Annotated in this window: 48 protein-coding genes and 1 pseudogene (1 of these 49 running past the window's edge); 24 read left to right on the top strand and 25 right to left on the bottom strand. The window is 57.0% G+C overall.

From position 1 onward, the window contains the following. The 11 genes from ftsW to AB6729_RS00195 all read right to left on the bottom strand — a co-directional run. Positions 1-819: the 5' portion of a putative lipid II flippase FtsW gene (ftsW, locus tag AB6729_RS00245; protein ID WP_371079554.1), read on the bottom strand. 273 nt of this gene lie to the left of the window's left edge; 819 of the gene's 1092 nt are visible here — the first part of the coding sequence; its start codon is at positions 817-819; its stop codon lies off the left edge, out of view. Positions 820-1040: 221 nt separating this feature from the next. Beyond that, positions 1041-2399 (bottom strand): UDP-N-acetylmuramoyl-L-alanine--D-glutamate ligase, encoded by a 1359-nt coding sequence (gene murD, locus AB6729_RS00240; protein ID WP_371079553.1) that lies wholly within the window; start codon positions 2397-2399, stop codon positions 1041-1043. Between the two features lie 11 nt (positions 2400-2410). Next, positions 2411-3520, bottom strand: a complete 1110-nt coding sequence (gene mraY, locus AB6729_RS00235) for a phospho-N-acetylmuramoyl-pentapeptide-transferase (protein ID WP_371081165.1) — start codon at positions 3518-3520, stop codon at positions 2411-2413. A 121-nt stretch (positions 3521-3641) separates the two neighbouring features. After that, positions 3642-5030: a UDP-N-acetylmuramoyl-tripeptide--D-alanyl-D-alanine ligase gene (gene murF, locus AB6729_RS00230; RefSeq protein WP_371079552.1), complete on the bottom strand. Its 1389-nt coding sequence runs from the start codon at positions 5028-5030 to the stop codon at positions 3642-3644. Next, positions 5027-6523, bottom strand: coding sequence for a UDP-N-acetylmuramoyl-L-alanyl-D-glutamate--2,6-diaminopimelate ligase (locus tag AB6729_RS00225; RefSeq protein WP_371079551.1), 1497 nt, complete (start codon positions 6521-6523; stop codon positions 5027-5029). Before AB6729_RS00225 ends, murF begins: the two co-directional genes overlap by 4 nt. A gap of 12 nt (positions 6524-6535) precedes the next feature. Next, entirely contained in the window at positions 6536-6901 is a 366-nt protein-coding gene (locus AB6729_RS00220) for a TSUP family transporter (RefSeq protein ID WP_371079550.1), read from the bottom strand. Further along, positions 6898-9219 carry a penicillin-binding transpeptidase domain-containing protein gene (locus AB6729_RS00215; RefSeq protein ID WP_371079549.1) on the bottom strand — a complete coding sequence of 774 codons (2322 nt, stop codon included), beginning with the start codon at positions 9217-9219 and terminating at the stop codon, positions 6898-6900. Before AB6729_RS00215 ends, AB6729_RS00220 begins: the two co-directional genes overlap by 4 nt. A 98-nt stretch (positions 9220-9317) precedes the next feature. Continuing rightward, positions 9318-9833 (bottom strand): septum formation initiator family protein, encoded by a 516-nt coding sequence (locus AB6729_RS00210; protein WP_371079548.1) that lies wholly within the window; start codon positions 9831-9833, stop codon positions 9318-9320. Between the two features lie 298 nt (positions 9834-10131). Next, complete coding sequence (gene rsmH, locus AB6729_RS00205; RefSeq protein ID WP_371079547.1) at positions 10132-11100, bottom strand: 16S rRNA (cytosine(1402)-N(4))-methyltransferase RsmH; 969 nt, start codon at positions 11098-11100, stop codon at positions 10132-10134. Between the two features lie 39 nt (positions 11101-11139). Further along, positions 11140-11580: a division/cell wall cluster transcriptional repressor MraZ gene (locus AB6729_RS00200; protein ID WP_371079546.1), complete on the bottom strand. Its 441-nt coding sequence runs from the start codon at positions 11578-11580 to the stop codon at positions 11140-11142. Between the two features lie 469 nt (positions 11581-12049). Further along, the gene (locus AB6729_RS00195; RefSeq protein WP_371079545.1) at positions 12050-12580 is read right to left on the bottom strand and encodes a DUF2127 domain-containing protein; all 531 of its coding nucleotides are present in this window, start codon (positions 12578-12580) and stop codon (positions 12050-12052) included. Positions 12581-12888: 308 nt separating this feature from the next. On the opposite strand from AB6729_RS00195, the pseudogene AB6729_RS00190 reads away from it, so the two are divergent. Further along, positions 12889-13284 (top strand): annotated as a pseudogene (locus AB6729_RS00190) (fasciclin domain-containing protein); the annotation flags it as partial. Positions 13285-13623: 339 nt separating this feature from the next. On the opposite strand, the gene AB6729_RS00185 reads toward AB6729_RS00190, so the two are convergent. The 3 genes from AB6729_RS00185 to AB6729_RS00175 are packed head-to-tail and all read right to left on the bottom strand — an operon-like array spanning position 13624 to position 17721. Continuing rightward, positions 13624-14337 carry a Fe2+-dependent dioxygenase gene (locus AB6729_RS00185; RefSeq protein ID WP_371079544.1) on the bottom strand — a complete coding sequence of 238 codons (714 nt, stop codon included), beginning with the start codon at positions 14335-14337 and terminating at the stop codon, positions 13624-13626. Positions 14338-14343: 6 nt separating this feature from the next. Then, positions 14344-15033 (bottom strand): tetratricopeptide repeat protein, encoded by a 690-nt coding sequence (locus tag AB6729_RS00180; RefSeq protein ID WP_371079543.1) that lies wholly within the window; start codon positions 15031-15033, stop codon positions 14344-14346. A 3-nt stretch (positions 15034-15036) separates the two neighbouring features. After that, positions 15037-17721, bottom strand: a complete 2685-nt coding sequence (locus AB6729_RS00175; RefSeq protein ID WP_371079542.1) for a TonB-dependent receptor — start codon at positions 17719-17721, stop codon at positions 15037-15039. A gap of 304 nt (positions 17722-18025) precedes the next feature. On the opposite strand from AB6729_RS00175, the gene AB6729_RS00170 reads away from it, so the two are divergent. After that, on the top strand, positions 18026-18565 hold the full coding sequence (locus AB6729_RS00170) for a cyclase (RefSeq protein WP_371079541.1): 540 nt from the start codon (positions 18026-18028) through the stop codon (positions 18563-18565). Here the strand turns inward: AB6729_RS00170 and AB6729_RS00165 are convergent. The 3 genes from AB6729_RS00165 to AB6729_RS00155 form a co-directional block, all read right to left on the bottom strand. Beyond that, entirely contained in the window at positions 18562-20010 is a 1449-nt protein-coding gene (locus tag AB6729_RS00165; RefSeq protein ID WP_371079540.1) for a diguanylate cyclase, read from the bottom strand. The genes AB6729_RS00170 and AB6729_RS00165 overlap by 4 nt on opposite strands. A 114-nt stretch (positions 20011-20124) precedes the next feature. Further along, positions 20125-22014 (bottom strand): 1-deoxy-D-xylulose-5-phosphate synthase, encoded by a 1890-nt coding sequence (gene dxs, locus AB6729_RS00160; protein WP_371079539.1) that lies wholly within the window; start codon positions 22012-22014, stop codon positions 20125-20127. A gap of 81 nt (positions 22015-22095) precedes the next feature. Beyond that, positions 22096-23514: a dicarboxylate/amino acid:cation symporter gene (locus tag AB6729_RS00155; protein ID WP_371079538.1), complete on the bottom strand. Its 1419-nt coding sequence runs from the start codon at positions 23512-23514 to the stop codon at positions 22096-22098. Positions 23515-23572: 58 nt separating this feature from the next. On the opposite strand from AB6729_RS00155, the gene AB6729_RS00150 reads away from it, so the two are divergent. Together AB6729_RS00150 and AB6729_RS00145 are read left to right on the top strand one after the other, a co-directional pair. Then, entirely contained in the window at positions 23573-24106 is a 534-nt protein-coding gene (locus AB6729_RS00150) for a DUF4440 domain-containing protein (RefSeq protein ID WP_371079537.1), read from the top strand. A gap of 9 nt (positions 24107-24115) precedes the next feature. Continuing rightward, the gene (locus AB6729_RS00145; RefSeq protein WP_371079536.1) at positions 24116-26533 is read left to right on the top strand and encodes a PAS domain S-box protein; all 2418 of its coding nucleotides are present in this window, start codon (positions 24116-24118) and stop codon (positions 26531-26533) included. Between the two features lie 233 nt (positions 26534-26766). On the opposite strand, the gene acs is transcribed toward AB6729_RS00145, so the two are convergent. Continuing rightward, positions 26767-28737 carry an acetate--CoA ligase gene (acs, locus tag AB6729_RS00140; RefSeq protein WP_371079535.1) on the bottom strand — a complete coding sequence of 657 codons (1971 nt, stop codon included), beginning with the start codon at positions 28735-28737 and terminating at the stop codon, positions 26767-26769. Positions 28738-28824: 87 nt separating this feature from the next. Here acs and AB6729_RS00135 point away from each other — a divergent pair, with 87 nt between their 5' ends. Next, positions 28825-29022 carry a hypothetical protein gene (locus AB6729_RS00135; protein ID WP_371079534.1) on the top strand — a complete coding sequence of 66 codons (198 nt, stop codon included), beginning with the start codon at positions 28825-28827 and terminating at the stop codon, positions 29020-29022. Here the strand turns inward: AB6729_RS00135 and AB6729_RS00130 are convergent, their stop codons facing one another. Both AB6729_RS00130 and galE read right to left on the bottom strand, forming a co-directional pair. Continuing rightward, on the bottom strand, positions 29023-29571 hold the full coding sequence (locus AB6729_RS00130; protein WP_371079533.1) for a DUF421 domain-containing protein: 549 nt from the start codon (positions 29569-29571) through the stop codon (positions 29023-29025). Between the two features lie 41 nt (positions 29572-29612). After that, positions 29613-30584 (bottom strand): UDP-glucose 4-epimerase GalE, encoded by a 972-nt coding sequence (galE, locus tag AB6729_RS00125; RefSeq protein ID WP_371079532.1) that lies wholly within the window; start codon positions 30582-30584, stop codon positions 29613-29615. A 382-nt stretch (positions 30585-30966) separates the two neighbouring features. On the opposite strand from galE, the gene AB6729_RS00120 reads away from it, so the two are divergent. The 3 genes from AB6729_RS00120 to AB6729_RS00110 all read left to right on the top strand — a co-directional run bounded on the left by AB6729_RS00120 (position 30967) and on the right by AB6729_RS00110 (position 34911). After that, positions 30967-32097 carry an energy transducer TonB gene (locus AB6729_RS00120; RefSeq protein ID WP_371079531.1) on the top strand — a complete coding sequence of 377 codons (1131 nt, stop codon included), beginning with the start codon at positions 30967-30969 and terminating at the stop codon, positions 32095-32097. Between the two features lie 109 nt (positions 32098-32206). Then, positions 32207-34150 (top strand): hypothetical protein, encoded by a 1944-nt coding sequence (locus AB6729_RS00115; RefSeq protein ID WP_371079530.1) that lies wholly within the window; start codon positions 32207-32209, stop codon positions 34148-34150. Positions 34151-34350: 200 nt separating this feature from the next. Further along, positions 34351-34911, top strand: a complete 561-nt coding sequence (locus AB6729_RS00110; RefSeq protein ID WP_371079529.1) for an outer membrane beta-barrel protein — start codon at positions 34351-34353, stop codon at positions 34909-34911. 77 nt (positions 34912-34988) lie between these two features. On the opposite strand, the gene AB6729_RS00105 is transcribed toward AB6729_RS00110, so the two are convergent. Then, positions 34989-35591, bottom strand: coding sequence for an outer membrane protein (locus AB6729_RS00105; RefSeq protein WP_371079528.1), 603 nt, complete (start codon positions 35589-35591; stop codon positions 34989-34991). Between the two features lie 153 nt (positions 35592-35744). Continuing rightward, positions 35745-36668 carry a LysR family transcriptional regulator gene (locus AB6729_RS00100; RefSeq protein WP_371079527.1) on the bottom strand — a complete coding sequence of 308 codons (924 nt, stop codon included), beginning with the start codon at positions 36666-36668 and terminating at the stop codon, positions 35745-35747. Between the two features lie 121 nt (positions 36669-36789). Here AB6729_RS00100 and AB6729_RS00095 point away from each other — a divergent pair, with 121 nt between their 5' ends. The 6 genes from AB6729_RS00095 (at position 36790) to ilvB (ending at position 45135) form a co-directional block, all read left to right on the top strand. Then, positions 36790-37956: a 2-isopropylmalate synthase gene (locus AB6729_RS00095; RefSeq protein WP_371079526.1), complete on the top strand. Its 1167-nt coding sequence runs from the start codon at positions 36790-36792 to the stop codon at positions 37954-37956. A gap of 85 nt (positions 37957-38041) precedes the next feature. Continuing rightward, a complete protein-coding gene (gene leuB / locus AB6729_RS00090; protein ID WP_371079525.1) occupies positions 38042-39142 on the top strand; it encodes a 3-isopropylmalate dehydrogenase in 1101 nt (366 codons plus the stop codon). A 48-nt stretch (positions 39143-39190) separates the two neighbouring features. Further along, positions 39191-40615 carry a 3-isopropylmalate dehydratase large subunit gene (gene leuC, locus AB6729_RS00085; RefSeq protein ID WP_371079524.1) on the top strand — a complete coding sequence of 475 codons (1425 nt, stop codon included), beginning with the start codon at positions 39191-39193 and terminating at the stop codon, positions 40613-40615. Continuing rightward, the gene (gene leuD / locus AB6729_RS00080; RefSeq protein WP_371079523.1) at positions 40615-41250 is read left to right on the top strand and encodes a 3-isopropylmalate dehydratase small subunit; all 636 of its coding nucleotides are present in this window, start codon (positions 40615-40617) and stop codon (positions 41248-41250) included. Before leuC ends, leuD begins: the two co-directional genes overlap by 1 nt. A gap of 322 nt (positions 41251-41572) precedes the next feature. Then, a complete protein-coding gene (ilvD, locus tag AB6729_RS00075) occupies positions 41573-43273 on the top strand; it encodes a dihydroxy-acid dehydratase (protein ID WP_371079522.1) in 1701 nt (566 codons plus the stop codon). 83 nt (positions 43274-43356) lie between these two features. Then, a complete protein-coding gene (ilvB, locus tag AB6729_RS00070) occupies positions 43357-45135 on the top strand; it encodes a biosynthetic-type acetolactate synthase large subunit (protein WP_371079521.1) in 1779 nt (592 codons plus the stop codon). A gap of 10 nt (positions 45136-45145) precedes the next feature. Here the strand turns inward: ilvB and AB6729_RS00065 are convergent, their stop codons facing one another. Next, positions 45146-45598, bottom strand: coding sequence for a transposase (locus AB6729_RS00065; protein WP_371079520.1), 453 nt, complete (start codon positions 45596-45598; stop codon positions 45146-45148). Positions 45599-45659: 61 nt separating this feature from the next. On the opposite strand from AB6729_RS00065, the gene ilvN reads away from it, so the two are divergent. From ilvN to AB6729_RS00045, 4 genes are all read left to right on the top strand, one after another. Beyond that, positions 45660-46283, top strand: coding sequence for an acetolactate synthase small subunit (ilvN, locus tag AB6729_RS00060; RefSeq protein ID WP_371079519.1), 624 nt, complete (start codon positions 45660-45662; stop codon positions 46281-46283). A gap of 3 nt (positions 46284-46286) precedes the next feature. Beyond that, complete coding sequence (ilvC, locus tag AB6729_RS00055) at positions 46287-47396, top strand: ketol-acid reductoisomerase (RefSeq protein ID WP_371081164.1); 1110 nt, start codon at positions 46287-46289, stop codon at positions 47394-47396. A gap of 152 nt (positions 47397-47548) precedes the next feature. Continuing rightward, positions 47549-48187: an NAD(P)-dependent oxidoreductase gene (locus AB6729_RS00050; RefSeq protein ID WP_371079518.1), complete on the top strand. Its 639-nt coding sequence runs from the start codon at positions 47549-47551 to the stop codon at positions 48185-48187. A gap of 78 nt (positions 48188-48265) precedes the next feature. Next, positions 48266-49285, top strand: coding sequence for an NAD(P)-dependent alcohol dehydrogenase (locus AB6729_RS00045; RefSeq protein ID WP_371079517.1), 1020 nt, complete (start codon positions 48266-48268; stop codon positions 49283-49285). On the opposite strand, the gene AB6729_RS00040 is transcribed toward AB6729_RS00045, so the two are convergent. After that, on the bottom strand, positions 49286-50905 hold the full coding sequence (locus tag AB6729_RS00040; RefSeq protein WP_371079516.1) for a DHA2 family efflux MFS transporter permease subunit: 1620 nt from the start codon (positions 50903-50905) through the stop codon (positions 49286-49288). A 102-nt stretch (positions 50906-51007) separates the two neighbouring features. Here AB6729_RS00040 and AB6729_RS00035 point away from each other — a divergent pair, with 102 nt between their 5' ends. The 6 genes from AB6729_RS00035 to AB6729_RS00010 all read left to right on the top strand — a co-directional run bounded on the left by AB6729_RS00035 (position 51008) and on the right by AB6729_RS00010 (position 57081). Next, complete coding sequence (locus AB6729_RS00035) at positions 51008-51592, top strand: TetR/AcrR family transcriptional regulator (protein WP_371079515.1); 585 nt, start codon at positions 51008-51010, stop codon at positions 51590-51592. 142 nt (positions 51593-51734) lie between these two features. Then, complete coding sequence (locus tag AB6729_RS00030) at positions 51735-53246, top strand: sensor histidine kinase (protein ID WP_371079514.1); 1512 nt, start codon at positions 51735-51737, stop codon at positions 53244-53246. Positions 53247-53343: 97 nt separating this feature from the next. Further along, positions 53344-54258 (top strand): alpha/beta hydrolase, encoded by a 915-nt coding sequence (locus AB6729_RS00025; RefSeq protein ID WP_371079513.1) that lies wholly within the window; start codon positions 53344-53346, stop codon positions 54256-54258. A gap of 62 nt (positions 54259-54320) precedes the next feature. Further along, the gene (locus AB6729_RS00020; protein WP_371079512.1) at positions 54321-54713 is read left to right on the top strand and encodes a GntR family transcriptional regulator; all 393 of its coding nucleotides are present in this window, start codon (positions 54321-54323) and stop codon (positions 54711-54713) included. Further along, the gene (locus tag AB6729_RS00015; RefSeq protein WP_371079511.1) at positions 54710-55621 is read left to right on the top strand and encodes an ABC transporter ATP-binding protein; all 912 of its coding nucleotides are present in this window, start codon (positions 54710-54712) and stop codon (positions 55619-55621) included. The genes AB6729_RS00020 and AB6729_RS00015 overlap by 4 nt, the downstream gene beginning before the upstream one ends. Then, entirely contained in the window at positions 55618-57081 is a 1464-nt protein-coding gene (locus AB6729_RS00010; RefSeq protein ID WP_371079510.1) for a hypothetical protein, read from the top strand. Before AB6729_RS00015 ends, AB6729_RS00010 begins: the two co-directional genes overlap by 4 nt. Positions 57082-57149: 68 nt before the next feature. Here AB6729_RS00010 and AB6729_RS00005 read toward each other — a convergent pair whose 3' ends face one another. Further along, positions 57150-57434, bottom strand: coding sequence for a DUF427 domain-containing protein (locus AB6729_RS00005; protein WP_371079509.1), 285 nt, complete (start codon positions 57432-57434; stop codon positions 57150-57152). Positions 57435-57671 lie beyond the last annotated feature (237 nt).

Raw genomic sequence — 57671 nt, 5'->3', positions numbered from 1 at the left:
GAGGCCAAGTTCTTCACACACTGTGGCATAGATGAAGTCCGTCTGCGGCTCGGGGAGATAGAACAGCTTCTGCATGCCTTCCGTAAGGCCTTTGCCGAAGAAGCCGCCGGAACCCACCGCGATAAGCGACTGCAGGATGTGGAAACCGGCGCCGCGGGGATCTGCCTCAGGATTCATGAAGGCGAGCATACGGGCACGGCGGAAGGCCACGTGAAAGAGCATGTAGTAGAGAACTGGAGCGGCAGCCGCGGCGGCAATGCCTATCCAGCGAAGGCGGATGCCTGCAAGTGCGAGCATCAGTCCTGTGACGCCTGCGCAGACGAGGGCAGTGCCAAGGTCCGGCTCTTTAACGATGAGCAGGATGAAGAGCAGCGGCACGGCGGCAGCGCGGATGAGCGTACCCTTGATGTCGTCCATCTGGTGGATGCGGCTTTGCAGGAAATACGCGAGGAAGAGGACGATGAGCGGCTTGGCTAATTCCGACGGCTGCAGCGTGAGTCCGCCGACGCGAATCCAGCGATGTGCGCCATTCATGCCTCCCATGAAGAAGACCCCGAGCAACAATAACGCCGTAATAGCAATGGCCGGGAAGACAACCTTGGGGTTGTTGTATTTGCGGTAGTCCACCCGCTGGAGAATGAAGAGCGCGATGATGCCCAGGACAGCAAAGATTAACTGGCTGATGACAAAGTGATATGGCGAGCCGAACTGGGCTTTGGCCAGGATAGCCGAGGTGGAAAAGATCATCACGAGGCCGAAGAACACCAGTGCCAGCACTGTGCCAAACAACCACTTATCCACGCCGACACGCTTCGCCATAAGGGAAGATTAGTTTCTTTGCGAGGGGATTTGTGCTGCGCAGATGGGGCAGAGTATCTAAGTTGGTTCGGCGGTTGTTGATAGTAACGAACACAGAGTTCGCTACATTTTCGCAAAGTTCACAAAACTTGCATTCGTGCCTGAAAAATTTCAGACGTGTCGGTACGCAAAGATGGGTGGGGATTCTTCGCTTCGCTCAGAATGACGGACCTACAGAGGGTTTACTCCGGCAGGGTTTTGACTAACTCGACAAAGACACGGCCGCGGTGTTCATAACTGGTGAACTGGTCGAAGCTGGCACACGCCGGAGCGAGGAGTACGGTTTCTCCCGGTTGAGCGGATTCTGACGCAAGGCGGACGGCCTCTGCCAGGGTGCCTGCGGGTGTGAGCTTTACCTGATCGCCAATCTGTTTTGCGATGATGTCTGCTGCCGCGCCGATGGTGTACACGGCGACGGTGCGCTCCTTTAGTAGCGGGAGCAGTTGCGTGTAATCGGATGCCTTGTCTTTGCCGCCGAGGATGAGGCGGATGCCGGAGGGGAACGACTCAAGCGCCTTGATGGTGGCGTCAACGTTGGTGGCCTTCGAGTCGTTGTAATACTCCACGCCGCGCTTCTTTGCGACGAATTGCAGGCGATGGTCGACGGCGGTGAAAGACGCGACGGCTTCGCGAATTTCGTCGGTGGAGATGCCTGCGAGTTTGGCCATGACGATGGCGGCGAGAACATTCTCCACGTTGTGCGCGCCACGCAATGGAATCTCAGCAAGCGGCATGATGGGCTCAGGTGTGCCGCCCTCTTTCGCGATGAAATAGATGCCGTCGTTGTGTGCGAATGCGCCCTGTTTTACTCGGCGAACGCCGCTGAACCAGAAAATCTGCGCCTTTGTTTTTGCGGCCACCATCTGCGTGGGTTTGTCTTCCGCGTTGAGAACGAGGAAGTCATCCGGCGTTTGATTTTCTGTAATGCGCGCCTTGGCTGCTGCGTAATTCTCAAACGATCCATGACGATCGAGATGGTCCGGTGTGATGTTCAACACGGCAGCAATGTGCGGGCGGAAAGTCTCAATGGTTTCAAGCTGGAAGCTGGAGACTTCGAGAACGCTCCATGTCTTTTCGGTAGAGCCTTCGACCATCTCCACGACAGGCAAGCCGATGTTGCCACCGATCCTGGTTTCGTAATCGGCATGCAGCAGAATGTGGCCAACGAGCGAGGTCGTGGTGGTCTTGCCGTTGGAGCCGGTGATGGCGATGATCCTGCCTTGAAGGGCGAGGGATGCGAGTTCGACTTCGCCGATGATGGGCACGCCGAAGCGCTGGGACTGCTGCACTTCCGGAGTAGAAAGAGGCACGCCAGGCGAGAGGACGATGAGGTCCTGACGGCGAAAAGTGAGCACGCCGTGCCCACCGCTCTCCACCATTACGCCGGCATCCAGAAGAGCAGGGATTTCCTTGGCGAGTGCTTCGCTGGGTCGGCTGTCGCTGACCGTAACGCGTGCGCCAAGTTTACGCAGATACAGCGCGGCGGAGACTCCGCTTTTGCCGAGACCGACGACGAGGACGCGTTTGCCTTTGAACTCCATGGATTGTTAGCTTACCGCAGCTTCAGTGTTGTAAGTGCGAAGAGGGCGAAGACGAGCGCCATGATCCAAAAGCGGGTGATGACTTTGCTTTCGCTCCATCCGCTTAACTCGAAGTGATGGTGGAGAGGTGCCATTTTGAAGATGCGTTTGCCGCCGCGCAGTTTGTAACTGCCCACCTGCAGCATGACGCTGACCGCTTCCAGAATGAAGACGCCGCCGATGAAGGGCAGGAGCAGTTCCTGCTTGATGAGTACGGCAACGGTAGAGATGGCGCCGCCGAGTGCGAGCGAACCGACGTCGCCCATGAAGACTTCCGCCGGATGCGCGTTGTACCAGAGGAAGCCGATGGAAGCGCCGACCATGGCGCCGCAGAAGATTGTGAGTTCACCTGCGAGCGGCATACGCTGGAGTTCGAGGTAGTCGCTGAAGACCATGTGGCCGCTGACGTAAGTCAATACGGTGAGCGCAGCGGCGGCGATGATGGTGCAGCCGATGGCGAGTCCATCCAGACCGTCGGTGAGATTTACCGCGTTGGAACTGAAGCTGATGACCAACATCACAAACACAACGAACGGCAGAAAGCTGAGCCAGTAGAGGCCGTGAATGTGCTGGAAGGTGCCGATGATCAGGTCAGGCCGAAACTGTTTGATGAACGGCACGACAAGCCGCGTGGAATACATGCCGCGCGATTCCAGGAAGACAAGCGATGCCGCAACGCCGAAGCTGGCGATGAATTGCAGCAACAACTTCTGGAGGCTGGTGAGTCCGAGGTTCCGCTTGTGAACGACCTTAATGTAATCGTCGGCAAAGCCAATGGCGCCGAAGGCTGTGGTGGAAAGAATCGTTATCCACACTAACGGGTTGGAGAGGTCGCTCCAGAGAAGCGTTGGCACAAGGATGGAGATGCAGATGAGCACGCCGCCCATGGTGGGTGTGCCGGTCTTTTTCTTATGACTCTCCGGGCCTTCGTCGCGGATGTACTGGCCGATCTGAAATTCGCGCAGACGCCGGATGACAAATGGGCCGATGAGCATGCCGATGGCAAGCGCCGTGAGGCTGGCAAAGACACAGCGGAAGGTGAGATAGCGGAAGATGCGAAAGACCCGGAAAATCGGGTACATCTTCTGATAGAGCAGCCAGTAGAGCAACGTTCCCCTCCGATGGGTGTGAGCGAAAAGTACGCCTTCAGCTTACGCGTGGATGGCCTGCGGAAGCACGACGAGTTCGGCAGCCGATACGAAATTAATGTCCGGCGGCCTGGATACCGAGCGCCGTAAGTGCGCGTTCGAGTTGAACGCCACGGGATGCCTTGAGCAAAACCGCATCGCCTTCGCGAAGATTTTCAAGCATCCATGTGCCTGCTTCTTCCGGTGTGTCGACAAAGAGGGCGGTATCGCCTGCACCACGAACAAGTTCCGCGGCGTGGCCACGGACGCCGATGACCGCATTGACACCGCGTGTCTTCATGTATTCACCGCATTGGGCGTGCAGGGTTGCAGCTTCCGGGCCTAGCTCCAGCATTTCTCCGGCGATGACGATATGGCGCGTGGCATCGACGGCCATCAACGCATCGACCATGGCATTCAGAGCACGTGGATTGCTGTTGTAAGAGTCGTTGATGATGCGCGCGCCTCGGAACAGTATCTGTTCGCCGCGCTTGTCCGCCGGGTGCAGTTGCTGCAAAGCGGCGATGCATTCGTTGAGCTGCATACCGCTTTCCAGGCCAACCGATATGCCTGCGAGTGCGTTGTAGACGTTGTGTTCGCCAAGCAATGCAATGTGTGCAGGCAGCGATTCCCTGGCTGTCTGCACGGTGAAACTCATGCCGTCGGCACCTTCACTATGCACGTTGCCGGCACGTATGTTTGCGGATGCGGCCTGCAATCCGAAGTAACGTGTGTGGTCTTCGCGGTCGCGACCGAAGGTGGAAACGTATGGATCGTCTGCGTTTAGAAACGCTATGCCATTTTCCGGAAGAGCCTGCACCAGTTCGTGCTTTGCATTCGCAATGCCCTTGATGCCGTCTGCAAAATGTTCCAGATGCACTGGCGCAACATTGCTGACAACAGCCCAGTCCGGTTCTGCGATCCTGGCCAGAGCAGCGATTTCACCCGCGTGGTTCATGCCCATTTCAATCACAGCCACTTCATGTTCCGGCTCAAGTTTCAGCAGTTGCAGAGGTACGCCGAAACCGTTATTCAGATTGCCTGCGGATTTGAGCACGCGAAACTTGGCAGAGAGCACGGCGGCTACGCATTCCTTTGTGGTGGTCTTGCCTGCCGATCCGGTAATGCCGATGACACGTTTTCCCCAGTGGCGCCGCACTGCGCGCGCGAGTCCCTGCAGCGCTTTCAAAACGCAGTCTTCACTCTCGGGGACACGCAACAGTTTTGTGCTGTCGACTTCGGATGGAACGACCCAATGGGTGCTGACTACAGCAGCCGTGGCACCGTTCTTCAATGCGGAGGCGACAAAATCATGCCCATCGAAACGTTCGCCCTGCACGGCGAAGAAGAGTTCGCCTGCGCCGACGGTGCGCGAGTCGATGGAGTATCCGTAGACCTGCGTTTGCAGGTCGAAATCGCCTTCGGCGTGAATCCAGTCAGCCACCTGGCCCAGTGTCAGTGTCATGCTTGTGCTTCCCTTTTGCGCAGTGCGGACGCGGCCACGGCAACATCATCAAAGGGCAGAGAGACTCCCTTTGCCGTCTGTGTTTTTTCATGGCCTTTGCCTGCGATCAGTACGATGTCTCCCGGCTTCGCTTCGTTGATTGCGAGTGTGATCGCCTCTGCGCGATCAAGCATGATGCGGACGTTCTTATTGCCACTGGCTTCCACTCCAACCAGTGCTTCTTCTGCGATGATGGCGGGGTCTTCGCTGCGCGGATTGTCGCTGGTGATGAGGACGATATCACTTCCCTCGCCTGCAGCGCAGCCCATCTTTGGGCGCTTTGTTTTGTCGCGATCGCCGCCGCAACCGAAGAGCGTGACCACGCGCGCGTTGCCTGCAAGTTCACGTGCGAGTGTGATGAGATTGCGCAATGCATCATCAGTGTGTGCGTAATCGACGACAACACTAAAACCGAGCGTGTTGGCCACCGTTTCGAAGCGGCCTGGAACAGGTTTCAATGTGGCAGCGAATGCAATTGCATCTTCTAATGCGATGCCGCGCCCCACTGCGGCTGCTATGGCGGCGAGGAGGTTATATACGTTGACGCGGCCGGTGAGTTGCGAAACGACTTCTGCATTGCCGAAGGGCGTGGATAACGCGAAGCTGGTTTCTCCTGCGCGAAGGACAACGCCAGCAGCCTGAAAATCCGCAGCGGCGTCGATGCCGTACGTCCACACGGTTTCGCAGTGTGACGCGGCTTGTTGCATCATTGCGGCCTGGGGATCGTCCGCGTTAATCACTGCGATGCGTGGTGGCGGTGCACCGACTCCTTGAAAGAGTCGCGCCTTTGCCTGAGCATATGCGTCCATGGTGCCGTGGAAGTCGAGGTGGTCCTGCGTTAGATTTGTGAAGATCGCCACATCGACCGGGATGGCATAGACACGTTCCTGCGCGAGTGCGTGCGAACTCATCTCCATGACCACTTCTGTTGCGCCTGCTGCGACGGCATCCGCAAAGATGGCGAGGACATCGCGACTCTCCGGCGTGGTGTGTGGGCTGGGACGCACTTCATCCACAATGTGCGTTTCAATCGTGCCGATCAACGCAGACTTTCTGCCAGCACTGCGCAGCAGGCCTTCTACAAGAAATGCCGTAGTGGTCTTGCCGTTGGTGCCGGTGATACCGGTGAGTTTCAAAGCGCGTTCTGGGTGCTGATAGAAGTTGGCGGTGACAATAGCAAGTGCCTGGCGACCATGTTCGATGAGTGCTGCAGGGACTTGGCGTGCGTCGGCGAAGGCAAAGCTTTCGCGTGAATCTGTGACGATGGCGGATGCACCTGCATCCAGCGCGGCACGCACGTAGCGATTACCATCTGTGGTTTCACCGCGCATGGCCACAAAGAGAGTGCCGGGACGAACTTCGCGCGAGTCATACGTGACGCAGCTGACCTCAACATGATGCGTGTCGCCCAGCGCCAATGTTGGCAGTCCGTGAATGACTTCAGACCATTGCATACTGGGCCGATTCTACCGCTGAAAGAACATGCGGATGGCGACCGCGGCCAGTGCAACCGCAAAGCAACGGCGCAGTGCGAAGGTGGGCATGGTTTGCGCGATCTGACCACCAAAGTATCCGCCGATACCGATGCCAGCAGCGATGAGCAACCCGAAGCGCCAATCAACATTCCCCGCGCGGGCATAGGGCAGCAGCGGTGCAATCCAGATGGGCAACGCTGCAATGAATAGTGACGTTCCCTGCGCGCGCACCTGGGTAAGTCCAAAAAGATAAACGAGCACCGGAATGGTGATGGCTCCACTGGTGCCGAGCATGCCAACGAGAATACCCATGCCTGCTCCGCCGAGAAGGATGAGCGACCAGTGCGCTGTACTCATCGGGTGAACCGCACCACAACTTCTGTGCCAATGGGCACCATGGTGCCTGCAGCCGGAACCTGCTCACGCGCGAGCCCACTGCCCACGGGCTGCACCCGCAAACCTGCTGCAGATGCTTTCTGAATCACAGAGCGCAGGCCTCCATCCAACACGGGGACCGCAACCTTTGCGCTGGCATCTACAACAACGGCTCCATCCCGGCGCGTCGTACTTTGCGGTTGCGGAGCGGCCTTTGGAAGAGGCTTGCTTTCTGCCTCGTCCGTCATGAGAGAAGAGCCGCCATGTTCACGGAAAGCCTTCATGATCTTGTCAGGAAGTGCAGCGAAGACGCCCTTCTTCTCCGGCGCGGAAGTTTGCACGGGTGCTGCTTTCGCCGTTGCCATCGCAACTGCTGCATCATTCTTCTGCTTCAGAGGATCATCCGCCGGCAACGCATTCAACTCTTCATACAGCGCATTCAGATCGCCTGGATCTTCGTTCGGCGTTTCTGTGGAGGCCAGTTCCATTTTCGGTGCAACAGCGGCATCTTTCTTCGCAGGTTTTAGTGGCTGATCGTGCGGAACACCGAGATATTCCAGCACCTGCTGTGCAACTTCTGCAAACACGGGCGCGCTGGTGGTGCCACCGTAACGAGAGCCTACCTGCGGATCATCAATGACCACTGCCACTGAGATGGCGGGATTGTTCACCGGTGCAAAACCTGCAAAGCTGGCAACGGTTCTGGAATGCGAATAGGTGTGTGTAACGGGATCAATTTTCTGCGCCGTGCCCGTCTTGCCACCGGCACTGTACCCGTTCAGAGCAGCCTCTGAACCTGTGCCTTCCGTGATGGTGCCGTGCATCATCATCCGCATCTTTGCTGCGGTGAGTTCTGTAATGACACGGTGCGCGCCATCGGGAAGCTTCTCCGGAACCTGGGTGGAAGGATGATAGGCCGCTGGTTGAAGCTGGCCATCGCCTTTGGAGTGTTCCGTTTCATTCAGCAGGATGTGTGGCGGCAGGTAGGTTCCACCATTGGCGATGGAAGAGACCATCGTCACAAGCTGAATGGGTGTCACTGCGACTTCATGGCCGATGGCAATGGAGAGGATGCTGGTAGCTTCCCATTTGCGCGGCGCGCGCAACAGTCCGCGTGTTTCGCTGGGCAACTCTACGCCACTACGATCGCCAAAACCGAAACCGCGAATGTAGTCGTAGAACTTTTGATTGCCCAGCTTCAATGCCATCTTCGCCGCGCCGACGTCGCTGGAATGCTCCAAAGCAAACTGGACCGTGACACGGCCGAAGTGATCCGACTTATCGTCGTGCAGTGTGCGACCGAACATGGTCATGGCCCCACCCTGGCAATCGACAATGTCCGTTGGCTGTACGCCTGCACCATCCAGCGCGGCAGCATAGGTTACGAGCTTGAAGGTAGAACCCGGTTCATAGACATCGCTGACGGCGAGGTTCTTCAGGATCGCGGGATCCTGATGCTTCAGGTCGTTGGGGTTGTAACGCGGCGAGATGGCAAGAGCCAGAATGTGGCCGGTGTGCGGGTCCTGGACCACGACCGTGCCGTGTGCGGCCTTCATCTTCTCCATCTGCGCATCCAGAGCGCGTTCGGCAATGTATTGAATGTTGGTGTCGATGGAGAGAACAAGGTTCTGGCCCGGCAGCGGTTCACGCTCATCGCTGGTCAATGCATGACGCTTCGCATCGACCGCAGTCAGTACATGGCCGGGTGTTCCGTGCAGATCATCTTCAAATTCGCGTTCCATGCCGCCGAGACCGATATCGTCGATGCCAACATAGCCGAGGGTTTGTGCAGCGAGATCGGTGTTGGGATAGAAGCGTTTGAATTCTTTCTGAAAGTAGACGCCCTTCAGGTTCAACTCGCGGATGCGCTGCACCTGTTCCGGTGTGAGCTTGCGTGCGATCCAGGCAAAGTTACGCGAAGCATTGAGGCGCGCAAGGATGGCTCCATGCGACGTAAAGGTATCTGTCGGATCCACGTGAACGATGCCGGAAACAAGCTCCGCAACGTTGGCGCGGTTGTCGCCTAATTCACTCGGAACTGCGTATACCGATTCGGCAAGAACAGTTACTGCAAGTTCGCGGAGGTTGCGATCGTAAAGAACGCCACGGCGCGGTGCGACTTCAAAGGTGCGCTGCTGCTGCTTCGCCGCGCGCTCTGTCCAGTCGTGATGGCGGATGACCTGCAACCACACCAGACGCAACCCGATCACGCCTGTCCACGCCATGAAAAAAATCGCCATCCAGACGAACCGGATGCGACGGATGGGAGCGGTCAGTGGCTGGCGTGAGGAGGAATTCATCGTTGCTTCCGGCCTTGGTGGTTCAGGGGAGTAAGTTGCAATAACTTCTCCCCTCAACTATGTCAGCGAAAGCCACGGATACGTGAGGCTTTCTTCACTTACTGGAGAATCGCGGGAGATACCTGCGCTTCCGCAAGGACTGGCGCGGAGCTAGAGAACGAACCATCCGGGCGAACGACCTGACCGGGCTGCGGTGTATCCAGGCCAAGTTGACGCGCGATGCGGTCAATGCGATCCGGATCGGAAAGTTGCGCTTCCGTCAGATGAAGCTGGCGATTCTCTTCGTGAAGCTTTTCCACCTGCAGCTTCTTCGCTTCGATGTTGTAACCCACTTCAATGGACGAGAAGTGCTGCCACACATAGGTCATGACCAGAAGAAACAGAACGCTCATGGCGACCGTGAAAGAACGCATTTCACGGCGGCGTTCAGGATCATCCGCCTTCACGATGCGGCTGTTATCCAGATGCTTGGTGAAGAAGATTTCAGGCGTGGGACCGCGGCGCGCACGGCGCTGCTGGTCGAAGACCGTGCGATTGTGATCTCGAAACGACTCGGCGCGTTCGCGCTGTGCGCGGCCCGCAACCATTCCCGGTATTGTCATCGTTGCTTCCATCGCTGCCCTCTCCATCTCTGGATCCCTTACATCAGGGTAGAAATCCAGCTTGATTCGCACTTACTTATCTCTGGACGAAGACAGCTTCCTTCCGCTATGGAAGGCGTCTTATCACCAGAGCCGATTCGATAACTTGCACTTACCGAATCGGAGTTGCACCGCACTCTTTTGTTCTTTGTCCCCTGAGCGAAATCTGCTCTAACGACCGGGGCTGAAGAGTGTTATTTACTTCCTAAGTGGATTTCCTGCGGAGTTATTCACATTGTCCACAGGTTTATCCACAATTTCCTCAACCGACTTATCTTCCAGGACGATATCCGCGACTGCTTCCACCTTGCGGAGGTATCTTCCTTGTAACTTCTGAACGTTCCGGTTTGATACGTTCAGCAACTCGTAACTTAGCGCTGCGCGACCTTGGATTGCGTCGCTCTTCTTCTTCTGTCGCAATCACCGGCTTACGAGTGATTACGTTCCAAATACCGTGCTGCGCGCCTTCACGCAGCGCATCTTTTGCAATGCGATCTTCCAGCGAATGAAAGCTGATGACCGCAAGTCTTCCACCGAACTTAAGAAGAGATGGCGCGCTTTCGAGCAGCGACCGGATCTCTCCGAGTTCGTCATTCACGCGAATCCGGATAGCTTGAAAGGTTCTTGTCGCAGGATGAATCTTGTCCGATTTCATTGCTGGGGCAGCGGCAGATATTACTTTGGCTAATTCCGCCGTGGTAAGTATCGGCCGTGCCCTCACAATGGCTCTGGCGATTCTCCGCGACCTCCTTTCCTCTCCGAATTCGTAAATCAGATTGGCGAGTTCTTCTTCGTCCGCCTGATTTACCACTTGCCCGGCAGTTTCACCGCTGCGCGTATCCATGCGCATATCCAGCGGTGCGTCCTGCCGAAAACTGAATCCTCTGTGCGCCTGATCGAGCTGGAGGCTGCTGACGCCGAAATCTGCGAGCAAGCCATCGAGCGATGCACGCTCGATCTGTTCCGCTGCCGATGAGAATGCCCGCGGGATCAACCGCAGTTGCGGCATCTCCGGCCCAAGCTCCTCACGCAACGCTTCGAGATTGGCCTTTGCAATCTCCATCGCCTGCGGGTCGCGATCGAATGCGATCAGCGTTCCCTGCGGCCCCAGCCTGCGCGCAATCGCGCTGGAATGGCCCGCCAGGCCCAGCGTGGCATCCGCGTACGTTCCTCCGCGGCGCACTTTGAGAAGGTCTAAAACCTCTTCGAAAAGAACCGGCACATGTTGCGGATCGCTCATTTCTCCGCCTCCATGCGTGCCCACTCAGGGCGAAACTTCCTACAACCCCAGATCCGCCAGGGTTGTCATATCTGCCTCGCTCAGTGGCTCGGCGTCCAGCTTGGCCTTGAAGTCGTCATGGTTGACCACTTCCAGGTATGTCTGCGCTCCGAGAACCACCACTTCGGCGGTCACCTTTGCGCTTTCACGCAAAATCTGCGGCAGGAGAAGTCGCCCTGCGGCGTCCAGCTCTGCCATCTGGCCGTAATAGTTCGTCACGTCCAGAAACTTCTTTCGGGCGGGGTTCAGGCTGGGAATCTGCTCCAGCTTTGCCTCGACCTTTTCCCACTCGCGGATGGGGTAAATCTCCGCGCGCTTGCCATCTTTGCTGGTGATGTAGAACTGCGGTCCGTAGGCCTCATCCACACGACGCTTGAACTCAGCGGGCAGCTTGAGCCGCCCCTTTTCGTCCACGCGTGCTGTGTGATTTCCCCGGAACATCGGTTCGTTTCACCCTTCTGTCGTACCGCCTGTGGTTCCAAAGGCTGTCTTTCGGTCCACAGGAAGCCTAGAATCGTTTCAGGCGAGGAAAGATTGGACACTTTCATCCACTTTTTCCCACCACAGCCCACATCGTCTCTCTTAGCGCGGCGAAACACAAGAGAGAAATTCGAAGATTTTTCCTCTTCGCTGGCGTCTTTGTGGAAAATCAAACCTGTAGACGGGTTTTCATAACCACCACAACCTGTAGTAGTAATTTTGGTGGTTCTGAACGCCGGAAGCTACTTGTGGAGAACCCCACAGGCATGTAACGACGGTTTTCCTGAGGTTTGTCAGCGGCAGATCTGGGGATTTAAGGCGATTTCAGGAAGGTTCGGGTCGTTTTCTGTTGGGGAAACGGCGAAATTGCCTGTCAGTGGGAGGTTGTGGGAGTCTGCACCTGCAGTACCCAGCCCCGGAGGAACGAGGTTCAGACGGTTTCCTTACGGCGCTTCTTGCGCTGCAGCATCCAGACCAGGTACGCGACGACGGCCAGGTTCACCAGCAGGATGGAGATGTGCCAGAGACTTGGGGCGCGATAGATCTCGAAGCTCTCCCAGGGAAGGAATGAGACCGACAGCCAGAGCGTGACGAATTCTGCCCAGACGCGACGACGCAGCAGGCCGTAGGCTTCTGTGCAGCACAGCATGGCGTACAGGACGCTGCCCAGGCTGATGAGGCGCAGTTTGCGATGCGTGACGAGCGCTACCTTGTCCGTGATGAAATCGACGACGCGGCTTTCAGGATCGAAGTGCAATTCGCGGAAGATCCGGTCAACGGCATTGGCCAGGTCGTGGTGGATGAAGTGCAACGCACCGAGGCTGACGCCGAGAAAGAAAATCGCCTTCGCCAGCTTGAACAGGCCAATGAGATACAGTCCAGAGTCGCGCGCCTCCAGATGATGTGAGGGATGCGGTGCTTTGTGGGTATCCTGTTGCACCGTCGTCCGCTGTAAATTCACGTCCACTCCTATAGTTGAAAGTTCGCGTCGGGTGTTGTCAATGTCCCGAAAGAGAATGCATTCGCATGGGTATACGCATTGAAACGAAGTTTCGCGTTAAAAACAGATGACAGGAAGATTGTGAAAGACATCTGAAGAAGCGGGAGATGAGGATGAAGACATTCGCAGGAACGGCCGTGGCACTGGTCTGCATGAGCTGCAGCGTGTATGCAGCCACGCAGAAGGGTACGGATGTGGGCGGCGTTCAGATGTTGTCGAAGAAATCGATTGCGGAAAACACGGCCACATCACCTGTGCTGACAGCATTTGCAGCGGACGTGAAACGCGCCGGGCTGGAAGACAAGTTGAATGACAAAGGTCCTTACACCGTATTTGCGCCGACGAACGATGCGTTTCAGAAATTACCCGCCGGCACTGCAGCCGGTCTGAGCAAGCCGGAGAACAGAGCTGACCTGACAAGGGTGCTGACCTACCTGGTGGTGCCGGGGAAGATCACTTCCGCAAAGCTGAAGAAGATGGTGCACAAGGGACACGGCACCGCAACACTGACCAGCATGGAAGGCGAAGCCATCACGGTGAAAGCTGCCGGTGACGTGATTACGCTGACAGATGAGAAGGGAAACTCAGCCGTGATTCTGACTGCGGATGTGCCGCAGAAGAATGGCCTGATTCATATTGTGGATGCGGTATTGCTACCGAACTGACGGCTTCGGATTGCCTTGTGGCGTTGTAGTGGGCAGTGAAGAAAACAGGTCCTTCGACTTCACTTCGTTTCGCTCAGGATGACGCACTTTTGTACTTCGTTTCATTCAGGGCACTTTTGTGCGTACGAGCCTTCGCTCTGCGAAGCTGGCCTGCCATCTTGCCAAAATCCTTTCGCAGCGTCGCCAGGAAACATCCGCGGGATTCTTCGCTTCGCTCAGAATGACACTCATATTCCTACCTGGATGAAACAGCGAGGAGCCGGTGCCGTGAGGGCGGCATTCCGGCTCCTCGCTCTTTGTTCACGCTGAGGTGTATCAGCGCGAACAAACACGATGCGTCTACAGCTCAACCCACTGTCGCAGCAGGTTGTGATACACACCTGTCAGTTCCACCACAGACTCCTGATTGGGTACATCGCGGTTGAGCTTTTGAATGGCGACATCGAGGCTGAGCAGAAGTGAACGCTGATCGTCACCGCGCACCATGCTCTGCATCCAGAAGAACGAACACACGCGAGCGCCACGCGTGACAGGGCGTACATGATGCAGGCTGGTGGAGGGATAGAGGATCGCGTCGCCTGCAGGAAGCTTGATGCTTTTGCTGCCGTATGTGTCTTCAATGACGAGTTCGCCGCCGTCGTATTCCTCGGGCTCACTGAGGAAGAGCGTCATGGAAAGATCGGTGCGAACATATTCGCCAGTGCTATGGATGCGGCGCACGGAGTTGTCCACGTGATTCCCGAATGACTGGCCACCTGTATAGCGATTGAAGAGTGGCGGAAAGATTTTCTTCGGCAGTGCTGCAGAGACGAATACTGGATTCCGATTGAGTTCCGTCAGAATCTCCTTGCCGATCTCAATGGCAACGGGATTCGTCTCGGACAACTGCATGTTGTCCTTCACTTGCGCGGATTGATGACCGGCGGTGACTTTGCCATCGACCCAATCGGTGGCGTCGAGCATGGCGCGAAAACGTTTGACCTGTTCGGTGGTGAGAACTTCAGGGACCTGTATCAGCACAGCTTGAACCTCAATGTCAGCGGAGTAGAACACGCACACTTATGCGTTCTGCGGCTCCGAGAGTGTATTGGCGAATGCATGCAGTGCAGGCACAGGCCATTGCAAAAGAAAGTGCTTCATCTTTGCGATGAAGGCGGGTGTCGCGGTTTCAGGAACTTTGCGCAACCACTGAATGGCACCGGCAATGTCGCCATCCGTGATGAGCATGCGCGCGTGGTTAAACTGGCCGCGGAAATCGCCACCTTCGGCAGCGCGCAGATAGTGCTCGCGGGCAATGGCAATGTCTTTCTGGACCACCCAGCCATCTTCATAAAAGCCGCCGAGGATGTTGATGGATTTCACATGATGCAACGCAGCGGCTTTGCGAAACCAGTGGAGTGCTTCGACCTTGTCTTCCGGCACACCGCTTCCCTGCGTGAGCAGCGTAGCCAGGTTGTACATGCCCCAGTCGAGGCCCTTATCTGCTGCCTTGCGAAACCACGGAGCAGCAAGCGCAGCGCTGGGTGCAACACCCCATCCCTGATCAAGGCAACGGCCCACCATGTTCATGGCCATCACGTCGCCACCCTTGGCAGCGCGTTCAAACCAATGCAGTGCCGCTGTGGCATTCTGCGGGACAAGCTTGCCGTCCAGCAGTATTTGTCCATACATGACCTGGGCCTGGGGCACGCCGCGTTGAGCTGCGGCGTACACCAGTTCCAGATCGGCTTGTGTTGGCTGTTGTTGCATTCATTACCAGCGGACGTTCAAGGTAAGGCGACCCTGACGGGCAGGAGCCAGCGCTGCGTAATGCGTGGTGTATGCCTGCAGGAAGTACGTCTTGTTGTTCAGGTTCTGAATGTTGCCCTGCAATTCGATGTGCGGATTGAAGCGATACGAACCGTAGATGTCCACGCGAGCGTAGCCGGGAACCCACTTGGTGGAGTAGATGGTCGTGGGATTATCCGCACCGTACACCTTGCCCGAGCCGTAGATGCCTCCGCCAAGGTTCAGCTTGTGCGTTACCTGGTAATAGCTGGTAACGCTGAAGCTGTGCTCCGGCGTGTTGGGAAAGCGACGGCCATCCTGCAGACCGGCTGCCGTACCCGCACCACCTGCGTTGGTCAGGATAGCTTTCATGAAGGTGTAGCCACCAAATATCTGCCACTTGGCGCTGGTGTAGCCCGTCATGCTGATGTCGATACCGCGATTACGGCGCGTACCCGCAGCGGCAATCGAACTGTCTGCCAGCGTAATGCGCACGTTCTCCGTGTTCGATTGGAAGAAGGCAACGGTAGCAAGTGCCTTGGTACTGAACACTTCCCACTTCGCTCCAGCTTCTACCGAGCGTGTCTTCTCCGGTGGCAACGCCTGATTGATGATGCTGGTGATCGCCGATCCATCCTGTCCCTGCGACAACGCGTTACCCGGAGGCGTGGACGAGTTGCTGACCGAACCATAGATCGTGCCCGACTTCACCGGCTTGTACGTCACGCCCGCCTGATAGTTCACCAGGTCTGCTGTCGTTGCAAAGGTACACGGCACAGTAGCTGTGGGCACGCACGTCAACACATTGCGATAGTTCGAATCGTAATGGTCATAACGGATGCCGACCGTTGCCTGCAACTGCTCAAGGAAGCGGACCGTGTCAAAGCCATACACGGACTTCGATGTGCTGATCTGCCGCGTCGGCGTGTTGTTCTTCACAATTGCGTTGGTATAGTTCGTGTTCGTAAAGGCGGTCGTCGTTCCCACCTGGGTCGGAATTACCGTCCGCACACCCACGAATGGATCATCCACCGTCGGGTTCAGAAAATCTTCGCAGTAGTAACCGCTGGCAGCACCCGCACCCACCGGGCAACGGCTGGCGCTGTATGCCAAACGCGCGTTCGTGTTCGGATTCACAAGGTAATAACTGGGGATGGCAGGCGTGATGGATGACCCACTCAAGCTGCCCACCGTGTATGACGTGTTCCAGCTACGCTCACGCGAAAACTCGCCGCCTACGGCATACGTGTGCTGAATCGATCCGGTTTTCACGCGGCCTGACAGATCGGTTTGGTCGATTGCCGTGTCCACTTTGGTCACGCGATTCAACGCGCGACGGTACAGCAAGCCATAGTAGATGTTGCCCTGGCTGTCATCCGCCTGCGAGCTGACATAATCCTGACCCGACTTACCCCAGCGATAGCTGTTGCGCAGAACGGTGTTCTCCGACAGGTTGTACTCCGCACGACCGAACACGGTCTTCACCTTCTCATTGCGGAAGTCACGGCCGCGGAAGCCATAGAAGTTTTTGCGGTTCACCACCAGGGGCTGACCATCACCCACCTGGAACACGCGCGCACGACCATCGGGACGACCAATGTTGGTGGTCGTGTTGTAGTAATCCGTCGGGTTGTTGTACGGGATACCGGGATCAGGAATGTCGTGCGAATCCAGCTCGTAGTAGTTCAGGAAGACGCGACCGTTCTTCGTAATGTTGAACAGCAGCGACGGGGCAAATCCATAGCGATGGTTGTTCACGATGTCGCGACCGGCAACATCAGAGTTCTGCCACATGCCGTTCAAGCGACCGGAGGCCCAACGCGTGAGCTTCGTGCTGGCGTCAAATGCGCCGCGGAAAAAGTTTGCCGAACCCGGGCTGTAATAGCCATTCAGGAAGGTTTCACGACGAGCCATCTTGCTGTTCAGGTTGATACTGCCGCCCGAAGCCGCGCGGCCTGCATAGCCGCCGCTGGGTCCCTTGGCAACTTCAATCGACTCCAGGTCAAACACCTCGCGCGACTGCGCGCCGATGTCGCGCATGCCGTCCACAAAGGTGCTGCTCTGCGAATCGACACCGCGAATGAACGGACGGTCGCCCGTCGGGTTACCACCCTCGCCCGCGCCGAAAGCAATACCAGGCACGGTGCGGAGCGCTTCCACCAGGCTGGTGGAAGCCGTGTTCTCAATAACGTTTTCCGGGATGACCGTGATGGTCTGCGGCAGATCGCGTAAAGGCGCCGTGTACTTCAGCGATGGCATCTCAGACGTGGCGGTGACTGTAACATCCTGGCCGGCTGCATGGAGGCCCAACTGAACGTGATCCGTCGAGATAAAGTCGGCGGAAATATTGGTTCCCTTCAGAACGACGGTGAGCGCTTCTTCCGTTGTGCGCACGCCCTGCACACCCGGCGAGGGAAGCGAGGCATATTTCTGCGGCACCGCAATGCTGAGACCAGTGGCCTTCTCCATGGCAGCCACGACCTCCGACAGGGTTCCTGCAGGGATATCGAACTTATGGACTTCCTGGCTGGCGCGTGCCCGCTGCTCACTGTCCTTTGCCGCGTCGCCGTTCACCGGCTCCTTTGGCTTGGCTTCATCCTTCTCCGTGGAAACAGAACCCTCTGCATGCAGGGTTCCCATGGCAAACATCGCAAGGGTGCCGGTCAGCATCAGCTTTCCGCGCAGACGACTAGAATCTTCGTTCTTTTTCATTTCTTGATTACGCTCCGGGGCTCGGGCGGCCTGAGACGCCCTGATCAAATCGTGCGAAGTCCCTCAACTACGCGCTACGGAAAGCAACGGAACAGACGAAAACCATCCCAATTACTTGGGTTTCCATCTAAGACCGTACAAGTCCGATATGAAAAAGATTACATGAAATAGGACTATCTGAGTCCATTATTTTTCGGACTTAATCAGTCCTCTATCCGATTACCGGAATCCGGGCCTTCGTTTTGAGGGAAACTGGGAGTTCATGCGTCACATTTACGAAAGCAGCCAGTGGCTTCCCTTCCCCGTTCCCATGGTGTTTGCCTTCCTGGCAAATCCGCAGAATCTGCCTCCGCTGATGCCTGCGTGGCAACAGGCGCGGATTGAGGAGTTGCGGTTGATTGCGCCACCCGCGCCCCCTGCTGGTTCACCGGGGCGGCTGGGGCCGGGCGTGGGCACCACTATGATCCTCAGCTTTCGGGTGCTGCCGCGCCTTCCTTTTCGGCTGAACTGGCATGCGGTGATCACAGAATTTGAATGGAACAGCCACTTCTACGATCGGCAGACCGCCGGACCGTTTGTGTTCTGGCGGCACTGTCACAGCGTGAAGGAAGAGACGCGAGATGGTGTGGCAGGCACGCAGGTGAAGGATCGTGTGGAATACGGACTGCCGCTGGGCGATTTGCTTCATGCTGTGGCCGTCAAGGCGCAGATGCGGCGGACGTTTGCCTATCGGCAACGGCGGATGGCGGAGCTGATGCCGCAGTTTGTGGAGACTCTGGCAAAGCGCCGAGGGAACGCTTAAGCCTGCAACCAGCTTCCGGAGGCTTTCTCTGCGGCCACCAGGACGGTTGCCGTATGAGCGATTTCCACGCGGTTACGCCCCTTCTGCTTTGCCAGGTACAGGGCTTGATCCACGCGCTGCAACAGCAACTCATAATCCAGATCGTCAGAGAACGGTGCGACGCCTAGGCTTGCGGTGACCTGGATCTGGTCGCCGGTGGGAAGGGGGATGACCATTTCCTGAACTCGCTGCCGGATGCGCTGCGCCACTTCTTCCGCATGCGCAGCGGTGCAGTCCACAAGGACGAGGACGAACTCTTCGCCACCATAACGGAAGGCAAAATCCGATGGCCTGGCAGTGCTGACGATGACCTCTGCAGCGTGACGCAGAACCGTGTCACCACACTGATGGCCGTGCTGATCGTTGACGTTTTTGAAGTGATCCAGGTCCAGCATGACAATGCAGAACCCGCGGTCCGATCTGCGTTTCTGCAAGGCAATCTCCCGTGCGAGAAGCGACGGAAGGAAGCGACGATTAAGAAGCTGGGTGAGCGGATCGCGACCGTTTTCCGCCTCAAGCCGCGCGTCAAACATGGCGCTGAGAGAGAACTTGATGCAGGATATCTCTTCCTGAATGCGACGCATCCACTCGCTGATGACAGCACGTTCCGCTTCTGCGGACAGCGCCAGCCCGGGGATCAGATCAGAGTCCACGCGATTGATGGCTGCGACGATCTGCTCCATCTCCGAAGCACCCTCAAAGAGAAGGTCAGCCTTGTGGTTTACCCACAGACCAAAGTCAGATTTCCAGAGTCGCGGGAGACGTCCTGTCGTATCGCCCTGATGGAAGGCGGTGAATACGTTGTGGCCCCATTCCATCAGTAAGGCGCGCTGGCGTTCACGTTCGGTGGCCAGATTTTGCCCAAGCGCCTGAAGGCGGTAGGCCTCATCCATGCGGGCGTGCGTGGCGACGCTGGTCTGGTAGCTGACCTCGCGAATTTCCACGGAATAGTCCACCAGGTTGATGATGGCGCGCATGCAGTCCGCGAAGAGTTGTGTGGGCAGAGGCTGGAGCGAGAGGTAATGCACGAACCAGAGCTTGAGTTTGCGCATGGCGCGGGACAGTGCGTAGGCAGGCAGACCGACGCGCTCCATCATGGCACCTACCTCGAACTGACGTTCACAGTAGGCCTCGGTCGAGATATTCTCCAGGGCCAGCAGCTCTCCAACCCAATGCATGAAGATATCTGTGAATCCGCTCCGCGCCTCGTCCGTGTTGACGATAGCCGCAATACCCTGGTCGTTGGTGATATAGGTCTGGTAGCGCTTGCGGAGATCGTCTTGATGTTCATTGAGGACCTGTTGCAGCAGCGGGCGCACTTCCGAAGGCATTTCCGCCATGTGACGCGCCCAATCGCCCGCAATTTGTTTCGCTATCTGAATATCATGCTGCTGCAGTTCCATCATCGTGCAGTTATCCCGCCGTAGTGAATGTCATAAAAAACAACAGATGCCGAGCCATAACACGTTGTGGCGAAAGAAGTCGCAATACGACATCACACTGATTTTACGAGATACAAATTAACGGGCTGCGAGACGACCCTGCAGAAGGGCCTGAACATACGGTTCCGCCTGCTCCATGGCGGCTTTGACACTGATACCGTATTTCTCGCGCAGTGCATCCACCTTGCCGTGTTCGATGAACTGATCGGGCCAGCCGATGCGGACGACGGGTGTGTTGATCTCGGCGGTATTGAGCGCTTCCAGCACTGCGGAACCGTAGCCACCGGAAAGCACGTGATCCTCAAACGTGACGAGCAGACCACAGGAGCGGCCGTAGCGCTCGACGCATTCGCGATCGATGGGCTTCACAAAACGTGGATTGATGACGGCGACGCTAAGACCGTAGCGGCGTAGTTGTGCAGCCATCTCCTTTGCCATAGGCAGCAGCGCGCCCAAGCCGAAGATGGCAACATCTGAACCTTCTTCAATGACTTCCGCCTTACCGATTTCGAGTGCGGTGGGCTGCGCCTTCACAGCAGTTCCCGGGCCGTTGCCGCGTGGATAACGGATAGCGGATGGGCCGCTGTGCAGCAATGCTGTCTGCATCATGTCGGCGAGTTCGTCCTCGTCCTTTGGCACCATGTGCACGAGGTTGGGGATGCAGCGCAGATAGCTGATGTCGAAGAGGCCGTGGTGCGTTGGGCCGTCGTCGCCGCTGAGGCCGCCACGATCCATGCAGAACACTACGGGGAGTTCCTGCAAAGCCACATCATGAACGATGGGATCGAAGGCACGCTGCAGGAAGGTGGAGTAAATGGCGCAGAAGGGCTTGTATCCCTTGGTGGCCATGCCTGCGGCGAAGATCACCGCGTGCTCCTCTGCAATGCCCACATCGAAGTAGCGACCGGGATGATACGGACGGAAAAGATCGAGCGCGGTGCCGTTGGGCATGGCTGCGGTAATGGCAACGACCTTGGGATCGTTGTTGGCGAGTTTGACCAGTGTTTCCGCGAAGATTTCAGAGTAGGTCTTCTGCCCGGTGGCGCTGGTTTCGCCGGTTTCGGGATCGTAGGGGCCAAGGCCGTGGAACTTCTTCTGCTTGTCCATGGCCGGCTGGAAGCCGCGGCCCTTTTGCGTGAGGGCATGCAGCACCACGGGCTTGTTCTGCGCCTTGAGGAACTGGAAGGTGGCGACGAGCAGCGGAAGATCGTGTCCATCAATGGGGCCGTAGTAATCAAGGCCAAACTCTTCAAAAAGCATGGACGGGCCGAGCAGGCCTTTGACGCTTTCCTCTGCCTTGCGCTGAAGATGCTTCGCGGTCTTGCCGCCGAAGCGTTCAATCAATTCCGATGCGCGGTCGTGCAGGTAGGTGAAGCGCGGGTGCGTAACGATTTTGTGGAAGTAGCCTGCGATGGCGCCGACATTCTTGTCGATGGACCACTCGTTGTCGTTCAGCACGATGATGAGGCGCTTGGTCTGCGCGGCCACGTTGTTCAGGGCTTCATAGCTGATGCCGCAGGTGAAGGCCGCGTCGCCTGCGAGCGCCACGATATGTTCGCTGCCGCCGTTGAGATCGCGCGCGACGGCCATGCCGAGGGCGGCGCTGAGTGCAGTCCCCGCGTGGCCTGCACCAAAGCTGTCGTGTTCGCTCTCAGTACGGAGCATGAAGCCGTTCAAACCGCCGGGCTGGCGGATGGTATCGAAACGATCTTCACGGCCAGTCAGCAATTTATGCACATAGGCCTGATGGCTGACGTCGAAGACGAACGAATCCTTTGGCGTATCGAAGACGTAGTGCATGGCGATGGTGAGTTCCACCACGCCGAGGTTGGGGCCGATGTGGCCACCGGTACGCGCTACGCTTTGGATGAGACGGTCACGAATCTCCTGCGCCAGCTCCGTCAGTTGCGGAATGGTCAGTTTTTTTACGTCAGCCGGAGATTTGATCGTCGAGAGGTGGTTGCTCATGTTTCCTTGCGGATGGGGTGCTGTCGCGCAAGACAGGTGTCCGCCGCAGACAGCGGATATTTCCGCCTCCACTGATTGTAATTACTCCTGCATCGCAGCGATAACGGCGGGTGCCGGGTTTTCCTCAAAGAGGGCTCCCTCCCACCGGGCAACCACAGCGGAGGCGAGGCAGTTGCCCACCACGTTGATGGCGGTACGACCCATGTCCATGAGGGCGTCGATGCCCAGCAGGACGAGGATTGGCTCGCTGGGGAGGCGCAGGGTGCCTGCCGTGGCCAGCAGCACCACCAACACCGCACGGGGTACACCGGCCACGCCTTTGGATGCGAGCATGAGCGTGCCCATCATGAAAATCTGCGTGCCAAAGCTGAGCGGAACGTTTGCCACCTGGGCGACAAACACCATCGCCATAGCAAGGTACAGCGTGGAGCCGTCGAGGTTGAACGAGTATCCCGCGGGAATGACGAAGGAAAGAATGCGGCGCGGGACGCCGAATGCCTCCATCTCCTCCATGGCACGTGGGAGTGCGGCTTCACTGGTGGCGGTGGCAAACGCAATGGCCGCCGGTCCTGAGAGATGTCGTAGAAGGCGTCTCAACGGCAGTTTCGCCAGCAGGGCTACCGGCAACAGGACGCAGAATATGAAAACCAGCAGGGCGGCGTAAAAGACGAGCAGCAGTTTGCCAAGGTGAACCAGGACGCCGGGGCCCATCTTCGCAATGGTGTATGCCATGGCCGACATGACACCCAGTGGCGCGGTGTACATGACGATGTTGGTGAAACGAAACATCGTTTCGCTTAACCCCTCGGTCAATCGGAGTACAGGCTCGGCCTTATCACGCGGTGTCATGGCCAGCGCCATGCCGAAGATGGCCGCGAAGACCGCCACCTGTAACACCTGCCCCTCTGCGATGGATTTTGCGAGATTCTCCGGGAAAACGTGTTCCAGAAACTCCTGCCAGTGCAGGGGCGCGGCGGAAGACACCGACCCGGCAAGTTCCGCAGGCAATGCGAGGCCCACACCGGCCTTCGAAATGTTCGCCGCAGCCAGTCCCACCACCAGCGCGATGGTGGTGAGCACTTCAAAGTACAGCAGGCTCTTCCAGCCCATGCGGCCAACGCTTTTCAGGTCGCCGTGGCCTGCGATGCCGCTGATGAGTGTGGCAAGAATCAGCGGCGCGACGATGGTCTTCACCAGTCGGAGAAAGATGTTGGAGAGGAAGTGCGAGCCGATGGCGATGGAGGGTGCGTCGAGCCCCAGTTCCACACCGGCGACCATGCCCACAACGATCCAGGGGGTGAGTCGCGGACGTATAAAAGCAGCCCAGCAGGCCAGCAGCAGAACACCGCCGACACGCAATACCAGACCGACGGTATGTGCCGTACCGCTTGCAGATACAAGCGCAAATCCCACCGTGAGGGCCAGTGCGGCAAGCACCCATAATGCGATTTCTCTGCGGATGGAACGCATGGAGGTATTCAGGCTGGTATCGGAGGGCATCCACCACACTCTACCTGTTTCCTGCGGCTGCGGGTAAAGTGAAACCTTGAGGATTTCCATGCTGAAGACGATTTCTGCATTCGCACTGCTTCTTCTACTGCCGATAACGGCAGCGGCACAGCTTGATCCTCTGTCGAAGAAGGCGCCGACGAACAATCCTGTGACGCAACCGACGCTGTCGCCCGGCACCATTGAATTGCTGGTGCTGGATTCGAAGTTCAGCGATGAAACCGTGAAGGGCGGCGGCAAGGTGTTCTCAAGCTGGTTTGCGGATGATGCCCTGACGCTGAATAACGGCAAGCAACCGACGTATGGCAAGGCGAACATTGCCGCAGCAGCCAACTGGAATCCCAGCGAATACGAATTGAAGTGGCAACCCCTGGGCGCACAGATGGGGCCGAGCGGGGATATGGGATTTACATGGGGCCACTATGATGGTCGCGGTAAGGATAAGAACGGCGCGGAGGTTGTACTCTCCGGTCGCTACATCACTGTCTGGAAGAAGATCAACGGCCAATGGAAAGTGGCGCTGGATGCCAGCGCGAACGAACCCGCCGATGCGGGAGAATGCTGCAGACTGCCCAAGCCGTAAGACCTGCTGATGACGACACCCGGACTTCAACGCGACGCTGTCTCCCGCCCCACGGTGCTGCCGGAGGAACGGCGGCTGCAATCACTGGAGCGGCTGGAGATCAACAGCCTGCCCGAACCTGCGCTGGACGAGATAACACAACTCGTGGCGCAAATATGCGATACGAGCGCTGCCGCTATTTCGTTCGTGGAACGCGATCGAGTGTGGTTCAAGTCGCGTGTGGGTCTGCCTTCGCGCACCATGCCTCGACCGGAGGCACCGTGCGATGAAACAGTGCTGGGCGACGACATCTTTCAGATTCCCGATGCCGCGAACGACGGGCACTATCCCAATGGCTACATCCCAGTAGGCGATAAGGCGTATCGCTTCTATGCAGGCGCGCCGCTGCGCACAGCGGATGGGCAGGCGGTGGGAACGCTCTGCGTGTTTGATGAAGAACCGCGCCGGTTGAACGAGATGGAAGCCGCCACGCTGCGCTTGATGGCTCGGCAGGTGATGACACGGCTGGAGTTGAACCTGACGACACGCATGGCCGATCGCGATGCACGTTCGCGCCAGCGTGTGGAGTCGGCGTTGACGGTGGAACGCAACTTCGTCTCTGCGGTGCTGGATACGGTAGGCGCGCTGGTTGTGGTGCTGGATACCGCCGGACGCATTGTGCGTTTCAATCGCATCTGCGAAACGATCTCCGGCCTTTCGTTAAGCGACGTTGTTGGACGTGCGGAGTGGGACACGCTGGTGCCACCGGAAGATCGCGAAGCCAACATTGCCACCTATCAGCAGATGCGCGATGGACACTTCCCTTTTGCGTATGAGAATCGCTGGCTGACGCGTGACGAATCCATTCGCCGTATTCAATGGACAGCAACTGCGCTGCCCGATGCACAAGGTGAAGTGGCCTTTCTGATTGCGACAGGCATCGACGTTACGCTGCAGCGCGAAGCAGAACTGACCCTGCGCGAGAGCGAAGCGCGTTACCGCACGCTGATTGAAGGCTCGCTGGGCGCGGTCTTCACGCATGCGCTGGACGGTACGCTGATCTCCATCAACACCTATGGAGCGGAAAACGTGGGATACGCGATGGAGGAGATGATTGACCGTCCTCTGACCGATTTCATGCCCAACGATCAACGACGGGCATTTGAAGAGTATCTGCATGTGCTGGCGGAAACAGGTGAGGCACAGGGGACCTTCGAATTCAGCCATCGTGATGGTGAGGTGCGTGTGCTGGCCTATCGTAACCGCCTGATTGAAGCTACGACTCGCGAACACTACGCGCTGTGCTTCGCCGTGGACATTACGGAAAAAGTGCATGCCGAAGAACGGCTTTCCGCGTTGACGCGGCAATCCAATTCGATCCTGGATTCCGTGGGTGATGGCATCTTCGGTACGGATCTGAACGGCATTGCGACGGTGTGCAATCCCGCTGCAGCGCAGATGCTGGGATATCGCACCGATGAGATTGAAAGTGTGATCCTGGGGCAGAACCTTCATGCACTCACGCATCACACACAGGCGGATGGATCGCCGTATGCGGAGAGCGATTGCCCCATCATCAACTCCGTGCACGATTCAAAGACGGTGCGCGTGAGCACCGATGTGTTCTGGCGCAAGGATGGCACCAGCTTTCCGGTAGAGTATGTGGCCTGTCCGATGGTCAACAACGGCAGCGCGGCTGGCATTGTGGTGGCGTTTACGGACACGACAGAGCGGCGCGCGCTGGATCGCATGAAGGATGAGTTCGTCTCCACCGTGTCGCATGAACTACGCACACCGCTGACGAGTATGCGTGCGTCGCTTGGCCTGATCGCTTCCGGCGCGTTGAAGTCGCGGCCGGAAAAAACCGAACAGATGCTGGGTATTGCGATTGGGAACACTGATCGGTTAGTTAACCTGGTGAACGATATTCTGGAACTGGAACGGATTGGTTCCGGCAAAGCACAACTGCACTCCAGCGATGTCGACATGGATGCGTTGATGCATCGCGCCACCGATCTGTTGAGCGGCACCGCAGCGAAGAACAATATCCACTTCACCTACGGCAAGCCGGGCGTGCATGTGTGGGTGGACAGCGATCGCATTCTGCAGATGTTGACGAATCTCATCTCAAATGCCATCAAGTTTTCGCCCGACGGCGGCGAGATTCACATGGAAGCGCACTACAGTGCTCCGGGCGAAGCCACGATTGAAGTGCGCGACCACGGCCGCGGCGTTCCCAGCGACAAACTGGAACTGATCTTCGGACGTTTTCAGCAGGTGGACGCTTCCGATGCGCGTGTGATGGGCGGCACCGGGTTGGGACTGGCCATCTGCCGCAGCATCGTTTCGCAACACGGTGGACGCATCTGGGCTGAGAGCGAACTGGGCAGCGGCGCCCGGTTCCTGTTCACACTACCGACGGAACCGAGCAGCCACCTGCACAAGTAAGCAGGCCCTTATTTGTTATAGAAACCAGCAGCATTCCTACACGCGCGAGGCGCGTCATCCTGAGCGAAACAAAGTGAAGCCGAAGGACCTGCTTTCCTCTGTGCCCTCTGGAATGCTGCCTGGAATCCCTATTCCCGCAGCATCGTAGTCAGGGAAAAGAAAGCAGGTCCTCCGACTCCGCACTTCGTGCTCCGCTCAGGATGACGAAATTCGTTAGATAAAGAAACGAACGACTACTCCTCGTCCTTCTCCTTAAGCTTTGCCACCACGCTGAAGTCTTCCAGCGTAGTCGTGTCGCCCTTCACATCGCCCGTAGCAGCCAGTTCACGCAGCAGGCGGCGCATGATCTTGCCCGAACGTGTCTTCGGCAGCGCCTGTGTGAAGCGGATTTCATCAGGACGCGCAAGCGCACCGATCTCCTTTGCGACGAACTTCTTCAGGTCGTCTTCAAGTGCCTTGTCGACATGGATGCCATCTTCCACAGAAACAAACGCGACGATGCCTTCGCCCTTCAGATCATCCGGACGTCCGACAACCGCAGCTTCGGTCACCTTGGTATGCGCAACGAGAGCGGATTCGATTTCCATGGTGCCCAGGCGGTGGCCGCTGACGTTTAACACGTCATCCACGCGGCCCATTAGCCAGAAGTAGCCATTTTCATCGCGACGTGCGCCGTCTCCCGTGAAGTAGCTGCCAGGAATCTCATTCCAGTAAGCAGCCTGATAACGCTCCGGATTGCCATAGATGGTGCGAGCCATGGCCGGCCACGGCTTGCGGATGACCAGCAGGCCACCGTCTCCCGGCGGAACGGGCTCGCCTTCCTTCGTGACAATCTCCGGCAGCACACCGAAGAATGGCAACGTTGCAGAACCCGGTTTCGTGGCGACTGCGCCGGGGATGGGCGCGATCATGATGGAGCCTGTTTCAGTCTGCCACCACGTATCCACAATGGGGCAGCGCTCGTGGCCGATTTCGCGGTGATACCACATCCACGCTTCCGGATTGATGGGCTCACCCACCGTGCCCAGAAGACGCAGTGACGCCAGTGAGTGCTTGCGCACATGCTCTGTGCCCCACTTCATGAAGGCGCGGATGGCCGTGGGTGCAGTGTAGAAAACGGAAACCTTGTGGCGATCGACGATATCCCAGAAGCGATCGACTTCCGGCCAGTTCGGTGCGCCCTCGTAAAGAAGCGCGGTTGCGCCGTTCAAGAGCGGGCCATAGACGACATAACTGTGACCTGTGATCCAGCCCACGTCCGCAGTGCACCAGTACACGTCCTGCTCCTGCAGGTCGAAGATGTACTTGGAGGTGAGCATGGTTCCCAGACCGTAACCAGCAGTGGTGTGGACCAGCCCCTTGGGCTTGCCCGTGGTGCCGCTGGTATAGAGGATGAAGAGCGGATCTTCGGAATCCATGGGTTCCGCGGTGCATTCGCTACTGACCTTTGCGAGTTCTTCGTGCAGCCAGTGATCACGGCCTTCCTTCATGGGAACATCGCGACCGCTGCGACGATAGACCAGCACATGCTCCACGCCGGGTGTGCGTGCGACAGCTTCATCGGCGATGGACTTCAGCGGTACTTCCTGTCCGCGACGGAAGCTGGCATCCTGCGTGATGAGCACGCGGCATTCCGAGTCGGCCATGCGGTCCGCGAGCGCCTGGGCGGCGAATCCGCCAAAGACAACGTTGTGCACTGCGCCGAGCCGCGCACAGGCTAGCACGGCCAGAACAATCTCCGGCGAGACGCCCATGTAAATGGCGACGCGGTCGCCCTTCTTCACGCCGAGATTCTTCAACACATTGGCAAAGCGCTGCACCTCAATGTGCAGTTCTTTATAGGTGAGCGAACGGACTTCACCCGGCTCGCCTTCCCAGATCAACGCGGTTTTCGAGGCACGTGCCCCCTGCGCATGACGATCCACTGCGTTGTAGCAAAGATTCAGCGTTCCACCGGTGAACCACTTTGCATGGGGTACGTTCCACTCCAGCACGGTGTGGAAGGGCTGGAACCAGTCGAGGAGTTGTGCCTGCTCCGCCCAGAAGCCATCACTGTCTTCAATGGAGCGACGATACAGTGCATCGTATTGCTCACGGGAACGAATGCTGGCCTGTGCGGCGAACTCGGCCGGTGGCGGAAATATGCGGTCTTCGCGAAGGGACGACGTGAAGGAAGAGGAAGCGACGGTTGCGTCTACAGCCATGCGCGACATTTTACGTTGTAGACAACACGACTGGCCATGCCGATACCCCAATCACCGCAAGTGTGCCGCACTTGATAGGCTTTTGGCATGTACGGATTTGCCATTTCCACGCTGATCGGTGTCGCTCTCGGCTTTATGTTCGGCGTGGGATGTGCGCTGGCGGTGATGTATTCCATCTACATGGGCGGCTACCGCGAGGCGCTGCACGACATGGATTTGGCTACCAAACCCAAACGCTGGTACGAAGAACTGGCCAAAGTGAAGAAGATGGAAGCGAAGAAATAATCATGCCTGCTGCAGCGCCTTCACCTCCTGCATAAGAGCGTCGAGCTTTTTCAGGATTTCCTGGTGGCGCACGCTGGGGAAACTTTCTTCACGCGTTTCCACGTAGAACGTGCCGCCGGGCTCCAGCGTGCATTCCTTCACATCGGATAGGCCGCGGATACTCTGCTTGTGCAGTACCTCGATGAGTTCTTCATGGCTGAGGATTTCCTTGCGCATGGCATCTTCATCTACCTTGCCGTTGCGCACCAGAACTGTTCTGCTGCCCTGCAACGCGCTGTTGAGCTTTGGCATCGCAAACAGAATGCGGTTCAGTGTCCAGTTGGCGGCCAGAAGCGCCACCGCACCGATCAGACCGCCAAGCAATGAATTGTCTTCGCCGATGATGGCGTTCTGCACCGTGTTCGACAACGACAGCAGAACTACCAGATCAAACGGATTCAATTGTGCCAGTTCACGTTTGCCAAAAACGCGCAGCAGGATCACCAGCGTGAGGTACACGATGATGGGGCGGAGAATCTTTTCCAGGATGGGCAGGGGCACGTGCAACATGTCATGCAACATGCCGCCAGCCTACATCCTTGCTACTGCTTCTAAACAGCGCGGAGTTTCTGGTGCCACTCCCATGCCGTGGCAAGAATTGCATCGAGCTGCTCGAACTTCGGCGCCCATCCCAGTTCGCGCTGAATCTTTGCGGAACTGGCGACCAGCACCGCAGGATCGCCCGGACGGCGTGCTTCCGCGATGACGGGAATCTCACGCCCTGTAACGCGGCGTGCACTCTCAATCACCTCGCGCACGGTGAATCCCTGACCGTTGCCGATGTTGTAGATGGCGCGCTGCTGCGTTGCGAGCGAATCCATTGCCAGCAGATGTGCTTCTGCAAGATCCGCTACGTGGACATAGTCGCGGACGCAGGTACCGTCCTTTGTGGGATAGTCCTCGCCATAGATACGGATGTTGTCTCGCAGGCCGAGTGCGGTATCAAGAATCAGCGGGATCAGGTGGCTCTCCGGCTCGTGCGCCTCGCCGTAACCTGGGATGGCTCCTGCCACGTTGAAATAGCGAAGCGCAGCGTAACGAAGGCCCATGCGCTCAGAAAACCAACGCATCATGTATTCGCTGAGGAGTTTGCTTTCTCCATAGGCGTTCGTCGGCTTCAGCTCATCCGTCTCTTCAATGGGAGCACGCTTCGGTTCCCCATAGCAAGCTGCGGTGGAAGAGAACACGAGGCGCTGGGTGCCGGTCTGCTGCATGCATTCCAGCAGCGTGAGCGTGCCTGCTGTGTTGTTGCGAAAGTAGACGTCCGGACGCTTCATGCTTTCGCCAGCTTCGATGAGAGCGGCAAAATGCAGTACGCCATCAAACTGACCTTCGCGGAGGGTTTGGCTCAGAAGATTTGCGTCGGCAATGTCTCCCTCCACAAAAGTTGCAGATGGAGGGAGCGCTTCCTTCTTGCTGTGGCAAAGATTGTCGTAAACCGTCACGCGATGACCGCGTTCTAACAGTAGGCGGCTGACAGTGCCACCGATATAGCCGGCACCGCCGGTAACCAGATAATTCATGGGTTTATCATCACACGCCGATTGGGGATACAGCGTAGCCTACGATTCTTGCATAAGCACGTGTACGTTTTTCATATTTCGGACGTCTCATCCCCTATTGGAGTAATGAAGGGAGTCCTGAACGTAGATTTTGCATGAAAAGAGAGACGGATTTCGATTGCATTCGTATCCGTGTCGCTTATGATGCTGGTAAGTTCTTGCGCTGTCCTGCCTTACACTCAATGCATCCTCCCGGATGCTTCGCGTGGAAGCGCTATTCCAAAAGAACGAACGCGACCGTAAAAACGGCGTGTAAAGCAAGCCTGCTCCAAGCGGGTATAGGGCGGACCAAGGACTCCGGTCATCGCCTGTTTGATACTGAATTTTGAGGATTGCACGACGTATGGCAAACGAAATGCCTGATCACGAGCGAAACCGTGTGCCCGGAGGCCAGACTGCGTCTCCGGCAACACCGTTCCTTTCGCAACGGGATTTAGCCTTTAAGACTTTTGGTGTGATGGAAGATTCAGAGAAGCGCAAGAATCGCTTCTTTGCCGCGTTTTTCATCAATACCTCGCTGGCAGCGCTCCTCATCTGGATCAGCGTCCTGACGGCGAGACATGTCGTTCAACAGCAGGCACAGAAGACCATCACATTTAACAATGTGAAGCCGCCGGAACCGCCGAAACCTGTGCCGCCGCCGAAGCTCCCGAAGCCGCCGGTGGTGAAGGTGGAGCCGCCGAAAATTCAGCCAAACGTTCCGAAGATTGAGGTTCCGGAACCGCCGAAGGTCCAACCGCAGCCCGTTCTGAAGGCCCAGCCCATCATTACGCCGGCGCCGCCGAAGGCCGTAACGCCTCCGCCCGCACCGAAACCGGTAGCGGTCAACATTGCGCAGGCCGCGTCGGTACCGAACCATGACGCTCATCCGTCTGCAGTTCGTCTGGGCAACCTGACCAATCCGATTAACAACACCAGCGGTCCGGCCGTATCGCCGGTCAACCTGGGCCATAGCGGCGCGCCGGGCATGCCAGCGGGCAATACCGGATTTGGGCCGCCGTCGAAGATTGCAATTGCTGGTTCCGGCTCTCCGAACGGCCAGATGGGCGGCCGTGACAATGCCCCACAGCCGATTAAAGGCATCAGCACAGGCGTTCCCGGTGGTACTGGCCCGCTGACGGCCAAGCCCGTGGGCGCCATTGCGATTGCCAAAGGTCCCACCCCTCCGTCCATTCCGCAGGCCCAGGTCAATGCCGGTCCGGCCAAGAGTGCGCCGAAGGTGCTCTATAAACCGAAGCCGCAATATACAGAAGAAGCGCGAAGTCTACGCCTGGAAGGCACCGTTTACGTCAAAATTCACGTCACAGCGTCTGGAGCTGTTTCCGTGGTTGGCGTTCAGAGCGGTCTTGGCCATGGTCTGGATCAAGCAGCGGTGCGAGCCGTACAGGGTATGCGTTTCCAGCCCGCGATGTCCAACGGTCAACCGACCGATTGGGATGGCGTGGTCAACATTAACTTCCAGCTCGCCGGCTAAAACGGCAGGGTCTCCTACTTTGGTAAGAGACTCTGGCTTAATTCCGGTCAGATTTTGTGTACGCTGAAACCTGTTCCCTACCCGGAACTTCATAGGAGCCGTTCAAACCATGAGGAACCTTCGCAGGTCTTGCATCGTGGGTGTTGCCGCCACGCTTCTCACCGCTTCGGCGATGCCGGCGCTGGCTGCATTTCCAATCCTGAGCAAGAAGAAAAAGGATGATCTACCCGCACGCAAGTTAACCCCGGCCCAGTCCGCGCTGTTGGATAAAGCCATCGCGCGTGAGCAGGAAGTCATTAAAGTTATTCAGGAACGTGCGCCACTCGTTGAGACCTACATCCAGAATATGAAGCCCGATCCGGCGCTTCTGCAGGTCCCGGTTTCTGACCAGCACTTTCTGGGCCGAGTGGACTTCAAGAAGGTTCTCAATGGAGAAAGCTACGAGACCGCGGACCACAAGTCCAAGGGATTCTTCAAGAGTTCCATGTCGTACATTACCGGCATCAACAAGCAGTTCCACCTTCAATTCAATGAAGTGGGATTTGTCCAGATGATCCTGGTGGATGCCCACGGTTTCGACAAGACGAACTACAACTTTGGCTTTGTCCGCAATGACTTTCTCGGCTCCGTGCCCACGATGGTCTTCGACGTGGAACCCGCCAAAGGCGGCTCCCGCGGTCGCTTCTTTGGCCGCATCTGGGTGGAGCGCCGCAACGGAAATATCGTTCGTTTTAATGGCTCGTTTGCCGGCAGCGAAAAAGACTTCCGCGAGTTCTACCACTTCGATTCCTGGCGCACCAACGCGCAGGAGAACCTGTGGCTGCCGACGTCGTTCTACGTAGAAGAGAGCGATCCGAAGAGCACGGAAAACACCGTGAAGTTCAAGGCAGTGAACCACGTCTGGGGATACGCGCTGAAGGTTCCCACAAGCGATGCCGAGAATGTGGATGTGGAGGTTCAGGGCGCAACGGACGTCTCGAACGACGCTCAGGATGTCTCTCCGCTTGGCGCACAGCGTGCATGGGTGCAGCAGGCAGAAGATAATGTCGTGAACCGGCTTTTCCAGGCTGGCCTGCTGGATTCTCCTTCAGACTTCGACAAGATTCTGGAGCAGATTGCCGGCAATATTCTGGCTTATAACAACATTCAGGTGGCACGCCCCATCCGCGTGCGTACCCTGCTGACGGAACCGCTGGAGTCGTTGTCGATTGGCAATACCATCGTTCTGTCCAAGGGCCTGATTGACACCACTGCTGTTCCGGGCAATAACAACGAACAGGTGAACAACCTGTACGCGGTCATCGCCTTCCAGGTTGCGCACATCCTCCAGGGACATCGCCTGGACACGAAGTACGCGTTCAATGATCGTCTCCTCTTCCCTGATACTTCGGCGTTCCAGAAGATCCCGATGCATCACACGGATAAGGACAACGAAGAGGCAGCAAAGAAGACCCTGGAACTGCTGCAGCCCAAGGAACTGAACGAGGCAGCAAGCCAGTTTGGTCTTTACCTGGCACAGCTTCAGGATCGCGCAAAGGCACTCACCGCGCTGAACGATCCGATGGTTGGTGATTCGCTGATCAAGGATGTAAAGACGAACACCTTCTGGCTCCAGCCATTAGTCGGTAAAGGTCCGAAGCTGGATCAGAACGACCTGAAGCAGAACGCGGCCATGCCACTGTCGTCCTTCCTGCGCTTTGATCCCTGGACGGATCAGGTGGTGCAGATGCACGCATCGTACGAACCACTGCTTTCCTCGCGCGACAAGATGCCGTTTGAAGTTACTCCGGTCTACCTGAAGCTGAGCTACTACAAGCCTCCAGTTGATGGTGCGGGAGCAGGCGCAGCGGCGGCAGCAGCGGCAGGTGCCGCTGCAACCACCGACGCAAACGGCAATGCCATCGGCGCTCCGGCTGCAGGTACCGGAACGCAAGCAGCTCCCGCACAAGCTCAACCGTCCGCCGGTGCACCTCCTGCGGATACAACCGCGACGCCCGCCCCTGCGGCTGGCACAACCGGAACGGCAAATCCGCCCGCCCCGCCGCAACAGTGATGGGTCAGGCCGGACGAGGGAACGATAGACTCGTCCGGCTTAGACAAGTCCCCCAACTATCCATCGTCTAAGCCCAGGGCCTTCATAAACGTTAAAAGAGCAGAAGAGACCTGTTTGCCGCCTCATAGTTCCCAAGGTATGTGCAAGGGCTAAGGGTTAAAAGCCCGGACAAAATTGAGCTACAGCACAAAGGAGTCCTCTTGCCGCTACGAAGACAGAAATCCAAGCTTGCTGCGGTGCTTGCCACCGTATTCCTTTGCTCGCACTTTCCGGCACACGCGAATGGCCAGGCAGGTACTGCCACAGCCTATCGCAAAGCCGATCTACAGGCGGGTGGGTATTTCACCATCGTGTCGTCAGACTATGGGCCGCATTATCGTGGCTGGGGTGCATATGCCGCATACGATTTCAAACCTCACTGGGGTGTGGAATTTAATTTCCGCCAGGCAAACACCCCGAACAATGACAAACTCTACGAACGTACCTACGAACTCGGCGGTCGATACGTTATCCTCCGCAAGAATCGGTTTAATCCCTATGCACGCGTTTCGTATGGCCGTGGTGTATTCAACTTTCCGTATGATCGCGCCAACCTCGCCTACAACTTGATGGCTTTTGGGGGTGGCCTGGATTACAACCTCACCCGTTCCATCAATCTCCGGGGCGATTACGACTACCAGCACTGGTTTAGTTTTCCATCCAGCGGCAGTTCTCTTGCCCCTCAGGCATTCAGCGTAGGCGTGGCGTATCACTTCCACTAGTCGCTGCTGCAGGATTTCAGCAACAGAAAAGCCCCGGATTGCTCCGGGGCTTTTCTGTTGAAACATATGCGGCGTTTTTAGAAGTGGTAAGCAACACCGAGCGTCGGCATGGAGATCACTTCGTAGCGGCCCGTGTTGTAGGCGTCTGACGGCAGCTTGAAGCTGGGCGTCTTCACGATAGCGCCGCGATAGCCGATGCGGATGTCATAGCTGGGGCTGATTTCATACGCAACACCGGCTCCGAAGAAGCCGCCGAGACTCATCTGACGCTTGGCGTCCAGAGACTGCGTGTCGAAATCGCGAATGGGCGAAAACACGTACGCGCCAATACCGACTTCCGCGAACGGATTGTAGTTACGGTAGTTGCGGCTATACACGTAGCCAAAGGAGATTTCCTGCTGGCGTGTGTGAATCTGGTAGGTATTGAAGCTCGTATTCCGCAGTTGTGTCATGTACTGCGAGAAACCGTAGTTCGCTTCCAGAGCGCTACGCGGGGTCAGCATAAAACGGTAGCTGGCCAGCGCGCCCAATGCCATATCTGCATTGACCTGAATACCGCGCCCATTGACCTGGGGAGGAATATTCCCCAAAGCGCTGATGCTTACATCCTGCCGGCTCTCCTGAGCATGAGCCGCTAACGCGCCAGCGAGCAGGGCGCACATCCACATCGTTTTCTTCATTCGTATGACCAACCTCAACGTCGTTCGGTGTGGCGCCGTTCGGGCGCGCGCAGAGGACGTACAGCTTCTGATTGTACCTGTTAGGACTGCGGCACTGCTATTCGGTGAGCAGCGAATCTTTCAGAAATGAAAACTTTCCTTTCGCTCGGAGGCTCAATCGCCCCGTTCCGGCAGGAAACAATACGACCCTTCCGTGGCCTCCGCGTACTCCCGGACACCACGCAGAAACTCAATCGCGGCATGGGAGAGGTTCGCCTCGCGCCGATGGACCAGCCGCAGCTTGCGCTCCATCTGCAGTTCTTTAACGCGGACGCGGGTGAGGGCACCGGACTTCAGCTCTCGTTCCACTGTGAGTGCAGGAACCAGCGCCACGCCGTTTCCCAGCTCCACGAAACGACGGACTGCCTCCAGGCTGGGCAATTCCACATCAATAAGAAGGTTCGTACGATGCCGGCGAAAGGCCTCGAACACCTTGTCGCGCTGCGGTGAAGGGACATTGTGCGCAACAAAGTGCTGTCCACCAAGATCACGGATCGACACCTCTTCCGTTTTCGCCATCGGATGTCGAGGATTCACGACAAACGCAAGCTCATCGCGATAGACCACGATGGATTTCAGCGCGCGGTCTTCCGGTTTAAAGCTGAGCACGCCAATCTCCACGGAATGCAGAAGCACATCATCCGGAATGCGGCTTGCCAGGCTACGCTGCACAGTGACCTTGATCCGGGGATGTACACGCCGGAAGCGGTCCAGCACAGGCAGCAAATAAAGACAGGTGTATTCGTTGGCAGCGAGATTCAGGCTCCCGCGGTGCAGGCTGCGCAACTCACCCAGGGCGTGCCTTGCTTCCACACGCAGGTTCAGCAGTTTCTGAGCGTATTCGCGAAGGACCTCCCCCGCATCGGTGAGCGTGGCATCACGGGCCCCCCTGTCAAAAAGCGCCTCACCGAGCTCGCCTTCCAGCTTCGAAATGGCCTGGCTGACAGCAGGCTGCGTGCGGTGCAGACGAACGGCCGCCCGCGAGAAACTGCGCTCTTCCGCTACAGCAAGAAAGGTTTCCAGGGCAAACAGATCCACGGCATTTCTCCGAAGAAGCCGACATGCAGTCCGACCACCTCATTCGCTATAAAAACTTATGATGATGCTATCACTGCATATAAGGATTGCTTATCGCTATACTGTGTTTCAAGAGGAAACCATGAGCACTGCTTCGGATCGCGTGTATTTCTTCGACACAACGTTGCGTGACGGTGAACAATCACCGGGCTGCACCATGCACCATGCGGAGAAGCTCCGCTTCGCCCATCAGCTTGCGGCGCTTGGCGTGGATATTATTGAAGCCGGCTTTCCTATCGCGTCTGACGGCGACTTTGAATCGGTTCGTGCGATTGCAAGCGAAGTGAAAGGTCCGCGCATTGCCGCGCTGGCCCGCTGCAAGACCATTGACGTGGAACGCGCCGGAAAAGCCATTGAGCCAGCCGCATCAAACCGCATCCACGTCTTCATTGCATCCAGTGATCTTCACCTGGAAGCGAAGCTGCGCATCTCGCGCCAGCAGGCACTGGATCAGGCAGCAGAATGCGTGCGTCTGGCCAGGAGCTATACCGATGATGTGGAGTTTTCCGCCGAAGATGCCACACGTTCTGACCCGGACTTTCTGATTCAGATTGTGCAGGCAGCGATTGATGCTGGAGCAACCACCATCAACCTTCCGGATACCGTGGGCTACTCCACGCCTGTGGAATACTGCGCCATGTTTGAGATGGTTCGCGGCCGTATTCCCAATGCAGACAAGATCATCTTTTCCACGCACTGCCATGACGACCTTGGCCTTGCCGTCATCAACACCGTTGCGGGCCTGCAGGGTGGCGCACGCCAGGTAGAAGTAGCCATGCATGGCATTGGCGAGCGTGCAGGGAACGCTTCTCTGGAAGAGGTAGCGGCAATTCTGAAGATTCGGAACGACCTGTACCCCTATACCAACAATCTGGTGCTGGATCAGATTGGGCCGACAAGCCGCATGTTGGACGAGATCATCTCGTTCACGCCTTCGCCCAACAAAGCAATCGTGGGCAAGAATGCGTTCGCACATGCCAGCGGTATTCATCAGCACGGTGTGCTGGCCAATCCGCTGACGTACGAGATCATGTCCGCCGCGCACTTTGGTGTGAACTCCAACACGATCGTGCTGGGCAAGCACAGCGGCCGTCGTGCGTTGGAACATCGCCTGAAGGAACTTGGCTTCAATCTGACGAAAGATGAGCTGGATCAGGTCTACACGCGCTTTACTGCCCTGGCTGATCGCAAGAAGGATATCTACGATCAGGACATCACAGCGCTGGTGCCGCAGTCTGCAACTGTATAGTTCCTATTCCTAACCGTTCATCGCAGCTCATCCCATGCGTTCTGCTGCGATTCGCAACCATTTTGCAAGGAAAGTTTCGACGACGATGAATCTGAAGATTGCACTCCTCGCCGGTGACGGCATCGGCCCGGAAGTTACCAACGAAGCAGTCAACATGCTGAACACCGTTGCAGCCGCTGGTGGACATACCTTTACTTACACCTCGCTGCTGATTGGCGGCGCGGCGATTGATGCGCACGGTACACCGCTGCCGGAAGCGACACTAAAAGCAACACTGGCCAGCGACGCTGCACTTCTTGGCGCAGTGGGCGATAACAAGTTCAATTCCCTTCCGCCCAGCGAACGCCCGGAAGCAGGTCTGCTGAAGATTCGTGCAGAACTTGGCGGCTTTGCGAACCTGCGCCCTGCAACGGCCTACAAGGCACTGGCCGATAACTCGCCGCTGCGCCCGGAGATTACCGCAGGCGTGGACATCCTCTTTGTTCGTGAGCTGTTGGGTGGTCTTTACTTCGGCCAGCCGCGCGCATGGGACAAGACGACCGACCGCGCACACAACACAATGGTCTATACACGCCATGAAGTGGAACGCGTTGCAAAGATCGCATTCGATATCGCCGCCAAGCGCGATAAGAAGAAGGTCACCAGCGTGGACAAGGCCAATGTGCTGGAGTGCTCGCAGTTGTGGCGCGCCGTAGTCACTGAGGTTGCGAAGGATTATCCCACCGTGACGCTGGAACATCAGCTTGTGGATTCGATGGCAATCCACCTGATGAATCGTCCGCGTGATTTTGATGTGGTGCTTACTGAGAATTTGTTTGGCGACATCCTCTCCGATGAGAGCGGCGTCATCACCGGATCGCTGGGCATGCTGCCGTCTGCCACGCTTGGTGGCAAGGTGAACCTGTACGAGCCCGTACATGGTTCCGCACCGGATATTGCAGGACAGGGCAAGGCAAATCCCATTGGCGCGATTCTCACCGCAGCGCTTGTTCTGCGTCATTCCGCCGGTCTGAATGCCGAAGCAAAGATCATTGAAGACGCTGTGGTGAAGGTGTTGGAAGCGGGTTATCGCACAACCGATATTGCTCGCGGCGACATTGCCGGACAGCAGACTGTCAGCACATCGAAGATGGGGCAACTCATCCTGGATCAGGTCACTGCTGAACTTGGAGCCGCTGCTTCCTAAATATTTTCTATCGAGCAACACGGGCTTTTGCCCCAGAGGTAAGCCACAATGTCCGCACCAAAGACACTGTTTGAAAAAGTCTGGCAGCAGCATCTGGTTGCAGAACCGGAAGGCGAACCTGCCATCCTATATGTCGATCTGCAGCTTGTGCATGAAGTCACTTCGCCGCAGGCCTTCGACGGTCTGCGCATGACAGGCCGTAAACTGCGTCGGCCTGACCGTCACATTGCAACGGTAGATCACAATGTTCCCACCACCAGCGCTGCGGATCGCCTTGTGATTGCAGATCAGATCAGCGCCGCACAGGTAAATGCATTGCGCAAGAACTGCGCGGAGTTTGGCATTGAGTTCTTCGATGTGCAGGATGCTTCGCAAGGCATTGTGCACATGATCGGGCCGGAACTGGGCGCGACCAAGCCGGGTATGACGATTGTCTGCGGCGATTCGCATACGTCGACGCATGGTGCTTTCGGCGCGCTGGCCTTCGGTATTGGCACCAGCGAAGTGGAACACGTGATGGCCACGCAAACACTGTCACAGCCCAAGCCAAAGACGTTCCGCATTACCGTGGATGGCGAGCTGCCTTTCGGTGTTACGGCGAAGGACATCATTCTGGACATCATTGGCCGCATTGGCACCGACGGCGCGACCGGCTACGCGATTGAGTATGCAGGTTCCGCTATCCGCGCGCTCAGCATGGAAGGCCGCATGACGGTGTGCAACATGAGCATTGAAGCTGGCGCGCGCGCTGGCATGATTGCTCCCGATGAGAAGACCTTTGCGTACCTGAAAGGTCGCCGCTTCTCTCCCGAAGGCAAGGCGTGGGAAGAAGCTTTGGCGCACTGGAAGACGCTGCCTACCGATGAAGGCGCTGTCTTTGATCGCGAATTGTTTATCGATGCCGCGACACTCGCTCCTGCAGTGACCTGGGGAACATCGCCGGGCATGCACGCCACCATTGATGGCAAAGTACCAACGCTGGAGGAAGCGCCGACCGAGGCTGATCGCAAGAGCTTTGCCAAGGCTTACGAATACATGGACCTGAAGCCGGGCACGCCGATGGAAGAGATCAAGATTGACACTGTCTTTCTTGGCTCCTGCACCAATGGCCGCATTGAAGATCTGCGCGCCGCCGCTGAGGTGGTCAAGGGACATCACATTGCCACGAAGGTTCGTGCGATGGTCGTTCCCGGTTCGCAGCATGTGAAGAAGCAGGCCGAAGAAGAAGGTTTGGACACCATCTTCAAGGAAGCGGGTTTTGAGTGGCGCGAGCCCGGTTGTTCCATGTGCCTGGGCATGAACCCGGATATTCTGCAGCCCGGCGAACGTTGCGCCTCCACTTCGAACCGCAACTTCGAAGGCCGCCAGGGACGCGGTGGTCGTACGCATCTTGTATCGCCGGAGATGGCTGCTGTTGCCGCGATCACCGGGCACTTCACCGATATTCGCAAGTGGAAGAAGGAGGCGCGCTAATGGAGCCGATCAATGTACTTACCAGCAAGGCCGTACCGTTGCCGCTGCCGAACATCGACACGGACCAGATTATTCCGAAGCAGTTCCTGAAGCGCATTGAACGAACAGGCTATGGCGACTTCCTGTTCTATGACTGGCGTTACAACCTGGACGTTCCTGATGATGTTTCGCCGAATAAGAACTTTGTGCTGAACAAACCAGAGCACCAAGGTGCGCAGATTCTGATTGCGGAGAAGAACTTCGGCTGCGGTTCGTCGCGCGAACATGCTGCATGGGCCATCTTCCAATACGGCTTTCGCGCTGTGATTGCACCCACTTTCGCAGACATTTTCTATTCCAACGCGGGCAAAAACGGCATCATCCTGGTACGCCTGAGCGAAGAAGATGTGACCGCGCTGATGACGCATTGCACGGAAGACCCCAACAACAAGGTCACAGTGAATCTGGAAGCACAGACGGTCACGGACGAGCATGGCTTCTCTGCACACTTTGACATTGCCCCCTTCCGCAAGTATTGCCTGCTGAATGGACTCGATGACATTGGTCTGACACTGCGTCACGTGGATGCGCTGAACGACTTTGAAGCAAAGCACGATAACGAATTCTGGTCCGCGCCGAAAACTTCCGCTGCATAGGTAAGGTAACGAAATGGCAATCTGTAAACACTGCAATCAGGAAATGCATGAAGCTGCAGGTTGTATTCCTCCTGCCATTCCCACGGCTGATGGCGCTATGGCTCCAGTGAAGTATGGTGACGAACTTGATCCAACTATGAAGCCCGATCCAGATGGAGTTCTAAGACGTCGATGTGGAGATTGTGCAGTGCTTCCTGGTAATTATCACCACATCGGCTGTGATATCGAAGAGTGCCCTCGGTGTCATGGTCAGCTACTGTCTTGTGACTGCGTAATCGAAGAGCCTGAAACGACAACTGTTTCGTAACAAAGTGAGAAAACATTGAGCAACGAACTCGATCCCGGCAAACGTAATTCCGTCATCCTTACCGAAGGACCAAATCGCGCGGCTGCGCGCAGCTATTTCCGTTCCGTTGGTTTTTCCAAGGAAGACCTGCATAAGCCCATCATCGGTATTGCCAACACGTGGACCGAAGTAGGTCCGTGTAACTTTCACCTGCGTCAGGTGTCTGAGGCCGTAAAGCAAGGCATTCGCGAAGCAGGCGGCACACCGATGGAGTTCAACACCATCACCGTGCATGACGGCATCACCATGGGCACTGAGGGCATGAAGGCTTCGCTGGTGTCGCGTGAAGTCATCGCCGACTCCATTGAACTCGTTGCGCGCGCCAATAGCTTTGATGGTCTGGTTTGCATTGCGGGCTGCGATAAGAACATGCCCGCCGCCATCATGGCGCTGGGACGCCTCGACATTCCCGGCCTCATGCTCTACGGCGGTAGCATTGCACCGGGCAAGCTGCCGCAGCCGGATGGCACGGTGAAGGAAATCACCATTCTCAGCGTGTTTGAAGCCATCGGCTCGCACGCTGCTGGCACCATTAACGACGATCAGCTCGAAGCTGTAGAAGCTGCTGCATGTCCCGGCCCCGGCGCCTGCGGTGGACAGTTCACTGCAAACACCATGGCGATGGCTGGCGAATTTCTCGGCATCTCGCCGATCCAGATCACGGGGGTTCCTGCGATGTCGCCGGAGAAGGCTGCGGCCTCGCGTGAAGCCGGACGTCTGGTGATGGATCTGGCACGCAAGAACCTGAAGCCTTCGCAGATTGTGACGCGCAAGGCGATTGAAGATGCCTATGCCGCAGTCTGCGCCAGCGGTGGCAGCACCAATGCTGTGCTGCATCTGCTGGCCATTGCGCACGAGTACAAGATCCCCTTCACCATTGATGACTTCAACGCCATCAACGAGCGCACACCGCACATCTGCGATCTGTCGCCCGGCGGCAAGTATGCCGCAAAGGATTACCAGGATGCAGGCGGCTCGCGCGTGCTGGCACAGCGACTGCTGGATGCCGGTTTGATTGACGGCAACAACATCACCGTGACCGGCAAGTCGATCCGCGAGGAAGCGAAGGCCGCCCATGAAACACCGGGCCAGCCTGTGATCTATCCCATTGACAAGCCTCTCAAGGAAACTGGCGGTCTGGTCATCCTGAAGGGCAATCTTGCTCCTGAAGGTTGCGTGATCAAAGTGGCAGGCCACAATCGTCTCTTCCATCAGGGCCCGGCACGCATCTTTGATCGTGAAGATGATTGCTTCGCTGCGGTGGAGCGTGGCGAAATCAAGCCGAACGATGTCTGCGTGATTCGCTACGAAGGTCCGAAGGGCGGACCGGGCATGCGTGAAATGCTCGCCGTGACTGCCGCGATCAAGGGTATTCCAGAACTAAGCGAAACCGTTGCGCTGCTGACCGATGGACGTTTCTCTGGCGCGACACGCGGCCTGATGGCAGGACACGTTGCTCCGGAAGCTTATGATGCCGGCCCCATTGCGTTTGTGCAGGAAGGCGACCTGATCACGTTCGACATCAATAATCGGCAGCTTCGAGTTGAGATTAGCGATGAAGAACTGGCAAAGCGCAAGGCAGGTTTCAAGGAGCCTGAACCACGTTACAAGCGCGGCGTCTTTTCCAAGTATGCCAACACGGTAAGCTCGGCCAGCCTTGGCGCCGTGACGAATTAGCTTTCTTAACGAACTACATAGGAAACCATGGCGTGCCTGTAAATGCAGGTACGCCACAGCAAGAACCAGCAGGAGCCGCACGCATGAGCGACACAGCGAACACTGCCCATCACGCCCCCACCCTCACCGGATCGGAAATCCTGTGGGCCACACTTGCAGGTGAAGGCGTCACCACGGTCTTTGGCTATCCCGGCGGAGCCATCCTTCCTATCTACGACGCGCTGCGCAACTTCCCCACCATCCACCATGTACTGGTGCGGCATGAGCAGTCCGCAGCGCACATGGCCGATGGTTACGCGCGAGCCAGCGGCAAGGTAGGCGTGTGCATGGCCACCAGCGGACCCGGTGCAACGAACCTTGTTACGGGCCTTGCAACCGCCATGCTGGATAGCATTCCCATGGTTGCCATCACGGGACAGGTTGCAAGCAAGGTGCTGGGCACGGATGCGTTTCAGGAAGTGGACATCACCGGCATTACTCTGCCCATCACGAAGCATAACTTCGTGGTGACAAAGGCTGAGGATATTGCTGCCGTTGTTCGTGAAGCCTTCCAGATTGCGCGCAGCGGCCGTCCTGGCCCCGTGTTGGTGGACATTACGAAGGATGCACAGCAGGCTGCGTGTGCGTTCGACTTCGATCTTTCGAAGCCACGCGCGTATCGTCCGCATCCCATGCTGAAGGCCGATTCAGAAGAAATGCAGCAGGCGATTGAACTGATGCGTGCTTCATCCCGCCCTGTGATTCTTGCGGGCCACGGCATCATTCACTCTGAAGCAGAGGCAGAAGTGCTTGCCTTTGCAGAGCGCCACAAGATTCCTGTGGCAACCACTCTGCTTGGCCTTGGTGCCTTCCCTGCTTCGCATCCGCTGGCACTGGGCATGATGGGCATGCACGGCGAATCATGGGTGAATAACGCGATCCAGAATGCTGATCTATTGCTGGCCTTTGGTATGCGCTTTGACGATCGTGTAACCGGCAACCTGGCGCATTACGCACCCAATGCAAAGAAGATTCACATTGAGATTGATCCCAGCGAGATCAACAAAAATGTCAGGGTCGATGTTGCCTTGATCGGCGATCTGAAGCAGGTGCTGCAGACGATGGCTCCGCTGATCGACGCGACAGGCGCGCCCACGACGCAGGATGCCACGAAGCAGTGGCGTGAAGAGATTCGCGCGATGAAGGGCGATGCCAGCGTACGCGACATCATCAATCTGCCGGACAACGGCCACTTGTATGCCGCGCATGTGATCAACGACATCTGGCAGGAGGCGAAGGCTGCGGGACGCCTTAGCAACACCATCATTGCGACCGATGTGGGCCAACACCAGATGTGGGAGGCCCAGTACTTCAAGCATGAAGACACGCGCTCGCTGGTGACCAGTGGTGGCCTTGGCACTATGGGATTCGCATTGCCTGCGGCTATCGGCGCGAAGATTGCCTGTCCTGAAAAGGATGTGTGGATGATCGCGGGTGACGGCGGCTTCCAGATGACCGCTGCCGAGCTTTCCACCATTCAGCAGGAAGGTCTGCACATCAACATTGCCGTGATTAACAACGGCTTCCTGGGCATGGTGCGGCAGTGGCAGGAGGCGTTCTACGACAAGAACTATTCCTGCTCTCCGATCCTGTCTCCGGACTTTGTGAAACTGGCAGATGCGCACGGCATTCCGGGCGCCCATGTAACCGAGCGCAAGGATGTGGTGCCGACCGTTACGAAGGCACGCACGGGTTCTTCCTCCTTCCTGATCAACTTCTCAGTGGAAAAAGAAGATGGCGTGTATCCGATGATTGCACCCGGAGCCGCTCTGCATGAGATGGTGCGCCGACCGAATCCGCTGATTGAAACGAGCGAGGACTAAGACGTTGCGCTCACTTCCACACAAAGCGCTCGTCGAAGCCAACATCGTACTTCGCGAACATGGCCAGCAGTTCCTGCTGGAAGGTTCGCGTGCGATGGACTTCTTCCTGCGTTTGCACGTAATGGATGAGCGCATCGCGGTCCGCAAGGCCGACCGAGAAGGCCATGTAACTCTGTTGCCATTTGAAGAAGGCGTTCGGTTCCCCGCTCTGACGAATGACGGGAACCGTGACCTTCTTCAAATGATCGACAAGTTTGTGCACGGTCATCTTGCGCGAAAGATACAGCGCGACGTGAACATGATCCGCTGTTCCGCCGACGGCAAGACAAACGTTCTCGGAATGACTGAGTCTGTCGCGAATGGCCGCATGCACAGCGGCGCGAAGCGCATCGTCCTTCAGCACAGGCTTCTGCCGCTGCGTGCTGAAGATCACGTGCAGCAACACATGATCAATGATCTGCATGGTGGCACGAGTATAGCGTCCACCCACGACATAACAGAACAGCGAAAGGCTGCCTGAGATTATGCTTCATACCTTCATCGCACACGTTGATAACCGGCCGGGCGTTCTCACGCGCGTGGCTTCCCTGTTCCGCCGCCTCAACATCAACATTGTTTCGCTGACCGTAGGCGAGACGGAGCGTGAAGATGTTTCGCGCATGACCATTGTCTGCGACGCGCCGGAGAATGCCGCGTTCCGCGTGAAGGCATCGCTGTACAAACTGGAGATTACGCGCGACGTGGACGAGGTGGGCCGCAGCGAGGCTGTTATCCGCGAGCTTTGCCTGGTCAAGGTAGCTGCTGGGCCCAATGCGCCGCATGGTGTGCACTCGCGTACGCAGATCTTCGAACTGGCGCAGGTTTTCCGTGCGCGCATTGTCGATCTTGCTCCAGAGAGCGTCATGCTGGAGATGACTGGCAGCGCCAGCAAGATTGAAGGTCTGATCCAGGTATTGCGTGAGAGCGATTACGAGATCCTCGAAGTCAGCCGCACTGGCCGCATGGCCATGCGTCGCGGCCAGCACAGCGGCAAGGTAATGAAGGCGCTGGGCAGCAAAGCACATCAGACTGTTTTCCAGATCAACGACCCAGGCGAGCTGGATCCCATGGATGCGCTGCCGAATCAATTCGCGGAACACGATGTTTAAGCCATCGGAAATTCCGATAACACCATCACGCACGCGTCGGTAGCGGCGACTACACTTTTAGATACACACGGCAAAGGACAGACAAACATCATGGCAAAGACTTACTACGATCAGGACGCAGACCTTTCCCTTATCCAGGCGAAGAAGGTCGCTGTTATTGGCTATGGCTCGCAGGGCCACGCACATGCGCTGAACCTGAAGGACAGCGGCGTAGATGTAAAGATTGGTCTCCGCCCGACAAGCAAGGGTGCGGAGAAGGCAAAGGCGGCTGGGCTGGAAGTACTCTCCGTGGCCGACGCTGCAAAGTGGGCTGACGTGATCATGGTGCTGGTTCCTGATCAGACCGCGGCCGCTGTGTACAAGGAAGTGGAGCCGGGCCTGAGCGCAGGCAAGACGCTGATGTTTGCGCACGGATTCAACATCCGTTTTCGCACCATCACGCCTCCTGCAGACGTCGACGTGTCGCTGGTCGCACCGAAGTCGCCGGGCCATCGCGTGCGCGAAGTGTTCACCGAAGGTGGTGGTGTTCCGGGCCTGGTTGCTGTGGAACAGGATGCCAGTGGCAACGCGCTTGCACTCGCACTGTCGTATGCCAAGGGCATTGGCTGCACCCGCGCGGGCGTTCTGCAAACCACCTTCACGGAAGAGACCGAGACCGATCTCTTTGGCGAGCAGGCTGTTCTGTGCGGTGGTACCGCTGCACTGGTAAAGGCTGGCTTTGAGACGTTGGTGGAAGCTGGCTATCAGCCCGAACTGGCGTACTTCGAAGTGCTGCACGAACTGAAGCTCATCGTCGACCTGATGTACCGCGGCGGCCTGGAGTACATGCGTTACTCCATCTCCGATACGGCAGAGTGGGGCGATTACGTCACCGGCCCGCGCATTGTGACGCCGGAAGTGAAGAAGGCTATGAAGTCTGTGCTGGACGACATTCAATCCGGTGCATTCGCAGAGCGCTTCATTGCAGACCAGAACAGCGGCCGCAAGGAGTTCGAGGCTTTCCGTCAGCAGGACCGTAACCACCCCATCGAGAAGGTTGGCGCAGAGCTCCGCAAGAGCATGCCGTTCCTGGATCCGGTGAAAGTGGAAAACGGCGCAGTCGTAAAAGCATAATCGCTTTTAACTCCAAGGAATAGAATGGTGGGCCGCGGGAGAATCTCTCCGCGGCCCATCTTATTTGCACTTCTTAATGAATCATTCGATATCGAACTACATCTGATTGTTTGTAAGCGCAGAGAATGTACTGCTGCGAAAAGGAGCTCATCATGAAGGTTGTTCTTTACGGTGCTACTGGAAAATCCGGCAAGGTGATTTTGAAGGAGTTGGTGAATCGGGGTCATACGGTAGTTGCCGTGGCGCGCAATCCGCAGAACGTGGACAGGCTGGCAAACGTAAGCGTGGTGCAGGATGACCTGACCAACGTTGCCAAAACCGCACAGATTCTGAAGGGTGCAAATGCGGACGCGGTTGTTTCTGCGCTGGGTCCCCCGTTAGATAACACAGATGCTCTGCTGCCCATCACTGCAAACCTGGTGGAAGCGATCAAGCAGAACAATGGACCGCGTCTGCTCGTCGTTGGCGGCGCTGGCGGATTGTTCGTAGCTCCAGGCGTAACGCTGCGTGACAGCGGCTATCTGCCAGAGTCATATCTGCCCATCGTGGACACGCACATCAAGCTATACAACAGCCTGAAGAATTCCAGCGGCATCAGCTGGACATACTTCGCACCTGCGGGCTTCTTTGAACCCGGTGAGCGTACCGGCAAGTTCCGCCTGGACACGGACAATCTTGTCGCGGATGCGCAGGGCAACAGCCGCATTTCGTTTGAAGACTATGCCATAGCACTGGCGAATGAATTGGAAGTACCGAAGCACCTGAACCAACGCTTCACCATCGGTTACTAAACAAACTCTTGCAACGATTCGAAGGCGTCTCACCACTTTCAGTGAGACGCCTTTCTGTCTGCATGCATCCAAGTGAACATGACTGCCACAGCACTCCGCCTGAGTGGAGACTTCTCCATCGATGCCTTGACCTTTGATGACATCACTTTGCCTGAACCTGCGCCGCATGACGTTCTGGTGAAGATACACGCGGTGTCGTTGAACTATCGCGACCTGATGCTGGTACAGGGCCGCTATGATCCGCATGTGCAAAAGCCGCGGATTCCCTGCTCTGACGGCGCTGGAGAAGTGGTTGCAGTTGGTTCTGCCGTCACTGCGTTTCGCAAGGGCGATCGCGTTGTAGCGCCATTCTTTCTCGACTGGCTTGACGGCCCCGTTACGGCTGCGGCACCGGCCTCCGCATTAGGCGGCGCGATCGACGGCACACTGACGACACATCAACTCTTTCCGGAACGCGCACTCGTCGCCATTCCCGAGAAGCTGAGTTACACAGAGGCTGCCACTTTTCCATGTGCCGCTGTCACGGCGTGGCATGCGCTGGTGAATACAGCGAACATCGGCCCGCAGGATACGGTGCTGCTGTTGGGTACGGGCGGCGTCAGTATCTTCGGTCTCCAAATCGCAAAGATGCGTGGAGCACGCATCCTCATTACCAGCAGTTCTGACGACAAGCTGGGGCGGGCACTCTCGCTCGGTGCGGATCATGCGATCAACTATCGCCGCCACCTCGAATGGGACAAGCAGGTACGCGATATCACGGGTAAGGTCGGCGCGACGCATGTTCTGGAGGTGGGAGGTGCAGGCACACTTCCGCTCTCGCTACGGTCTGCAGCCGTTGGCGCACAGGTCAGCGTCATTGGCGTACTTACGGGCCTGGAACAGCCGTTGAATATCGGACAGATTTTGATGAAGACATTGCGCGTTCAGGGCATTTATGTGGGGTCGCGGGCAATGTTGGTTGAATCGTTGCAGGCGTTTGCAGACAACGACATCCATCCCATCATTGATCGCACGTTTGAGTTTGAACATGCAAAAGAGGCATTCCACTCTCTCGAAAAGGCGAATCACTTCGGCAAGATTGTCATCACCTTTCCATAACTAATGCGCGCCATCACCGCCACCGCCAACCTTGAAGTTTCGCACCAGGAACAACAGCGGCACGGCGGCCAGCGTCATGACACCGATGAGGAAGAAGCAATCCATAAATGCCAGTAACTGGCTTTGTGCCTGCAATTGTTCGTAGACGCGCGCATACGCTGCAGCAGTGGCATCGGCATGTGAAAAGCCGTGCGTCTGCAGGTAAGCAGCGGTTGACTTCACAGCATTTTGCAAGGCAGAGGATGAGCCGTTCAACCAGGAACCCACGTTGCTCTGATGCAGATTCTCGCGTCGTTCTGCCAGCGTAGTTGCGAAGGCAATTCCAAATGAGCCGCCCCAGTTACGAAAAAAGTTAGTCAGGCTGGACGCGCGGTTGTTTTGGTCAGGTTTCAGTTCGGAATACGCCAGCATCGTCAACGGCACAAAGAAGAAGGCGTAACCCAATCCCTGCAATGCACGTGCCCATGCGTAATGTGCGTAGTCCGTCTGGAGGGTGAAGCGACTGTAGTGAATAAACGACAACCCAACTACCGTGACTGCACCGAACAGAAGTGTGCGTGGATGAATGATGCGCCGCTGCACAAGCTGCGCACCGACGGGTGCAAGAACGGTGATCACAAACGCGCCTGGCCCGAGGACGAGTCCCGCATCAATGGCACGATATCCGTAGAGAGACTGAAGTATCTGCGGTATGAGAGTTGTCGATGCAAACAGGCCCACACCGAACAGAAAATAAAAAGCACATGCGATGGCGAAGTTCCGCGTCTTCAACAGGCGAAAATCGATTACGGGATCAGCCTGTCGTAACTCCCATATCACCGCAGTACTGAGACACGCCACCGCGGCAATCGCCATCCATACAATGAACGGCGAGCCGAACCAGTCGTCGATCTGCCCACGGTCCAACAGCACTTCCAGCGCTGCCGATCCAAGCCCGATAAGGCCAATGCCAATTCCATCGACTTTCAAACGCCCATCGGGGCCGTGTACTGTTGCACGTTCCGCGGCGAAGCTCTCGGGATCATGCACAAAGCGGCCAGTGAGATAGAGCGAAAGAATGCCGATGGGGATGTTGATGAGGAAGACCCAGCGCCAGTTATAGTTGTCCGTGATCCAGCCACCCAGCACCGGACCAATGGCAGGTGCTGTCACAATGGCGACCGTGTAAAGAGCGAAGGCCGATGCTCGCTTGGCCGGGGGAAACGTGTCCACCAGAATGGCCTGTTCCACCGGCGCCAACCCACCTCCACCCACTCCCTGTAAGATCCGCGCCATCAGCATGAACGGCAGACTGGGAGCGATGCCGCACAGTAAAGACGTAACGGTAAACAGCGCAACACATGCCATGTAATAGTTCTTGCGGCCGAAGACGCGGCTAAGCCACGCCGACATCGGCAGAACTACCGCGTTTGCCACCAGGTAGGTAGTCAGTACCCAGGTGACTTCATCGAAGCTCCGTCCCAGGCCGCCCGCAATATGCGGTAACGATACATTCGCAATCGACGTATCCAGCAGTTCCATGAAGGTCGCCAGAGTCACCGTCAATGCCACAACCCATGGGTTCACAGCGGGCCGCTTTGCAATAGGCTGTGAAGAAGCGGCCACAGCTTCGGAGTCCATTGTGAGTATCTCCCTTATAAAAGACCGTGTGGTCTCTTTCCTGCATCTGATGAAATGGGAGAAGCGACCGATTCGTCTTTTTTAGAGTGACCGGAGGATCGTATGACAAAGGGTGAGGAAACACGCCAACGCATTGTGGAGCTGGCAGCCCCGCTGTTCAATCAGCGAGGCTATGCCGGGTGTTCCATTGCGGACATCATGGAAGCGACCGGGCTGGAAAAGGGAGGCATCTACCGATACTTCGAATCAAAAGAAGATCTTGCCGCGGAAGCCTTCAAATTTTCGCTTGCAGTAGTCCGAAAGCTGCGAACGGACGATCTCGACAGCATCTCAGGATCTGTGGAAAAGCTGCGGCACATCATGGATCGTTTCGTAAGTGAACCTTCTCCGCTGAAAGGCGGGTGTCCGCTGATGAACACCGCTATTGATGCAGACGACGGCAATGCGGCCCTGCGCGACCTGGTACAGCAGGCATTTACAGATTGGCGACGCCGCATCGCCGCCATTGTCAGGCAGGGGATTCGCGATGGTGAAATCAGCACGTCGTCTGATCCTGCGGAACTTGCGGATACAATCATCGCTTCATTGGAAGGCGCTCTTATGTTGACTCGTCTGGATGGCAACAAGCGAGCCCTGAAACATGTCCGACACTCCATGGAACTGCTGCTGGCTGCCTTTACAACCTGACGAGATACGCCACAAGACCATGTCAGGGAACCTTCCTCTCGGTGCAGGCGTTTCACCATTGAGTCGTAAAAAGTAGCCGTTCGCCGCAATCTGCTGGTGCGGGGCAGCTTATCCGATATCCTGAAGACTCAGGAGGCGAATTATGGCAACCGCCGCAGTCGCCAACCCGGCCGACGGTGTCCTTTCTGGGGATGACCTGATCTTTGCGCAGCTCGCACCGGAACAGCCTACGAGTATTCCGGATCGTGTCGCGGCGCTGCGTCGTGTAAAGGCTCTGGATACCCTCAGCCACGACGATCTTGTGTGGCTGGCCGAACACGGCACAGAACGCAAAGCCCATGATGGCACGCTCATCTTCCACGGCGGCTCTCCGGTCCACCACATGACTATCCTGCTGCAGGGCGAGGTGCATGTGCGCCGTGCCAGCGGTCCTGTCGCCTTCTTCATTGGCCGCAGCGGCTCTGTCACAGGCAAACTTCCCTTCAGCCGCATGAAGAGCTACGGCGGCGACGGCTATGCCGCAGGCGAAGTATGGACACTGGATTTTGAAGAGAGTTCATTTCCGGAGATGCTGCAGGCTGTTCCCGGGCTTACGCAGATCGTGGTTTCCACGCTGCTGGATCGCACGCGTGAAGTCACACGCATGGAACAGCAGGCGGAGAAGCTGAATGCGCTCGGCAAACTCGCCGCAAATCTATCGCATGAACTGAACAATCCCGCTTCTGCAGCGCGTTCCGCGTCCAACAATCTGTGGACGGAACTACGCAACTACGGCTACCAGAAGTTTCGTCTCGGTGCACTTTGCATCGGCGGTGATACCAAGGTCGCGTACAACGAATGGATCGCCTCGATGCAGCATCTGATGCAGCCCGACGGCAGGCCGCAGCGTTCGGATGCTGTGGATGTTGCCGCTCGTGAAGATGTTCTGCTGCGCTGGATGGAAGCGCACCAGATAGAAGATGCGTGGCGCATTGCTCCAGTCCTGGCAGAGACCATCATTGAAACCACGCATCTGGATTCTCTTGCCGACGTGCTTCAGGGTGAAGCTCTTACCGTTGCACTGGCATCCTTTGCCTCAGGCATGAATGCCGAACGCATGACAGATGCAGTGATTGACTCCACGCGCCGCATCTTCGAATTGATCACCGCCATCCGTGGCTATTCCTACATGGATCAGGCTCCCATCCAGGAGATTGATCTGCGTGAGGCACTGGACAATACGCTGGCCATGCTCACTTCTCGACTGGGCCCTGTCGAAGTGGATCGCTGCTATGGCGAAGAGGTACCGCAGATCCTGGCCTATGGCGGCGAACTGAATCAGGTGTGGACTGCACTGATTGAAAATGCGCTGGACGCGATGGGACTGTGCGAAGCATCCTACACGCCGAAGCTGACGCTGCGCACATCGCTCAGTGGCAGCACGGTACTGGTGGAAGTCTGTGACAACGGTCCCGGCATTGCCCCGGAGATTGGTTCACGCATCTTCGAACCCTTCTTCACCACCAAGGGCATCGGACAGGCACTTGGGCTGGGACTGGATACTGCAAATCGCATTGTGACGAAGCACAAGGGCCAACTCAGCGTGCTGCACAGCAAACCCGGCGATACCTGCATCCAGGTCCGTCTGCCCATCGAACAAACCGGCGCTTACTAAAAACGAACTTCGTTCAAACTTTCTTCCCACTGCTATACCCTTCCGGAGATCCCGCAGATGGCCTCACCGCCGCTGCGAAATCACCGGAGGGTTCGTCATGGGTCTTGGACGTTGGGTTTGTGCCATTTCATTGTTTGCACTCGTGCCTTGTGCATCGTTCAGTCAACAGCACACACTGCCGCTCTGGCCCAATGGCAATCCTGAACCGACGACGATCACAGGTCCAGAGATTGACCCCACCACGGACGCAAACCGCATTGTCTCCGGCAAGGTGACAGTCCGCATCACCAACGTGAGCAAGCCGACACTCTCCGTCTATCTCCCACTCAAGGAGAAGAACACCGGAGCTGCAGCGTTGGTGCTCCCCGGTGGAGCTTACATCCGTCTGGCATGGAATCTGGAAGGCACGGAGGTCTGCGACTGGCTGAACTCCATCGGCATGACGTGCCTTCTGGTGAAGTATCGCGTGCCGGAAACTGGCCATTACCCTGACAACGTGGAAGACCTGGAAGACGCGCAGCAAGCCATGCGCATCGCACGTGCGCATGCTGCGGAGTGGGGCATTGATCCGCAGCGCATTGGTGCGATTGGATTCTCGGCAGGAGCACATCTTGCAGCAGCGTTGAGTACACATTCAGATTTTCAAGGGAAGAACATTCCACCATCCACTGCGGATGCCAAACCAGATTTTCAAATGCTGCTCTATCCGGGTTGGCTGAATGGCGCAGATGGCAAAGTGAATCCCACGGTAAAGCCGGTAACCGATACGCCTCCAACGTTTCTGGTGATGGCAGAGGATGACTACACCGCACACGTTGAAAATGCTCTGGTGTATTTTCAAGCACTCAAAGACGCGAAGGTGCCGGCAGAGTTGCATCTGTTTACGCAGGGTGGTCACGGCTTTGGTCTGCGTCCGACGGAGCTATCCATCTCGCATTGGCCCACGCTGGCTGAAACGTGGCTGCACACCATTCACATTCTGGGCACGCCGGGTCCGGTTCCCCGTCCATAAAACGGCATCGGGTATAAATAATTCTATTGCGTCACAGGTGTACTAGTTGTACTACTACACCTGTGACACCGTTTCGCGTACGCCTGCAACCCGGCCAACCTATCCACGAACAAGTGGTCTATGCCGCTACGCGTGCGATTGTGGCAGGTCATCTTCGTCCCGGCGACCTCTTCCCTTCCGTGCGTGCGCTGTCCCGCGATCTTTCCATCAATCCAAATACTGCGCACAAGGTCATCAGCCAGTTGATTGCCGATGGTCTGCTGCAGGCCGTGCCCGGTATCGGCACATTGGTCGCTGAGCCTCCGCGTTCCACGGCATCGCAACGCACAGACCTGCTGGGCAAGCAGATGGAAGAACTTGTGGTGGAAGCAAAGCGTCTCTCCATCCCGCTGGAAGACGTAACCGCAGCACTAGAAAAACATTGGAACCGACTCTTTCCCGGAGATGCCGAATGACATTGGATGCCGTTATTCAGACGCACCAACTCACCATGCGCTTTGGCAAGCACATCGCGCTTGCGCCGCTGGATCTGACTATTCCGCGAGGATCGGTGTATGCGCTGGCAGGCCACAATGGCGCAGGTAAAACGACCCTGCTGAAGCTCTTGCTGAATGTTCTTCATCCCACATCGGGTTCTGTGACGTTGCTTGGAACTGATTCCACAAAGCTCACCAGCGAGATGTTCACGCGTGTAGGTTATGTGGCCGAGGGCCAGGAGATGCCGGAGTGGATGACGGTGCGCGGCTTCATGGATTATCTGCGCCCTTTCTATCCAACGTGGGAAGAAGGTTCGCTGCTAAGCGATCTCGATCTGCCGGAAGACCGCCGCATCCGTGATCTCTCGCGCGGTATGCGCATGAAGCTGGCACTGGCCAGCGTACTTGCGTTTCGTCCCGAACTCATCCTGATGGACGAACCCTTCTCCGGACTCGATCCGCTGGTGCGCGACGAACTGACACGCACATTGATTGATCGCCTTGCTACGGAAGATGGAACCCCGCCAACGGTGCTGATCTCCACGCACGACCTCGCAGAGATTGAACCTGTCGCCACGCACGCAGCCATGTTGCACAACGGTTGCCTGATGTTCGCAGAGCCTTTGGATACATTGCTGGATCGCTTCCGCGAAGTTACCGTAACGCTCTCTGACAGCGCACCTGTGCAGTACACATTCCCACGTGACTGGATGTGCCCGGAGAGCTCCGGAGCAGTGGTGCGCTTCGTTCATGCCAATGGAAGCTCTGCGTCATTGCAGGATGAAGTCCGCAGCGCATTGCCTTCCACGCAGACGATTGAATCCACGTCCATCGGGCTGCGCGAGATCTTTCTGGCGGTAACTCGCACGCAACGGAGCGCCGCATGACACAGGCACTGCACATCTTCCGCAAAGACCTTCGCCATCAATGGATCGAGCTAGCACTCTATCTTGAATTGCTCATTCTGGTGGGATTCCTTATCCCCATCGGTTGGCCGGGGCATTGGACGTCAAACGGGATACTACAGTGGTTCCGCCCGCTGGTGGTGGTCGTGCCGGTGTTCTGGCTGGCGATGATCACACGACTGATACATGACGAAGCACTTGTGGGCAACCGCCAATTCTGGACCACTCGGCCTTATCGCTGGACGAGCCTATTGGGCGCAAAGCTGCTGTTTCTGCTGGCATGCATTGCGCTGCCTTACTTTGTCATGCAGTGGTGTCTGGCTCTCTACGGGGGAGTGTCGCCTTTCGTGGCGGGTTTTCTGGTATCTGCAGCAAAGCATGTGCTCATTATTTGGATACCGCTTCTTCTGATCGCATGCATCACATCCACATTTGCCTCCACCTTCTTCACCACGCTTGCCAGTCTTGTGGTTTGGACAGGAATGTTGGTCTACCTGCTCGGCGACAATGGGCCTCTCGCCGATGCTCCGTTCGTACGCTTTTACCTCGGTCTGATTCTTACAATCATCTTCACCGCTCTTCTGGTTCTGCTGTATCACAAGCGAAATGTTCAGTTGGGTCGCATCCTGATGGGCTGTACTGCTCTCTTCTTTCTGCTACTGATTTACTCCATGTCCAATATGGCACCTGCGTCGTTGGGGACACTGCTGCTGAAGGCACGCTATCACGATGGAGCGGCGCCACAGCTTCACCTGCACTATGTTCCAGCGGCGGGACATTCCACCAAACATGAAGAGGAGAGCTTTGGGCGGACTGCGATCACCTTGCCAATTGAACTGTTGGGGCTGCCAAATGGAAACCGGTTGCATAATGCGGCTGTGCAGTATTCCCTAAAAGCGGACGAATACAGCTACACATCACCGTGGAATCCGACGACACTGACCGCAGATGGCATGATGCTACATCTGCCATCTTCCTTGCTGAAGAAGGCCTGGGATGCGAACACTCACCTCAGCTTGTCATTAGCTGCAGAGGAGATCGCTCCCGGCGAACCGCAAACTACTGACATTCGGAACCGCTTTGCCATTCCCGGAGGCGGAAGTTGTGATGCTGTCAATCCACCTTACGAGAGCCGCTCTGCTGTAACAGCCGTTGTATGTCGCTTTGCCTACTCTGTGCGATATCCAATGGAGATCGATGCCACCATGGCACCGGGCTGTGCAGTCCCTATCGTGCCGATGCAGGTGTCCACGCACGAGGGAAACATAAGCTTCGATCCATTGATCCACTGGCCTGTGAACTTCGGTCCGCGTGTACTTACAGGTGCTGCCAAAGGTTGCCAGGTGCAATCACTCACCACTACCGTTTATCACCCGGTAATGCGCTTCCGTACCTCGCTGGAGATCCCCTCCATTCGGCTTGCGGACTATCTTGGGCACTGAGGATTTCCACCCTAGCAAGCACAAAGGCGGCCCGAAGGCCGCCTTTGCTGATACCGAATGCTCCGATGCTACTTGGAGACTTCCACGCCGCGCCAGAAGGCGATGTGGTGCTTTACCTGGCGGGCTGCCGGCTTGGGATCGGGATAGTACCAGGCTGCGTCGGGATTCTCCTGGCCGTCGACCAGCAGAGTAAAGTAACGCGCCTGGCCTTTCCACGGGCAGGAAGATGAGGTGGAGCTGGGGCGGAGGAACTCGCGCTTCACCGTCTCCTCAGGGAAGTAAATGTTGCCTTCTACGGTTTCGAAGCTCTCGCTTTCGGCCACCGTCTGGCCATTCCAGATTGCCTTTGCCATTGCTGACTTTCTCTCCAAAGAAATCGACCGGGCGAAACTCTACAGGAACCCGTCGGGATGCGCAGCACAACCCCTAGTCCGGGGCTTCTACTAGGTTACCAGCCCTGTGGATTAGATGGAAGGCAGCCACGGCTGGATTCAGGCACTGGGGTACCCCCTCCCCCCCTGTTTTTCTAAAATCGTCTTTTGATTGGGGTTACGGTTTTGGTGGCTGTAAAATCGTCTATCTGTTGGGGT

The sequence above is a fragment of the Terriglobus sp. RCC_193 genome, from assembly GCF_041355105.1.
In the GTDB taxonomy this organism is placed as follows: Bacteria; Acidobacteriota; Terriglobia; order Terriglobales; family Acidobacteriaceae; genus Terriglobus.
This window is presented reverse-complemented; position numbering and strand designations above follow the sequence as displayed.

Excerpts from the sequence above, each read along its gene's own strand:
- murF (WP_371079552.1), bottom strand. The coding sequence starts at position 5,030 with ATGACACTGACACTGGGCCAGGTGGCTGACTGGATTCACGCCGAAGGC.
- AB6729_RS00030 (WP_371079514.1), top strand. The coding sequence starts at position 51,735 with ATGGCAACCGCCGCAGTCGCCAACCCGGCCGACGGTGTCCTTTCTGGG.
- ilvN (WP_371079519.1), top strand. The coding sequence starts at position 45,660 with ATGCTTCATACCTTCATCGCACACGTTGATAACCGGCCGGGCGTTCTC.
- AB6729_RS00145 (WP_371079536.1), top strand. The coding sequence starts at position 24,116 with ATGACGACACCCGGACTTCAACGCGACGCTGTCTCCCGCCCCACGGTG.
- AB6729_RS00010 (WP_371079510.1), top strand. The coding sequence starts at position 55,618 with ATGACACAGGCACTGCACATCTTCCGCAAAGACCTTCGCCATCAATGG.
- AB6729_RS00065 (WP_371079520.1), bottom strand. The coding sequence starts at position 45,598 with ATGCAGATCATTGATCATGTGTTGCTGCACGTGATCTTCAGCACGCAG.
- AB6729_RS00225 (WP_371079551.1), bottom strand. The coding sequence starts at position 6,523 with ATGCAATGGTCTGAAGTCATTCACGGACTGCCAACATTGGCGCTGGGC.
- AB6729_RS00175 (WP_371079542.1), bottom strand. The coding sequence starts at position 17,721 with ATGCTGACCGGCACCCTTGCGATGTTTGCCATGGGAACCCTGCATGCA.
- rsmH (WP_371079547.1), bottom strand. The coding sequence starts at position 11,100 with ATGAGCGATCCGCAACATGTGCCGGTTCTTTTCGAAGAGGTTTTAGAC.
- AB6729_RS00180 (WP_371079543.1), bottom strand. The coding sequence starts at position 15,033 with ATGCAACAACAGCCAACACAAGCCGATCTGGAACTGGTGTACGCCGCA.
- AB6729_RS00035 (WP_371079515.1), top strand. The coding sequence starts at position 51,008 with ATGACAAAGGGTGAGGAAACACGCCAACGCATTGTGGAGCTGGCAGCC.
- AB6729_RS00005 (WP_371079509.1), bottom strand. The coding sequence starts at position 57,434 with ATGGCAAAGGCAATCTGGAATGGCCAGACGGTGGCCGAAAGCGAGAGC.
- AB6729_RS00120 (WP_371079531.1), top strand. The coding sequence starts at position 30,967 with ATGGCAAACGAAATGCCTGATCACGAGCGAAACCGTGTGCCCGGAGGC.
- AB6729_RS00220 (WP_371079550.1), bottom strand. The coding sequence starts at position 6,901 with ATGAGTACAGCGCACTGGTCGCTCATCCTTCTCGGCGGAGCAGGCATG.
- acs (WP_371079535.1), bottom strand. The coding sequence starts at position 28,737 with ATGGCTGTAGACGCAACCGTCGCTTCCTCTTCCTTCACGTCGTCCCTT.
- AB6729_RS00045 (WP_371079517.1), top strand. The coding sequence starts at position 48,266 with ATGACTGCCACAGCACTCCGCCTGAGTGGAGACTTCTCCATCGATGCC.
- murD (WP_371079553.1), bottom strand. The coding sequence starts at position 2,399 with ATGGAGTTCAAAGGCAAACGCGTCCTCGTCGTCGGTCTCGGCAAAAGC.
- AB6729_RS00095 (WP_371079526.1), top strand. The coding sequence starts at position 36,790 with ATGAGCACTGCTTCGGATCGCGTGTATTTCTTCGACACAACGTTGCGT.
- AB6729_RS00150 (WP_371079537.1), top strand. The coding sequence starts at position 23,573 with ATGCTGAAGACGATTTCTGCATTCGCACTGCTTCTTCTACTGCCGATA.
- AB6729_RS00165 (WP_371079540.1), bottom strand. The coding sequence starts at position 20,010 with ATGATGGAACTGCAGCAGCATGATATTCAGATAGCGAAACAAATTGCG.
- dxs (WP_371079539.1), bottom strand. The coding sequence starts at position 22,014 with ATGAGCAACCACCTCTCGACGATCAAATCTCCGGCTGACGTAAAAAAA.
- leuD (WP_371079523.1), top strand. The coding sequence starts at position 40,615 with ATGGAGCCGATCAATGTACTTACCAGCAAGGCCGTACCGTTGCCGCTG.
- AB6729_RS00105 (WP_371079528.1), bottom strand. The coding sequence starts at position 35,591 with ATGAAGAAAACGATGTGGATGTGCGCCCTGCTCGCTGGCGCGTTAGCG.
- leuB (WP_371079525.1), top strand. The coding sequence starts at position 38,042 with ATGAATCTGAAGATTGCACTCCTCGCCGGTGACGGCATCGGCCCGGAA.
- AB6729_RS00040 (WP_371079516.1), bottom strand. The coding sequence starts at position 50,905 with ATGGACTCCGAAGCTGTGGCCGCTTCTTCACAGCCTATTGCAAAGCGG.
- AB6729_RS00135 (WP_371079534.1), top strand. The coding sequence starts at position 28,825 with ATGTACGGATTTGCCATTTCCACGCTGATCGGTGTCGCTCTCGGCTTT.
- AB6729_RS00050 (WP_371079518.1), top strand. The coding sequence starts at position 47,549 with ATGAAGGTTGTTCTTTACGGTGCTACTGGAAAATCCGGCAAGGTGATT.
- AB6729_RS00155 (WP_371079538.1), bottom strand. The coding sequence starts at position 23,514 with ATGCCCTCCGATACCAGCCTGAATACCTCCATGCGTTCCATCCGCAGA.
- AB6729_RS00200 (WP_371079546.1), bottom strand. The coding sequence starts at position 11,580 with ATGTTCCGGGGAAATCACACAGCACGCGTGGACGAAAAGGGGCGGCTC.
- leuC (WP_371079524.1), top strand. The coding sequence starts at position 39,191 with ATGTCCGCACCAAAGACACTGTTTGAAAAAGTCTGGCAGCAGCATCTG.
- AB6729_RS00215 (WP_371079549.1), bottom strand. The coding sequence starts at position 9,219 with ATGAATTCCTCCTCACGCCAGCCACTGACCGCTCCCATCCGTCGCATC.
- AB6729_RS00170 (WP_371079541.1), top strand. The coding sequence starts at position 18,026 with ATGCGTCACATTTACGAAAGCAGCCAGTGGCTTCCCTTCCCCGTTCCC.
- galE (WP_371079532.1), bottom strand. The coding sequence starts at position 30,584 with ATGAATTATCTGGTTACCGGCGGTGCCGGCTATATCGGTGGCACTGTC.
- AB6729_RS00025 (WP_371079513.1), top strand. The coding sequence starts at position 53,344 with ATGGGTCTTGGACGTTGGGTTTGTGCCATTTCATTGTTTGCACTCGTG.
- AB6729_RS00130 (WP_371079533.1), bottom strand. The coding sequence starts at position 29,571 with ATGTTGCACGTGCCCCTGCCCATCCTGGAAAAGATTCTCCGCCCCATC.
- AB6729_RS00210 (WP_371079548.1), bottom strand. The coding sequence starts at position 9,833 with ATGGAAGCAACGATGACAATACCGGGAATGGTTGCGGGCCGCGCACAG.
- AB6729_RS00015 (WP_371079511.1), top strand. The coding sequence starts at position 54,710 with ATGACATTGGATGCCGTTATTCAGACGCACCAACTCACCATGCGCTTT.
- mraY (WP_371081165.1), bottom strand. The coding sequence starts at position 3,520 with ATGTACCCGATTTTCCGGGTCTTTCGCATCTTCCGCTATCTCACCTTC.
- AB6729_RS00115 (WP_371079530.1), top strand. The coding sequence starts at position 32,207 with ATGAGGAACCTTCGCAGGTCTTGCATCGTGGGTGTTGCCGCCACGCTT.
- ilvB (WP_371079521.1), top strand. The coding sequence starts at position 43,357 with ATGAGCGACACAGCGAACACTGCCCATCACGCCCCCACCCTCACCGGA.